The organism is Kitasatospora sp. NPDC092948, assembly GCF_044754805.1.
Taxonomy (GTDB): domain Bacteria; phylum Actinomycetota; class Actinomycetes; order Streptomycetales; family Streptomycetaceae; genus Kitasatospora.
The window spans coordinates 783,825-839,473 of record NZ_JBIVPU010000002.1 but is presented as its reverse complement, the minus strand read 5'-3'; the positions used below and the strand labels follow the sequence as shown (position 1 = coordinate 839,473).

51 protein-coding genes and 2 tRNA genes (2 of these 53 cut by a window edge) are annotated in these 55,649 nt (G+C 73.6%); 26 read left to right on the top strand and 27 right to left on the bottom strand.

All coding sequences use genetic code 11. From position 1 onward, the window contains the following. Positions 1-1,212 carry the 3' portion of a protein kinase gene (locus tag ACIQF6_RS08685; protein WP_400891770.1) on the top strand. The gene continues 462 nt to the left of window position 1, outside the view, so 1,212 of the gene's 1,674 nt are visible here — the last part of the coding sequence; its start codon lies off the left edge, out of view; the stop codon is at positions 1,210-1,212. A 17-nt stretch (positions 1,213-1,229) separates the two neighbouring features. Here the strand turns inward: ACIQF6_RS08685 and ACIQF6_RS08680 are convergent, their stop codons facing one another. Together ACIQF6_RS08680 and ACIQF6_RS08675 are read right to left on the bottom strand one after the other, a co-directional pair. Next, complete coding sequence (locus ACIQF6_RS08680; RefSeq protein WP_400891767.1) at positions 1,230-2,318, bottom strand: phosphotransferase enzyme family protein; 1,089 nt, start codon at positions 2,316-2,318, stop codon at positions 1,230-1,232. Positions 2,319-2,376: 58 nt separating this feature from the next. After that, positions 2,377-3,036, bottom strand: a complete 660-nt coding sequence (locus ACIQF6_RS08675; RefSeq protein ID WP_400892197.1) for a response regulator — start codon at positions 3,034-3,036, stop codon at positions 2,377-2,379. 311 nt (positions 3,037-3,347) lie between these two features. Between ACIQF6_RS08675 and pdhA the strand changes: the two genes are divergently transcribed. From pdhA to ACIQF6_RS08660, 3 genes are read left to right on the top strand one after another with little or no spacing between them, the layout of a single operon-like run. Next, a complete protein-coding gene (pdhA, locus tag ACIQF6_RS08670) occupies positions 3,348-4,493 on the top strand; it encodes a pyruvate dehydrogenase (acetyl-transferring) E1 component subunit alpha (protein ID WP_400891765.1) in 1,146 nt (381 codons plus the stop codon). Then, a complete protein-coding gene (locus tag ACIQF6_RS08665; RefSeq protein WP_400891763.1) occupies positions 4,493-5,467 on the top strand; it encodes an alpha-ketoacid dehydrogenase subunit beta in 975 nt (324 codons plus the stop codon). Before pdhA ends, ACIQF6_RS08665 begins: the two co-directional genes overlap by 1 nt. Before the next feature lie 14 nt (positions 5,468-5,481). Then, a complete protein-coding gene (locus tag ACIQF6_RS08660; protein WP_400891761.1) occupies positions 5,482-6,969 on the top strand; it encodes a dihydrolipoamide acetyltransferase family protein in 1,488 nt (495 codons plus the stop codon). 96 nt (positions 6,970-7,065) lie between these two features. Here the strand turns inward: ACIQF6_RS08660 and ACIQF6_RS08655 are convergent, their stop codons facing one another. Continuing rightward, positions 7,066-7,329 (bottom strand): helix-turn-helix domain-containing protein, encoded by a 264-nt coding sequence (locus tag ACIQF6_RS08655; RefSeq protein ID WP_400891759.1) that lies wholly within the window; start codon positions 7,327-7,329, stop codon positions 7,066-7,068. A 316-nt stretch (positions 7,330-7,645) separates the two neighbouring features. On the opposite strand from ACIQF6_RS08655, the gene ACIQF6_RS08650 reads away from it, so the two are divergent. Both ACIQF6_RS08650 and ACIQF6_RS08645 read left to right on the top strand, forming a co-directional pair. Further along, a complete protein-coding gene (locus ACIQF6_RS08650) occupies positions 7,646-8,845 on the top strand; it encodes a M64 family metallopeptidase (RefSeq protein WP_400891757.1) in 1,200 nt (399 codons plus the stop codon). 78 nt (positions 8,846-8,923) lie between these two features. Next, positions 8,924-10,279, top strand: a complete 1,356-nt coding sequence (locus tag ACIQF6_RS08645) for an MFS transporter (RefSeq protein ID WP_400891755.1) — start codon at positions 8,924-8,926, stop codon at positions 10,277-10,279. Positions 10,280-10,286: 7 nt separating this feature from the next. On the opposite strand, the gene ACIQF6_RS08640 is transcribed toward ACIQF6_RS08645, so the two are convergent. Further along, entirely contained in the window at positions 10,287-11,114 is an 828-nt protein-coding gene (locus ACIQF6_RS08640) for a maleylpyruvate isomerase family mycothiol-dependent enzyme (RefSeq protein WP_400891753.1), read from the bottom strand. A 159-nt stretch (positions 11,115-11,273) separates the two neighbouring features. On the opposite strand from ACIQF6_RS08640, the gene ACIQF6_RS08635 reads away from it, so the two are divergent. The 3 genes from ACIQF6_RS08635 to ACIQF6_RS08625 all read left to right on the top strand — a co-directional run bounded on the left by ACIQF6_RS08635 (position 11,274) and on the right by ACIQF6_RS08625 (position 13,779). Then, a complete protein-coding gene (locus ACIQF6_RS08635; RefSeq protein WP_400891751.1) occupies positions 11,274-12,071 on the top strand; it encodes a carbon-nitrogen family hydrolase in 798 nt (265 codons plus the stop codon). Positions 12,072-12,186: 115 nt separating this feature from the next. Beyond that, on the top strand, positions 12,187-13,083 hold the full coding sequence (locus ACIQF6_RS08630; RefSeq protein WP_400891749.1) for a GntR family transcriptional regulator: 897 nt from the start codon (positions 12,187-12,189) through the stop codon (positions 13,081-13,083). Between the two features lie 45 nt (positions 13,084-13,128). Then, positions 13,129-13,779 carry a hypothetical protein gene (locus ACIQF6_RS08625; protein ID WP_400891746.1) on the top strand — a complete coding sequence of 217 codons (651 nt, stop codon included), beginning with the start codon at positions 13,129-13,131 and terminating at the stop codon, positions 13,777-13,779. Between the two features lie 73 nt (positions 13,780-13,852). On the opposite strand, the gene ACIQF6_RS08620 is transcribed toward ACIQF6_RS08625, so the two are convergent. Next, on the bottom strand, positions 13,853-14,638 hold the full coding sequence (locus ACIQF6_RS08620) for an SLATT domain-containing protein (RefSeq protein WP_400891744.1): 786 nt from the start codon (positions 14,636-14,638) through the stop codon (positions 13,853-13,855). Positions 14,639-15,051: 413 nt separating this feature from the next. On the opposite strand from ACIQF6_RS08620, the gene purD reads away from it, so the two are divergent. From purD to ACIQF6_RS08600, 4 genes are all read left to right on the top strand, one after another. Continuing rightward, positions 15,052-16,296 carry a phosphoribosylamine--glycine ligase gene (gene purD, locus ACIQF6_RS08615; protein ID WP_400891742.1) on the top strand — a complete coding sequence of 415 codons (1,245 nt, stop codon included), beginning with the start codon at positions 15,052-15,054 and terminating at the stop codon, positions 16,294-16,296. A gap of 441 nt (positions 16,297-16,737) precedes the next feature. Next, positions 16,738-18,231, top strand: a complete 1,494-nt coding sequence (locus tag ACIQF6_RS08610) for a hypothetical protein (RefSeq protein WP_400891739.1) — start codon at positions 16,738-16,740, stop codon at positions 18,229-18,231. Positions 18,232-18,382: 151 nt separating this feature from the next. After that, complete coding sequence (locus tag ACIQF6_RS08605) at positions 18,383-19,927, top strand: N,N-dimethylformamidase beta subunit family domain-containing protein (RefSeq protein ID WP_400891736.1); 1,545 nt, start codon at positions 18,383-18,385, stop codon at positions 19,925-19,927. Between the two features lie 136 nt (positions 19,928-20,063). Continuing rightward, on the top strand, positions 20,064-20,963 hold the full coding sequence (locus ACIQF6_RS08600) for a phosphoribosylaminoimidazolesuccinocarboxamide synthase (protein WP_400891733.1): 900 nt from the start codon (positions 20,064-20,066) through the stop codon (positions 20,961-20,963). Positions 20,964-20,994: 31 nt separating this feature from the next. On the opposite strand, the gene ACIQF6_RS08595 is transcribed toward ACIQF6_RS08600, so the two are convergent. The 7 genes from ACIQF6_RS08595 to ACIQF6_RS08565 form a co-directional block, all read right to left on the bottom strand. Next, positions 20,995-21,609, bottom strand: a complete 615-nt coding sequence (locus ACIQF6_RS08595) for a response regulator transcription factor (RefSeq protein ID WP_035864327.1) — start codon at positions 21,607-21,609, stop codon at positions 20,995-20,997. Beyond that, on the bottom strand, positions 21,606-22,853 hold the full coding sequence (locus ACIQF6_RS08590) for a sensor histidine kinase (protein WP_400891731.1): 1,248 nt from the start codon (positions 22,851-22,853) through the stop codon (positions 21,606-21,608). Before ACIQF6_RS08590 ends, ACIQF6_RS08595 begins: the two co-directional genes overlap by 4 nt. 82 nt (positions 22,854-22,935) lie before the next feature. Beyond that, positions 22,936-23,739: an ABC transporter permease gene (locus ACIQF6_RS08585; protein ID WP_400891728.1), complete on the bottom strand. Its 804-nt coding sequence runs from the start codon at positions 23,737-23,739 to the stop codon at positions 22,936-22,938. After that, positions 23,736-24,710, bottom strand: coding sequence for an ABC transporter ATP-binding protein (locus tag ACIQF6_RS08580; RefSeq protein WP_400891726.1), 975 nt, complete (start codon positions 24,708-24,710; stop codon positions 23,736-23,738). The genes ACIQF6_RS08585 and ACIQF6_RS08580 overlap by 4 nt, the downstream gene beginning before the upstream one ends. 176 nt (positions 24,711-24,886) lie before the next feature. Continuing rightward, a tRNA-Gly gene (locus ACIQF6_RS08575) sits at positions 24,887-24,962 on the bottom strand. A 38-nt stretch (positions 24,963-25,000) separates the two neighbouring features. Beyond that, positions 25,001-25,073 (bottom strand) — tRNA-Gly (locus ACIQF6_RS08570). 151 nt (positions 25,074-25,224) lie between these two features. Then, positions 25,225-25,542 carry an Lsr2 family protein gene (locus ACIQF6_RS08565; protein WP_073807183.1) on the bottom strand — a complete coding sequence of 106 codons (318 nt, stop codon included), beginning with the start codon at positions 25,540-25,542 and terminating at the stop codon, positions 25,225-25,227. 423 nt (positions 25,543-25,965) lie between these two features. Here ACIQF6_RS08565 and purS point away from each other — a divergent pair, with 423 nt between their 5' ends. The 4 genes from purS to ACIQF6_RS08545 all read left to right on the top strand — a co-directional run bounded on the left by purS (position 25,966) and on the right by ACIQF6_RS08545 (position 30,038). Beyond that, entirely contained in the window at positions 25,966-26,220 is a 255-nt protein-coding gene (purS, locus tag ACIQF6_RS08560) for a phosphoribosylformylglycinamidine synthase subunit PurS (RefSeq protein ID WP_033250393.1), read from the top strand. After that, entirely contained in the window at positions 26,217-26,894 is a 678-nt protein-coding gene (purQ, locus tag ACIQF6_RS08555; protein WP_035864318.1) for a phosphoribosylformylglycinamidine synthase subunit PurQ, read from the top strand. Before purS ends, purQ begins: the two co-directional genes overlap by 4 nt. Continuing rightward, the gene (purL, locus tag ACIQF6_RS08550; RefSeq protein WP_400891723.1) at positions 26,894-29,149 is read left to right on the top strand and encodes a phosphoribosylformylglycinamidine synthase subunit PurL; all 2,256 of its coding nucleotides are present in this window, start codon (positions 26,894-26,896) and stop codon (positions 29,147-29,149) included. Before purQ ends, purL begins: the two co-directional genes overlap by 1 nt. Positions 29,150-29,225: 76 nt before the next feature. Continuing rightward, positions 29,226-30,038 carry a sterol carrier family protein gene (locus ACIQF6_RS08545; protein WP_400891721.1) on the top strand — a complete coding sequence of 271 codons (813 nt, stop codon included), beginning with the start codon at positions 29,226-29,228 and terminating at the stop codon, positions 30,036-30,038. 7 nt (positions 30,039-30,045) lie between these two features. On the opposite strand, the gene ACIQF6_RS08540 is transcribed toward ACIQF6_RS08545, so the two are convergent. From ACIQF6_RS08540 to ACIQF6_RS08525, 4 genes are all read right to left on the bottom strand, one after another. Then, on the bottom strand, positions 30,046-30,906 hold the full coding sequence (locus ACIQF6_RS08540; protein ID WP_400891719.1) for a nucleic acid/nucleotide deaminase domain-containing protein: 861 nt from the start codon (positions 30,904-30,906) through the stop codon (positions 30,046-30,048). A 66-nt stretch (positions 30,907-30,972) separates the two neighbouring features. After that, positions 30,973-31,674 carry an SUKH-4 family immunity protein gene (locus tag ACIQF6_RS08535; RefSeq protein ID WP_400891716.1) on the bottom strand — a complete coding sequence of 234 codons (702 nt, stop codon included), beginning with the start codon at positions 31,672-31,674 and terminating at the stop codon, positions 30,973-30,975. A gap of 37 nt (positions 31,675-31,711) precedes the next feature. Then, positions 31,712-32,653 (bottom strand): nucleic acid/nucleotide deaminase domain-containing protein, encoded by a 942-nt coding sequence (locus ACIQF6_RS08530; RefSeq protein ID WP_400891713.1) that lies wholly within the window; start codon positions 32,651-32,653, stop codon positions 31,712-31,714. Beyond that, positions 32,650-33,426, bottom strand: coding sequence for a hypothetical protein (locus ACIQF6_RS08525; RefSeq protein WP_400891711.1), 777 nt, complete (start codon positions 33,424-33,426; stop codon positions 32,650-32,652). Before ACIQF6_RS08525 ends, ACIQF6_RS08530 begins: the two co-directional genes overlap by 4 nt. 147 nt (positions 33,427-33,573) lie before the next feature. Here ACIQF6_RS08525 and ACIQF6_RS08520 point away from each other — a divergent pair, with 147 nt between their 5' ends. Next, the gene (locus ACIQF6_RS08520; RefSeq protein WP_400891709.1) at positions 33,574-35,310 is read left to right on the top strand and encodes a hypothetical protein; all 1,737 of its coding nucleotides are present in this window, start codon (positions 33,574-33,576) and stop codon (positions 35,308-35,310) included. Positions 35,311-35,325: 15 nt separating this feature from the next. Here the strand turns inward: ACIQF6_RS08520 and ACIQF6_RS08515 are convergent, their stop codons facing one another. From ACIQF6_RS08515 to fbaA, 3 genes are all read right to left on the bottom strand, one after another. Beyond that, complete coding sequence (locus ACIQF6_RS08515; protein ID WP_400891707.1) at positions 35,326-36,144, bottom strand: DUF3152 domain-containing protein; 819 nt, start codon at positions 36,142-36,144, stop codon at positions 35,326-35,328. Positions 36,145-36,527: 383 nt separating this feature from the next. Beyond that, positions 36,528-36,947 carry a DUF3151 domain-containing protein gene (locus ACIQF6_RS08510; protein WP_400891705.1) on the bottom strand — a complete coding sequence of 140 codons (420 nt, stop codon included), beginning with the start codon at positions 36,945-36,947 and terminating at the stop codon, positions 36,528-36,530. A 111-nt stretch (positions 36,948-37,058) separates the two neighbouring features. Next, on the bottom strand, positions 37,059-38,081 hold the full coding sequence (fbaA, locus tag ACIQF6_RS08505; RefSeq protein ID WP_400891703.1) for a class II fructose-bisphosphate aldolase: 1,023 nt from the start codon (positions 38,079-38,081) through the stop codon (positions 37,059-37,061). Positions 38,082-38,343: 262 nt separating this feature from the next. On the opposite strand from fbaA, the gene ACIQF6_RS08500 reads away from it, so the two are divergent. Beyond that, positions 38,344-39,057: a DedA family protein gene (locus ACIQF6_RS08500; protein WP_400891701.1), complete on the top strand. Its 714-nt coding sequence runs from the start codon at positions 38,344-38,346 to the stop codon at positions 39,055-39,057. A gap of 96 nt (positions 39,058-39,153) precedes the next feature. Here ACIQF6_RS08500 and pyrE read toward each other — a convergent pair whose 3' ends face one another. The 5 genes from pyrE to ACIQF6_RS08475 form a co-directional block, all read right to left on the bottom strand. Continuing rightward, positions 39,154-39,690: an orotate phosphoribosyltransferase gene (pyrE, locus tag ACIQF6_RS08495; protein WP_043915296.1), complete on the bottom strand. Its 537-nt coding sequence runs from the start codon at positions 39,688-39,690 to the stop codon at positions 39,154-39,156. 31 nt (positions 39,691-39,721) lie between these two features. After that, positions 39,722-40,582 (bottom strand): CoxG family protein, encoded by an 861-nt coding sequence (locus ACIQF6_RS08490; RefSeq protein WP_400891698.1) that lies wholly within the window; start codon positions 40,580-40,582, stop codon positions 39,722-39,724. Positions 40,583-40,812: 230 nt separating this feature from the next. Next, the gene (locus ACIQF6_RS08485; protein ID WP_400891696.1) at positions 40,813-42,480 is read right to left on the bottom strand and encodes a spermidine synthase; all 1,668 of its coding nucleotides are present in this window, start codon (positions 42,478-42,480) and stop codon (positions 40,813-40,815) included. Positions 42,481-42,559: 79 nt separating this feature from the next. Continuing rightward, a complete protein-coding gene (locus ACIQF6_RS08480; protein ID WP_400891693.1) occupies positions 42,560-43,174 on the bottom strand; it encodes a DUF2617 family protein in 615 nt (204 codons plus the stop codon). 379 nt (positions 43,175-43,553) lie between these two features. After that, positions 43,554-44,714 carry a pyridoxal phosphate-dependent aminotransferase gene (locus ACIQF6_RS08475; protein WP_400891691.1) on the bottom strand — a complete coding sequence of 387 codons (1,161 nt, stop codon included), beginning with the start codon at positions 44,712-44,714 and terminating at the stop codon, positions 43,554-43,556. A gap of 245 nt (positions 44,715-44,959) precedes the next feature. Between ACIQF6_RS08475 and ACIQF6_RS08470 the strand changes: the two genes are divergently transcribed. After that, positions 44,960-45,475 (top strand): hypothetical protein, encoded by a 516-nt coding sequence (locus ACIQF6_RS08470; RefSeq protein WP_400891688.1) that lies wholly within the window; start codon positions 44,960-44,962, stop codon positions 45,473-45,475. A gap of 1 nt (position 45,476) precedes the next feature. Then, positions 45,477-46,568 carry a peptidase gene (locus ACIQF6_RS08465; protein ID WP_400891686.1) on the top strand — a complete coding sequence of 364 codons (1,092 nt, stop codon included), beginning with the start codon at positions 45,477-45,479 and terminating at the stop codon, positions 46,566-46,568. Between the two features lie 125 nt (positions 46,569-46,693). Here ACIQF6_RS08465 and ACIQF6_RS08460 read toward each other — a convergent pair whose 3' ends face one another. The 3 genes from ACIQF6_RS08460 to ACIQF6_RS08450 all read right to left on the bottom strand — a co-directional run bounded on the left by ACIQF6_RS08460 (position 46,694) and on the right by ACIQF6_RS08450 (position 51,036). Beyond that, the gene (locus ACIQF6_RS08460) at positions 46,694-47,242 is read right to left on the bottom strand and encodes a YbjN domain-containing protein (protein WP_400891684.1); all 549 of its coding nucleotides are present in this window, start codon (positions 47,240-47,242) and stop codon (positions 46,694-46,696) included. 183 nt (positions 47,243-47,425) lie between these two features. Beyond that, a complete protein-coding gene (gene clpB / locus ACIQF6_RS08455; RefSeq protein WP_400891682.1) occupies positions 47,426-50,029 on the bottom strand; it encodes an ATP-dependent chaperone ClpB in 2,604 nt (867 codons plus the stop codon). A 77-nt stretch (positions 50,030-50,106) separates the two neighbouring features. Next, positions 50,107-51,036, bottom strand: coding sequence for a LysR family transcriptional regulator (locus ACIQF6_RS08450; protein ID WP_400891680.1), 930 nt, complete (start codon positions 51,034-51,036; stop codon positions 50,107-50,109). A 70-nt stretch (positions 51,037-51,106) separates the two neighbouring features. Between ACIQF6_RS08450 and ACIQF6_RS08445 the strand changes: the two genes are divergently transcribed. The 5 genes from ACIQF6_RS08445 to ACIQF6_RS08425 form a co-directional block, all read left to right on the top strand. Then, positions 51,107-52,207, top strand: a complete 1,101-nt coding sequence (locus ACIQF6_RS08445; protein ID WP_400891678.1) for a TDT family transporter — start codon at positions 51,107-51,109, stop codon at positions 52,205-52,207. 682 nt (positions 52,208-52,889) lie between these two features. Next, positions 52,890-53,894 (top strand): LuxR C-terminal-related transcriptional regulator, encoded by a 1,005-nt coding sequence (locus ACIQF6_RS08440; protein WP_400891676.1) that lies wholly within the window; start codon positions 52,890-52,892, stop codon positions 53,892-53,894. After that, positions 53,887-54,858, top strand: a complete 972-nt coding sequence (locus ACIQF6_RS08435; protein WP_400891674.1) for a helix-turn-helix domain-containing protein — start codon at positions 53,887-53,889, stop codon at positions 54,856-54,858. Before ACIQF6_RS08440 ends, ACIQF6_RS08435 begins: the two co-directional genes overlap by 8 nt. Further along, on the top strand, positions 54,851-55,120 hold the full coding sequence (locus ACIQF6_RS08430; RefSeq protein WP_400891672.1) for a hypothetical protein: 270 nt from the start codon (positions 54,851-54,853) through the stop codon (positions 55,118-55,120). The genes ACIQF6_RS08435 and ACIQF6_RS08430 overlap by 8 nt, the downstream gene beginning before the upstream one ends. Then, positions 55,117-55,649, top strand: partial view of a LuxR C-terminal-related transcriptional regulator gene (locus tag ACIQF6_RS08425; RefSeq protein ID WP_400891670.1) — the 5' portion only. Its footprint extends 436 nt past the window's final position; only the first 533 of its 969 coding nucleotides appear in the window; it begins with the start codon at positions 55,117-55,119; the stop codon falls past the right edge of the window. The genes ACIQF6_RS08430 and ACIQF6_RS08425 overlap by 4 nt, the downstream gene beginning before the upstream one ends.

Genomic DNA, 55,649 nt, shown 5'->3' with positions numbered 1-55,649 from the left:
CTGCTGGTCGACGAGGAGGCGCCGCCGGTCGATCAGGCGCTGATCATCACCGCCGGCGTGCTGGAGGCACTGGCCTACAGCCACCAGCACGGCATCGTGCACCGGGACATCAAGCCCGCCAACGTCATCATCACCAACGGCGGCGCGGTCAAGGTGATGGACTTCGGCATCGCCCGCGCGCTGACCGGCGCGGCCACCACCATGACGCAGACCGGCATGGTGATGGGCACCCCGCAGTACCTGTCGCCGGAGCAGGCCCTCGGCAAGGCCGTCGACCACCGCTCCGACCTGTACGCGGCCGGCTGCATGCTGTACGAACTGCTCACCCTGCGGCCGCCGTTCGTCGGCGAGACCCCACTGGCGGTGGTGTACCAGCACGTCCAGGACGCGCCGGTGCCGCCGTCCCGGGCGAACGACCGGGTGCCGCCGCAGCTGGACGCGCTGGTGCTGCGGGCGCTGGAGAAGAACCCGGACGACCGGTTCCAGAGCGCCGACGAGTTCCGCGCGCACGTGCAGCACGCGCTGCGGCAGCTGCACGGCGCGGCCGCCGCGGGCTGGGCGCCGGGTGCTGCGGGCCTGGCGGCGGGCGCCGGGGGCGGCGGCTGGGACCACTCGGCCGGTGCCGTCACGACCACCGAGCCGCTCGACCTGGTCGGCGACGGGGCCGCCATGACCGAGGCCCTGCCGTACCCGATGGCCGCGGCGTACCAGACGCCCCCGCGCCCGTACCCGGGCGTCGGCGGCGGCAACGGCGGCGACGGCGAGGACCCGGACGAGCGGCCGCGCCGCAACCCGTGGGGCTGGGTGCTGGGCGCGGTCGCCCTGGTGCTGGCCGCCACCATCGGGGTGGCGCTGGCCCTGACCGCCAACCACGACAACAAGGACCGGACGCCGTCCACGGACACGTCCGTCCATGTCACCGACAGTCCGTCCGCCGACCTGCCGACGGAGCGGCCCACCAGCGCCCCGCCGACCCGCAGCCAGGGCACCGGCCACCAGCAGGAGACGCCGAGCTGGTCGCCGTCGCCCAGCGCCTCCGCCTCGCCCAGCGCCTCGGCCTCGGCCAGCGCGTCGCACTCGGCGAAGCCGTCGTCCTCGGCCTCGGCCAGCACCCCGACCGGGGAGAAGAGCTCGCCGTCCGCCAGTTCGAGCGGGGGCACCTCGCCCAAGCCGAGCTCCAGCGCCGGGGCGGTGCAGGCGCCGGCCGGCTGACGGGGGCTGCGGGCAGGTCAGTTGGCGAACGCGTCCATGACCTGCTCGTAGTCCTGGCACCACCAGGTGAGCTGCCCGGCGGAGGCCGGGAACAGCGGGTCGGCCCGGTGGTCGTGGCGCTGGTAGTGCCACTGCAGCATCCACAGGTCGTTCAGCCGCTCCCACCACACCCGGTGCACCGCGGCGGCGACCTGTTCGGCGTTCGCGGCGCCGGTCGCCCGGTAGGCGCGCGCCCAGTGCCGGACCCGGACCAGGTCCAGGACGCCGGTGGTGCGGTCGTTGAAGAGCAGGGTGGCGGCCCGCACCGCCTCCTCGGCGACCGGGTGCGGGGCGAGCTTGTCCCAGTCCAGGACGGCGCTGACGGCGTCGCCCCGGTAGAGCACGTTCAGGCCGTGGAAGTCGCCGTGGCACCAGCCGACGGGCGGCGCGTCGGTCGGGCCGGGGCGGCGGTGGCGGTGCACGGCGAGCAGTTCCAGCCGTTCGGTCAGGCGCTGCTCGGCGAGCCGGTCGAACGCGCCGTACGGGCGGTGCGCCCGGGCCAGGTCGCGCAGTTCGAGGACGATCCGCTCGGTCTCCTCGGTCTCGGAGCTGAGCACCGCGTCCGGCTGGCGCAGCGGGGCGCAGACTTCGCGGAGTGCGCCGTGCAGTGCTCCCAACAGGCTGCCGAGTTCGCCGCACCGGACGGGGTCGAGTTCGGTGCCGTGCCGGTGGTTCCCGGGCACCCACGGGTAGAGCGCGAACAGCCGGCCGCCGTAGGCGGTGACGGTCCGGCCGTCCCGGTTGGCGAGCGGCGGCGGCACCGGCAGGCCGCGGGCGGCCAGTTCGGCGGTGGCGCGGTGCTGGCCGAGAACTGCGGACCGGCCGGCGGTGGCCCGGTCGACGTAGCACTTCAGGAAGTAGTGGGCGCCGTCGGCGGTGGCGATCCGATAGCCGCGGTTGAGCAGTCCTTCCGCCACCGGCACCACCGCGTCGGGCGGTGCGGTGCGGTAGGCCTGCAGGACCCCGGCCACGGCGGCGTGTGGGACCGGGGGGCTGAGAGTGCCGGTGGGAGGAGCGGTGGTGTCCGGGCGGGCCGGTGCGAGGGAGATGGTCTGACCGTGCGTCACGGGGCAGAGCGTATAACTCGGCGTGATAGCGACTTGACAGAGTGTATTCGCCGTGATCTCAGTGCTGCTGGTCGGATCGGCGGCGCGCCACGTACGCGGCGACCTGGGTGCGGCGCTCCATCCCCATCTTCGCGAGCAGGCTGCTGACGTAGTTTTTTACGGTTTTCTCGGCCAGGTGCAGCTCATTGCCGATCTGCCGATTCGTCATGCCCTCGCCGATCAGATCGAGGATGCGGCGCTCCTGTTTCGTCAACTGCGCGATTCGCTCGTCCTCCTTCTCGCCGCCGTCGCGGAGCCGGGCCAGCACCCGGCTGGTGGCGACCGGGTCGAGCAGGGATTTGCCGGCCGCGACGTCGCGCACCGCGGAGAGCAGGTCGGTGCCGCGGATCGCTTTCAGGACATATCCCGAGGCGCCCGCCATGATCGAGTCGAACAGCGCCTCGTCGTCGGAGAAGGAGGTGAGCATCAGGCATTTCACCGACGGGTACTGGGAGCGGATCTCCCGGCACACCTCGACCCCGTTCCCGTCGGGAAGTCGGACGTCCAGCACCGCCACATCGGGGTGGACCACCGGAATCCGGTTGAGCGCCTCGGCGGCCGTGCCCGCCTCGCCGACCACCTCGATGTCGCCCTCCATCGAGAGCAGGTCGTGCACGCCGCGTCGGACCACTTCGTGATCATCGAGGAGAAACACCCGGATATGTCCGTTATCTGTCATTTGCAAAGCGTCGCACAAATCGATGGGCGTTACCCCCTTTCGCAGCGGGCGCTGCCCGGATACCGTGCGCTGGTGTCCTGACCGGAAGGTAAGCCGCGTCACATCGTCGGTTTCCGCACCGGACAACAACTAGGACGTCCTAGCGCAAGAGCGCCAAGGGGTGCCGCTGGGTAACGTTCTCGTGAGGGACGCCGTCGGAAAGGGAACACCGCCTACCCGCACTGGCGCGCACACCCACGCGCGCGAGCCGGGAGGGCGACCGGACCGGCCACCGGCGACCCCGGGCGGCCGGACAGACCGAGGGAGTGAACGTGACCGTCAAAAGCACGGCGAGGGCGCGCAAGAAGGCAGCCCCCGGCGTCCCTGACAAAAGCAGTGCCGGCTCCGCCGCGCCTGAGCTCGTCCAGTTGCTCACGCCGGAGGGCGACCGGGTCGAGCACCCGGACTTCCCGCTCACCGTGACGCCCGAGGAACTGCGCGCGCTCTACCGTGACCTGGTACTGGTGCGGCGTTTCGACGCCGAGGCCACCTCACTCCAGCGGCAGGGCGAACTCGGCCTGTGGGCTTCGCTGTTGGGCCAGGAGGCCGCCCAGGTCGGCTCCGGCCGGGCGATGCGCCCCGGCGACTACGCCTTCCCCACCTACCGTGAGCACGGCGTGGCCTGGTGCCGCGACGTCGACCCGCTGAACCTGCTCGGCATGTTCCGCGGCGTGAACAACGGCGGCTGGGACCCGAACGAGAAGAACTTCCACCTCTACACCATCGTGATCGGCGCGCAGACCCTGCACGCCACCGGCTACGCGATGGGCATCACCAAGGACGGCGCGGACGACGCGGTGATCGCCTACTTCGGCGACGGCGCCTCCAGCCAGGGCGACGTCAACGAGGCCTTCACCTTCGCCTCGGTCTACAACTCGCCGGTGGTGTTCTTCTGCCAGAACAACCAGTGGGCGATCTCCGAGCCCACCACCGTGCAGACCCGCATCCCGCTGTACCGCCGCGCCTCCGGCTTCGGCTTCCCCGGCGTCCGGGTCGACGGCAACGACGTGCTGGCCTGCCTCGCGGTCACCCGCTGGGCGCTGGACCACGCCCGTACCGGCCAGGGCCCGGTGCTGGTCGAGGCGTTCACCTACCGGATGGGCGCGCACACCACCTCCGACGACCCGACCCGCTACCGGCAGACCGAGGAGACCGAGTCCTGGAAGGCCAAGGACCCGATCCTGCGGCTGAAGGCCCACCTGGAGAAGGAGGGCCTCGCCGACGAGGCGTTCTTCGCCGAGGTCGAGGCCGAGAGCGAGAAGCTGGGCCTGCGCGTCCGTGAGGGCGTCCGTTCGATGCCCGACCCGGACCCGACCCTGATCTTCGACCACGTCTACACCGAGCAGCATCCGCTGGTGGACGAGGAACGCGCCGAGTACGAGGCGTACGCCGCCTCCTTCGAGGGGGAGCAGCACTGATGGCAGGCCAGCTCAGCATCGCCAAGGCGCTCAACGAAGCGCTCCGCAAGTCGCTGGAGAACGACCCGAAGACCGTCCTGATGGGCGAGGACATCGGCAAGCTCGGCGGCGTCTTCCGCATCACCGACGGCCTGCAGAAGGACTTCGGCGACGACCGGGTGATCGACACCCCGCTCGCCGAGTCCGGCATCGTGGGCACCGCCATCGGCCTCGCGCTGCGCGGCTACCGCCCGGTGGTGGAGATCCAGTTCGACGGCTTCGTGTACCCGGCCTTCGACCAGATCGTCTCCCAGCTCGCCAAGATGCACGCCCGTGCGCTCGGCCACGTCAAGATGCCGGTCACCGTCCGCATCCCGTTCGGCGGCGGCATCGGCGCGGTGGAGCACCACAGCGAGTCGCACGAGGCGTACTTCGCGCACACCGCCGGCCTGCGGGTGGTCAGCCCGTCCAACGCGCACGACGCGCACTGGATGCTGCGCCAGGCCATCGAGTCGGACGACCCGGTGATCTTCCTCGAGCCCAAGCGCCGCTACTGGGACAAGGGCGAGGTCGGCGAGGACCCGATGCTGCCGCTGCACTCGGCGCGCATCGTCCGGCCCGGCACCGACGCCACGCTGATCGCCTACGGGCCGATGGTGAAGGTCTGCCAGGAGGCCGCGAAGGCCGCCGAGGAGGACGGCCGCCACCTCGAGGTGGTCGACCTGCGCTCGCTGTCGCCGATCGACTTCCCCACCCTGGAGGAGTCCCTCAGGCGCACCGGCCGCGGCATCGTGGTGCACGAGGCCCCGGTCTTCCTCGGCCTGGGCGCGGAGCTCGCCGCCCGGCTCACCGAGCGCTGCTTCTACCACCTGGAGGCCCCGATCCTGCGGGTCGGCGGCTACCACGCCCCGTACCCGCCGTCGCGGGTCGAGGAGACCTACCTGCCCGACCTGGACCGTGTGCTCGACGCCGTCGACCGCGCGCTCGCGTACTGAACCGGGGAGCGAAGATGACCACTGACACCTCCTCGCTCCGCGAGTTCAAGATGCCCGACGTGGGCGAGGGACTCACCGAGGCCGAGATCCTCACCTGGTACGTCAAGCCGGGCGACACCGTCACCGACGGGCAGGTCGTCTGCGAGGTGGAGACCGCCAAGGCCGCGGTCGAGCTGCCGATCCCGTTCACCGGGGTGGTCGAGGCGCTGCACTTCCCGGCGGGCGCCACCGTGGACGTCGGCACCGCGATCATCGCGGTGGCCGTCGCCGGCGCCGCCCCGGCCGAAGCGGCGCCCGCGCCCGCTGCCGCCGCGCCCGCCGCGGCGGAGGCCGAGCCCGAGCCCGAGCCCGAGCGCCGCGAGGTGCTGGTCGGCTACGGCCCGCGCACCGGTTCGGTGCAGCGCCGGGCCCGCCGCACCAACGGCGCGACCGCTGCCGCGCCGGCCGCCCCCGTCGCGCCCGCCGTGCCGGTGGCTCCCGCCGTGCCGGTGGCTCCCGCCGTGCCGGTGGCTCCCGCCGCGCCGGTCGCCCCGGTCGCCCCGGTCGCCCCGGCGGCCGTCGTCGCGGAGGGCGAGCGCCCGCTGGCCAAGCCGCCGGTGCGCAAGCTCGCCAAGGACCTCGGCATCGACCTGCGCACCGTGCGGCCCACCGGCCCGAACGGCGTGATCACCCGCGAGGACGTGCACGCCGCGGCCTCCGCCACCGTCGAGGCGGTCGTCGAACCGGCCGCCGCGCCGGTCGCCCCACAGGCCGTTGCGGCGCCGGTCGAGCAGCCGGCGCTGCCGGTGCCGTCCGCGGCCGGGGACGTCCGGGTGCCGGTCAAGGGCGTCCGCAAGGCCACCGCGCAGGCGATGGTGGCCTCGGCGTTCACCGCGCCGCACGTCACCGAGTTCGTCCAGGTCGACGTGACCCGGACGATGAAGCTGGTGCGCAAGCTCAAGGAGAGCGGCGAACTGGGCGCCGGGGTGCGGGTCAGCCCGCTGCTGCTGGTCGCCAAGGCGCTGCTCACCGCGATCAAGCGGCACCCGGAGATCAACGCCAGCTGGGACGAGGCCGCCCAGGAGATCGTCATCAAGGGCGCGGTGAACCTCGGCATCGCCGCGGCCACCCCGCGCGGGCTGATCGTCCCGAACATCAAGGACGCCGGCGCCAAGACCCTCTCCCAGCTGGCCGTCTCGCTCGGCGAGCTGGTGGAGACCGCGCGGCAGGGCAAGACCTCCCCGGCGGACATGGCCGGCGGCAGCGTCACCATCACCAACGTCGGCGTGTTCGGCGTCGACACCGGCACCCCGATCCTCAACCCCGGCGAGGCCGCCATCCTGGCCTTCGGCGCGGTGCGGGAGCTGCCCTGGGTGCACAAGGGCAAGGTGGTGCCGCGCCAGGTCACCACGCTGGCGCTGTCCTTCGACCACCGGCTGGTGGACGGCGAGCTCGGCTCCAAGGTGCTGGCGGACGTCGCCGCCGTCCTGGAGTACCCGAAGCGCCTGATCACCTGGGGCTGATCCGCCCCGGCCGTCCGGGCCCCGCTCCGTCCGCGGAGCGGGGCCCGGTGCGTTCCGCCGCTCCGCGGGCCGAGCGGGCCCGGGCCGCACCGCCCGTCAGGCCCGGGCGGTGCGCCAGGCGGCGTGTGCCAGGGTGTGGAAGGCCTCGCTGTCGGAGCGGTCCAGGCCGAGCGCGCCGGCCAGCAGCGCGGCGGTGGCCGGGCGCGGGCCGGCTGTGCCGCGTTCCAGGTCGGACAGGGTGCGGATGCCCAGACCCGCCTTGACGGCCAGCTCCTGCTGGGTGAGCCGGGCCCCCTGCCGAAGTGTCCGCAGAGCCTGTCCGAAAGCCCTGCGCGGGTCCGTGTCCGACCCGTTCTCCATATCCGCCGCCTTTCCCCCCGGGTGTTCCCGTTCGGCAGGGTATCCCGCCGAACGGCAGATCGTTCGCCGTTTCCAACTGTGCTGGGGGCATACGGATTTGGCTGCTCCGATCGTTCTCCTCCGGTGATTTTTCGGTGATGTTCGAGGCGTTCCGGGGCGGGGCGTGCATTGCGCCACCCGAGGGCATTTCGCGTCGGTGGCGCCGGGCCCGGGGCGGCGATGGGTACGTCTGTGCGACCAGCCACCCGCGCAGTCAGGCCGGGTGCCGTCGCAGCGAGGATTCCCGCGTATGCCGCCTGGTGCCCCCGGTCCTGTGATGCGTTCCGCGGCTGCCGTGCTGCTGGCCGGCGCCGCCGTGCTGCCCGTCGTGGTGGAGCTGGCCTCGCCCTCGCCGTCCACCGCGATAGGCCCGCCGCTGCCGGGGCCGGACCGGGCCGCGCCGCCCGTCGCCCGTCCCGACCTGCGGGCCCCCGGCGCGCCGGCCGTCGATCTGCGGCTGTCCGGCGACCCGGCCAACCGGATCACCCTGGTGCTGCTGGGCGACGGCTACACGGCGGCCCAGCAGCAGCTGTTCCACGACCAGGCGGACCGGGCCTGGCGCGCGCTGCTCGACATCGAGCCGTTCCGCACCTACCAGGGGTTCTTCAACATACGACGGATCGACGTGGTCTCCCCGGTGGCCGGGATAGCCGAGAGCGAGAGCGCCGGGAAGTCCCCCGTCACCCCGCTGGGCATGCACTTCTGGTGCGAGGGCACCGCCCGCCTGCTGTGCGCGGACGAGGACGCCACCGCCCGCTGGGCCGGGCAGGGCGAGGGCCCGCAGTACCTGATCGCGCTGGCCAACTCGACCGAGTACGGCGGGGCCGGCGGCACCGGGGTGACCACGCTGGCCGGCGGCAGCCCGGACGCCGGGCGGATCATCCAGCACGAGATAGGCCACACGGTCGGCGCGCTGGGCGACGAGTACGACAGCGCCCCGAGCGACCCGGACTACCCGAACCTGTCCCTGGTGGACGCCGACGAGATGGCGCACGACAAGGCCAAGTGGTGGCGCTGGCTGGGCGCGGTCTCGCCGGACGGCGGCGGCCCGGTGGGCGCCTACCGCAGCGCCAACGGGCTGTACCGGCCGACCGAGGACTCGGTGATGCGCACCCTCGGCGGGACGTACAACCTGCCGTCCCGGGAGGCGATCCTGGAGCAGCTGTACCGCCGGGTGAAGCCCGCCGACGCCCCCGAACCCGCTCCCGGGCAGGTGACGGGCCTGCCCAAGCTGCACGTGCGGCCGCTGGCCCTGACCGGCCCGCGCCAGCTGCGGATCACCTGGTCGGTGGACGGGAAGCCGGTGGACGCCGGCACCGCGGACGGCACCTGGCTGGACACCGCCGCGCTCGGGCTGTCGCCGGGCCACCGGCACACCGTCACCGCGACCGTCCAGGACACCACCGACTGGGTGCGCGACGAGGCCTTCCGCAACCAGTACATGACCAGCACGGTGAGTTGGACGGTCTCCGGCTGAGCGGCGCTGCGGCGGTTTTGAGTCGTTTCGTACCCTGGCGAAAACATCAGGTGATGGGATGACTAGCCTGATTGCACTATGAGCGTGGACCCCGCCCCGACCGCACCGTCCCTGTCCGTACCCGCTCCCCGCCGCGCCGGCGATCCCCCTGCCGCCGGATTCCCCGCCGCCGTCCTGCACCCGCCGGGCGGGCGCGCCGCCTGGCTCGCCTGGTCGGTCGGCGTCAGCGTCTACGTCCTCGCCGTGGTGCACCGCACCAGCCTCGGCGTGGCCGGGCTGGATGCCGCCGCCCGGTTCGGCATCGGCGCCTCCGCCCTGTCCACCTTCTCCATCCTGCAGGTCCTGGTGTACGCCGGGATGCAGATCCCGGTCGGCCTGCTGGTCGACCGGATCGGCCCGCGCCGGGTGCTGGTGCTGGGCGCGGCCCTGATGAGCGTCGGCCAGCTGGCGTTCGCGTTCTCCACCGCGTTCGCGCCCGCGCTGGCCTCCCGGGCGGTGCTCGGCTGCGGCGACGCGATGACCTTCATCAGCGTGCTGCGGATCGCCGCCCGCTGGTTCCCGGCCGCCCGCAACCCGTTCGTCGCCCAGCTCACCGGACTGGCCGGCATGGGCGGCAACCTGATCACCACTGTGGTGCTCGCGCAGGCGCTGCACACGGCCGGCTGGAGCAGCACCTTCGGCATCATCGCGCTCACCGGCGTGCCGGTGCTGCTCGCCGTGCTGGCGCTGCTGCGGGAGGCCCCGCCCGGCACGCCCGCCCCGGCGCCGCAGCAGGGCGGCGGCCGACTGCCGGTCGGCCGGCTGGTCCGGGCCGCCTGGGCCGAGCCCGGCACCCGGCTCGGCCTGTGGGTGCACTTCACCACGGCGTTCCCGGCGTCCGCGTTCGGCCTGCTGTGGGGGCTGCCCTACCTGGTCGAGGGCCAGGGCATGTCCCGGGCCGGCGCGGGAGGCATGCTCAGCCTGCTGGTGCTCAGCAGCATGGCGTTCGGCCTGCTGTTCGGCCGGCTGATCTCCCGCTCGGCCGCGCTGCGGCTGCCGGTCGCCTTCACCGTGCTGGGCGCCACCGCGCTCTGCTGGGCCGTCACCCTCGCCTGGCCGCACGGCCGGCCGCCGCTGTGGCTGCTGGTGGTGCTGATCGTGGTGATGGGCAGCAACGGCCCGGCCTCGCTGATCGGCCTCGACTACGCCCGCGCCCACAACCCGGCCGAGCGGATGGGCACCGCGTCCGGCATCGCCAACATGGGCGGCTTCATCGGCTCGATGATCACCCTGCTGGGCATCGGCGTCCTGCTGGACGCGCTGGCCGACCCGGGCAGCGACAGCTACAGCGCGCACGCCTACCAGGTGGCGTTCTGCTTCCAGTTGCTGCCGCTGCTGCTCGGAACGGCGATGATCCTGCGGCTGCGGCGCAAGGTGGCCGCCGCCGAGGGCTGACGGCGGGTCAGGGGGTGCTCGTCAGGTGGGCGAGCACCCGCAGGCCCAGCTCCTGGTCCCCGATCACGTTCACCAGCGCCGTCTCCGGGCGGACCCGGCCGCAGCACAGCCGAACGAAGGTCTGCCAGTCCATCGCCAGTCGCACGTCCGGGTCCGCCGCCGCCGACTCGTCCAGGGTGCCCCGGCCGTGCGCGCCGACCCGCACGGTGCGCTGGAACGGCATCGCGCCCGCCACGTCGAACACCACCGTGCTGCCGATCGGCGCGCCCGCCTCCTTGGCCACCTGCTTCGGCAGCGTCTCGATCAGCAGGTCACGCGTCACCAGGGCGGCCGGGGAGTCCAGGTTGCCGGGCTCCCGCAGCGCCCGGCGCAGGTCCTGCTCGTGCACCCACACGTCGAAGGCGCGCAGCCGCAGCACCGTCGCGTACGGGAGCTCCCGGGCCAGCGGCCCGGCCGGCCAGCGCACCGGGTCGTCCGCGCCGTGGCGGGAGTTGCGCAGCGCCCGCGAGCGGCGGATCACCGTGTACTCCAGCTCGCTGGTGATCTCCACGGAGGTCCAGCAGCGGCGCTTGTCGACCGGCAGCTCCATGTAGCGGGTGAAGTCGTTGCGGACGTGCGGCAGGTCGCGGGGCAACGCGTGGATCGGCCGGGGGTCGCCGAGCATCTCCGACTCGACGCCGATGATGTGCGACACCACGTCGCGCACCGACCAGCCGGGGCACTCGGTGGCCCGGTTCCACGCGTCGGTCGGCAATGGGGCGAGCAGCTCGGATATGGACTCGATCGACTGCGTCCACGCATCGGTGTACGCCTGCACGGTCTGGTTGTCCGTCACGGGTATCTCCGGCCCCTCCGTCGGCTTGCGTCGTCCCACGTCGCCCGGGCTGCCGAGACCTTCGCACGGACGCGCATACGGCACGTTACGCTGCCGGGTGAGAGCAGGGCAGCGCTTTCGGGTGACGATCGTAGGACTCTTGTCGTGGACGGTGGTACTGTGCGCGCTTCATTGATCCAACTCGCGGTCTCGGACGCCGAGCCGGCCGCCGAGCGGCGGGCCAGGGCCGCGGCGCTGGTCCGTGCCCAGGACGGCGCCGACCTGGTGGTGCTGCCCGAGTTGTGGCCGGTCGGCGGCTTCGCCTACGACGCCTGGTCCGACGGCGCCGAACCGCTCGACGGGCCCACCGCCGAGACGATGTCCGCCGCCGCCCGGGCGGTCGGCTGCTGGCTGCACGCCGGCTCGATCGTCGAACGCGACCCCGACGGGCCGATCTACAACACCTCGCTGCTGTTCGCCCCCGACGGCGAACTGGTCCGCACCTATCGCAAGATCCACCGCTTCGGCTTCGACACCGGTGAGGCCGTCGTGATGGGCGCCGGCCAGGAGATCGTCACCGCGGACGCCGGCTTCGCCACCCTGGGCCTGGCCACCTGCTACGACCTGCGCTTCCCCGAACTGTTCCGGGCCCTGCTGGACGCCGACGCCGAACTGCTGGTGATCCCCGCCGCCTGGCCCGCCCGGCGCGCCGAGCACTGGAACCTGCTGGCCCGCGCCCGCGCCGTCGAGGAGCAGGCCTACGTGCTGGCCTGCAACACCGCCGGCACCCACGGCGGCGTCGAACAGGCCGGCCGCAGCCTGGTCGTCGACCCGTGGGGCCGGGTGCTCGCCGAGGCCGGCCCGGACGAGCAGGTGCTCACCGTCGAATTCGACCCCGCCGCCGTCGCTGCCTGCCGGGCCGAATTCCCGGTCCACCGGGACCGGCTGCTCGGCATTCCGGCACCCGTGCAACGCTGACATTTCGACGCACATCGCCGTACCTTGGTCCGGATTGACCATTCCGGGGTAATCTGTGCGCGTTTTTGGGAGCTGGGTCGGGCCGCGGTCGGTCCGATCCGGAGAGGGGGTGGCCATGACCGACGAGGGACCGGGGAGCGGCCGTGCCCTGATCCGGCGCAACAGTCTCCGCGAGCAGATCTCCGACGCCCTGCGCGACGAGATGATGTCCGGCCGGCTGCCCGCCGGCCGCAACTTCACCGTCAAGGAGATCGCCGACGTCTACGGCGTCTCCGCCACCCCCGCCCGGGAAGCCCTGGTCGACCTCACCGCCCAGGGCCTGCTGGTCAGCGAACCCCACCGCGGCTTCACCGTCCCCGAATTCACCTGGGAAGACTTCCTGGAGATCTTCGAAGCCCGGGCCCTGCTCACCGACAACGCGCTGCGCCACCTCGGCAACCGCGAGCACCCCTACGACTGGACCCGGACGGCGTCGCTGCGCCGCCGCGCCGCCGCCGCCACCCGCGCCGCCAGGGCCGGCCACCTCGACGTGATGGTCGGCTGCGACCTGCGGTTCTGGCAGGAGGCCGCGGCCGTCCTGTGCAACGAGCGGATCGCCGACTACCTCGGCTGGCTGCGGGTCCAGTCCTGGATGTTCGCCGCCCCGCACCTGCGGGCCGTCGGCGACCTGGCCGGCGTCTGCTGGGACCGGCACGGCGAACTCGTCGACCGGATCGAGGCCCGCGACCACGACGGCGCCCGACGGATGGTCAACCACCACAACCTGTTCACCGTCGAACTGCTCGCCGGGCTGCTCGGCCGATCGCTCGACGGGGTCTCCGTGCTGCGGCTGCTGCGCGAACCGGCCGCTCCCGAGGTGCCGCCGGCCCCGCCGGTCGCGGACCCGGGCCCGCCCCAACCACCGCACGGCACGGTCGGGTTGGGGCAGGTCCCGCTGCCCAGGTTCGTGCCGTCCGGCCGGTACACCCGGTCGTTCCGGCCGGGGCGCGGGGAGCCCGCCGCGGGCCGGTAGGGTTGGGGCCCATTGCCCCGCCCGACCGAGAGGATGAGCCGGCCCATGGCCTGCGACCTCTGGCTCGTCCCGCTCGTGGACGTGCTCGCCCAGAGCCCCGAGAACCCGTTCCGGGACGACCTCGACCGCTACAACGGGGTGCTCGCCCAGCACGGGCTGCCGCCCGTCCCGGTCCACCCCTACGTCCACGGCCTCTCCGGAGACGTCGAGACGATAGCCGCGTTCGACTACGACTCGCTCCACTTCCTGCGTCGCGCCTACCTGTTGGGGCTCACCGGCTTCGAGGTGACACCGGTGGACGCGCTCGGCAGCGACTACGAACAACTCCTGGAGATGTTCGAGGCCACCGCCGAACAGTCGCACCTGGTCTGGCACTTCGACCACGCCGGGGCGTACGTCCCGGTCGACTTCCCGGTCCCGCTGGTCGCGGACGAACTCCTCGCCGCGGGCGGGCCGTTGGGCTCCTCGCACGGTCTGGTCCGGGAACTCCAGGCGGTCGCCCCGCTGTTGGGCATCGACCCGCTCAACCCTCCGGCCCCCACCCGCCCGCTGGGCCCCACCCAGCTGGAACAGTCCTTCGGCCCCCCGATCGACGACTTCCAGCACCCCTTCGCGAGGGAGCGCCACGCGTGGGCCGGCCTGTGGTCGGCGGCGACGCGGAGTGTGGCACAGGCCTCGATGGTCGTCTTCGCGTAGGAGGACGACCGGGAGGCATCCCCGCGCGCCCCTGGTCCGCCGCCTGCCCGTGCAGTCCCTGCCGGTTGACCGACTAGCGCAGGGGTCCCTCCGGGGGACGCTGGCGCGGCATGGTCGGCCGGGTGCCCGGCGGAGGCAGGACGCGGACCTGGGCGCCGGCCCCGACCTCGTTGCGGCCGCCCCAGCTGCCCGGGGCCTGGGTGGGGAGCTGGCTCATGCCGGCGCGGAATTCGAGCATCCACTCCGAGGTCTCGGTGCGGACCATGTCGGAGATGTCCTCGCAGAAGCGTCGCAGCACGCCGAGGCAGCGTTCGGCGGCCTCGCCCGCGGTGCCCTCGGTGGGGCCGAGGACCTCGCGGACGCACTCCGAGGCCCAGTCGAACTGGAAGGCCTCCAGGCGGCGTTGGAGCGCCTGCGAGGTGGAGACGTCGCGCATCCAGCCGGAGGTGAGCCCGAAGGCGCGGTCGGCGATCAGCGAGGCGGCGGCGAGCGCCAGGCCGGCGTAGCCCCACTCCAGGGCGTGCGGGAGGACGCCGGTGAGGGAGACGATCGGGGCGGTGACGCCGCCGACGGCGAAGACGCCGGAGGTGAAGCGGAGCAGGCGGGCCCAGCGGCGCTTCCAGACCCGGTCGCGGCGGTACCACTCGATGGCCTCGACGGCGCGCTCCTCCGACCAGCGGTAGAGCTCCTCGAGGCGTTCGGCGGGCTCGCCCCAGTCGCCGAGCGGGAATTGGCGGGCGCTCAGATCGGTGCGGCGGCGGGTGGGGATCCGTCCGCCGGAACCCGGGACGGGGTGGTCGTCATCGGCGACCTCTTTGCCCCAAGGACTCTCCTCGGGCTGCATTTCCGGCTGGCTCACCTGTGGCGCTCCCTGTGGCGGGGTGACTGCGGAGGCCCGGCGGGTACCGGGACTGATCGGTGCGGACATTGTTCGGTTCGGGCATGGCGGAGCCGCCCATGGTGCCGTGCCCGGCATGCGGCCGGGTCCTTGTCCAACAGCACTTCTTACCGCCAAATGGCTGATCGTGTGGGCGCTTCCGCAGTGATCGTTATGTGATTTCACCTCCGGATGCCAAGGTCGGAGGGTTGTACTGCCCGGCCGGATTTCACCCGTCCGAGCGAGGTGAACCGGGGCCGTCGGTGTGACTGCGCAGCCGTTCGACCATCACCTGTGTGTTCCTACCGGTGGAGCGTGCCGGATTCGCCCGGTTGTTGGAGCTTCGTACGGAGCCGCCGACGGTGCGGAACGGGCCACCGACTAGGCTTCCGGTCGTGAAGGTCCTCGTCATCGGCGGCGGCGCCCGCGAACACGCCCTGTGCCGCTCCCTGTCCCAAGATCCCGCTGTCACCGAGCTGCACTGCGCCCCGGGCAACGCCGGGATCGCGCGGGTGGCCACCCTGCACCCGGTCGACCAGCTGGACGGCGCCGCGGTCACCGCGCTGGCCCAGGAACTGGGCGCCGACCTGGTGGTGGTCGGCCCGGAGGCCCCGCTGGTGGCCGGTGTCGCCGACCCGCTGCGGGCGGCCGGCATCCCGGTGTTCGGCCCGAGCGCCGAGGCCGCGCAGCTGGAGGGCTCCAAGGCCTTCGCGAAGGACGTGATGGCCGGGGCCGGCGTCCCGACCGCGCGGTCCTACGTCTGCACCACCGAGCAGGAGGCCGCCGAGGCGCTGGACGCGTTCGGCGCCCCGTACGTGGTGAAGGACGACGGCCTGGCGGCCGGCAAGGGCGTCGTGGTCACCGAGGACCGCGCCGCCGCGCTGGAGCACGCCAAGGGCTGCGACCGCGTGGTGATCGAGGAGTACCTGGACGGCCCGGAGGTGTCGCTGTTCGCGATCACCGACGGCACCACGGTGCTGCCGCTGGTCCCCGCCCAGGACTTCAAGCGCGCGCTGGACGGCGACCAGGGCCCCAACACCGGTGGCATGGGCGCCTACACCCCGCTGCCGTGGGCCCCCGAAGGCCTGGTCGAGGAGGTGCTGCGGACGGTTCTGCAGCCGACCGTCGACGAGCTGCGCCGCCGCGGCACCCCGTTCTCCGGCCTGCTGTACGCGGGCCTGGCGCTGACCTCGCGCGGCACCCGGGTGGTGGAGTTCAACGCCCGCTTCGGCGACCCGGAGACCCAGGTGGTGCTGGCCCGGCTGCGCACCCCGCTGGCCGGCGTGCTGCTCGCCGCCGCCGACGGCACGCTGGCCGAGCTGGAGCCGCTGCGCTGGGACGAGGGCGCCGCGGTCACCGTGGTGATGGCCTCCGAGGGCTACCCGGCGAACCCGCGCACCGGCGACCCGATCGAGGGCCTGGACGAGGCGGAGGCCGACGGCACCGCGTTCGTGCTGCACGCCGGCACCCGGACGGGCGCCGCCGGCGAGGTGCTCACCGCGGGCGGCCGGGTGCTGTCCGTCACCGCCACCGGCGCCGACCTCGCCGAGGCCCGGGCCAAGGCGTACGCGGGCCTGGCGAAGATCTCCTTCAAGGGCGCCCAGCACCGCACCGACATCGCGGCCGTGGCCGCGCAGTAGGACGCGCAGTAAAGAGGAGTGCCCGCGGGGCGCTGCGCCCGGACCGACCCGTCCGGACGCAGCGCCCCGCGGTGTTTCCCGAGCCGCGGCGGAGCGGGCCGCAGGCCTAAAAAGCAGTCCTTCGGGTGATCTGTTGGTCATCCTGCTGACGGGGTGCGAGCCCGCGCCGTAGGGTGCGCTGCATCGCGCAGGGGCGGGGGCGCCGGCGCGGGCGCAGCTCGTCGCCACGACGCGCCCGGGGGATGCTGGGAGCGGTGGCGCGCCCCGCCGTGGTGTCACCAGGACGGGTGGTCTCCCCGGAGTTCCGGAACACCCGCCCGTACCGGGGCGTCGAGACTGGCAGGAAAGCGCCACGCGAGTCGCACCACCGGGTTCGGCACCCGCCGCTTCCCGTACCGGAATTGATCGAGTCGAGTCGGCTGCGAAGGGGGTGCCGCGGCGATGGCTGCAGTGGACACCGCACGCGCACGTGCCCGGGCCGTCCTGCGAGTTCGCGGACGGGCCGTGGCCGCCGCCGCGCTGCCCGCCGCCTGCGCGGTGGTGCTGCTGGTCGGGCGGTTCACCGGACGGATAGGCGCCGCCGGGTCACCGGACGCCCCGCTCTGGGACGGCATCCGCTGGGCGGTCGGCGCGGTCGCCGCGGCGACGCTGCTGCTGGCCGCCATGGTGGCCCGCTCGCACCGCCGGGCCGTCCCCCCGGTCACCCCCGCGGTGCCGCTGACCAGGGCGGAGGCACCCGAGCTGTACCGCCTGATCGAGGAGCTCGCCGACCGGCTGGACGTTCCGGCGCCCGCCGCGATCGCGCTCACCCCCGACTGCGACAGCTGGCTGGAGGAGCCGCACCGCCCCGGCCGGCGGGCCGAGCCCGGCGCGCCGGTGCTGGTGATCGGCTCCCCGTTCCTGTGGTGGATGCGGGCCGGTGAGCTGCGCGCCCTGCTGGCCCCCGTGGTGGCCGGCACCGCGGCCGCCGCCGACCCGGACATCGCCGCCGCCCGCCGCTGGCTGCGCACCCTGGACGCCGCGCTCGGCGACCGGCACCGCGGTCCGGCCGCGCTGGTCGGCCGGATCGACCGGCGGCTGCTCGGCGCCTGCCGCGAGCACTCCGCCGAGCTGGAGCACGCCGTCGCCGCGTGGGCGTCCGAGCAGGCCAAGGCCGTCGACTACGGGCTGCGGATCGCCGCCCAGGAACAGGTCGGCCTGGCCTACGCGGGCTGGGACCGGCTGCTCACCCGGGTCGCGCTGCCCGCCTGGCGGCTCGGCCTGCACCCCTCGCACCTGAACGCGGGCGTGGTCGCCGCCCTCACCGAGCTGTCCCGCCGCGACCGGCTCGCCGCCGACGGCTACGAGAACCGGCTCGGCGACCGCCCCGCCTGCGACCTGCTGGAGGAGCCCGGCACGGTGGACGCCCGGGTGTCGCTGCTGGCCGCCGAACTGCTCCACGAGGAACCGCCCGGCGGCTGGCAGCCGCTGGACTGGGACGACTACCCGGAGCAGGTCGTCGACCACGGCTGGCGGGAGAGCGCCGCCGCGCTGCAGACCGCCCTCGGCGACGACCATCCGCACACCGGCCCCGCGCTGGACAAGCTGCTCGCCCGGCTGGCCGCCGGGGAGGCCGAGAACCTGGCGGCCGCACTGGCGGGAGGGGTGGCGCGCGCCGCCGAGGTCGCGCCCCCCTTGCCTCCCGTGCGCAGCGGACGCGACCTGCTGGTCGAGCACCTCACCGCCACCGTCTGCTGCGCGGCGGTGGACGCCGGCACCGCGAGCCCCGGCCTGGACTGGCTGGACGGCCCGGTCCTGCTGTCGCACGCGGCGCCCAGGGCCGCGCTGGCCCCGGCGGTGGCGGCAGCCGCGGAGGCCGGCCAGGACGGTCCGCTGCGGGCCTGGTTGGAACGCGCGGGGGTGCGGCTCGAACGCCCGGTACGGCTTTCCGGCTGAATTTCCGAAAGATCCCGGAAAACCCGGTTTCATCGACACAAATTGCTACGGTGGGGTGACACTGCGCCAGCAAACTGTGGTGTGCTGGCTGGCACGCACATCCGCATGGCAATTGCCACCCTCGGCGGATGCGCACGTGTGGGGAGGGCGTGTGGGAACGGAATCCAACCGCCGGTGGGAGTCCGGCACGCTGGCGCACGGGGTGTCCGATCCGTTCGGCCAGGGCCCGTTGCCGTGGCTGCGCAGCCCCGACCACTACCTGGCGGACGGCGAGGGCGCGGTGCCCTGGTACGTGAGCGTGGACGCCCCGGGGCAGCGGCCGCTGGAAGGCGCGGCCCGGCCGCCGCGGCCCGCCGTGAGCGGCCCGCGCAACTCCGACGACGTGCGGCAGCAGATCAAGGGCTTCGCCTCGGCGGGCGTGGCGCGCCCCGGCGGCTCGGTGGACTTCCGGGTGACGGTCAACCCGCCGCAGGAGTTCCAGGTCGACGTCTACCGGATCGGCCACGACGGCGGCGACGGCGCCCGGCAGGTCGCCTCCAGCCCGCTGATCGCCGGGCTTGCCCAGCACGCCCCGATGGTCGCCGACCGCACCGTCTCCTGCCACCACTGGTGGCAGTCCTGGCGGCTGCAGGTCCCCAACGACTGGCGGCCCGGCGCGTACGTGGCGGTGCTGACCACCGCCGACGGCGGGCACCGCAGCCACATCCCGTTCACCGTCCGGGACTTCGACCCGGCGGACCTGCTGCTGGTGCTGCCGGACGTGACCTGGCAGGCGTACAACCTGTTCCCGGAGGACGGGCACCTCGGGGCCAGCCTGTACCACGCGTGGGACACGTCCGGGCGGCTGGTCCACGAGGAGCAGGCGGCGGTCACCGTCTCCTTCGACCGGCCGCACGCCGGGGCCGGGCTGCCGCTGCACGTCGGCCACGCGTACGACTTCATCCGGTGGGCCGAGCGGTACGGCTACGACCTGGGCTACGCCACCGCGACCGACCTGCACGCCGGGCTGGTCGACGCCGACCGGTACAAGGCACTGGTGTTCCCCGGCCACGACGAGTACTGGTCGGAGCCGATGCGGCGGGCCGTCGAGCGGGCCCGGGACGGCGGCACCTCGCTGGTGTTCCTGTCCGCCAACTCGCTGTACTGGCGGGTCGAGCTGACGGCCGGCGCGAACGGCGAGCCGTCCCGGCTGCTGAACTGCCGCAAACGGCAGAAGGTCGCCGCCGACCACCCCGCCGCCGGGTCGGCGGGCGCGGCCAGCGCGCTGTGGCGGGACGCGGGGGAGCCCGAGCAGCACCTGCTGGGCATCCAGTACGCGGGCAGCGTGCCCGCGCCGGTGCCGCTGGTGGCCCGGAACACCGCGCACTGGCTGTGGCAAGGCACCGGCCTCGCCGAGGGCGAGGAGCTGCCCGGCCTGGTCGCCGGAGAGGCCGACCGGTACTACCCGAAGGTCGCACTGCCCGTCTGCACCGAGCGCACCCTGCTGGCGCACTCCCCGTACCGGGACGCGGCCGGGCGGCTCACCCACCAGGAGACCTCGCTGTACCGGGCGCCCAGCGGGGCGTACGTGTTCGCGTCCGGCACGTTCGCCTGGTCGCCGGCGCTGGACCGGCCCGGGCACACCGACGAGCGGATCCAGCGGGCCACCGCCAACCTGCTCGACCAGCTGTGCAAGGAGGGGCGCACCGGGCCCTGACCTGGTGCTTGTGCTCACCCGGCCCGGTGCTCGTGCTGTGCTGACTCTGCGGGCGAGGCGGGGGCGCACCGGCCCCTGATCCGGCGCCCATGAAAGACTCGCGGCAGAGCCCCCCAGCTGTGAGGACTGACTGACCGTGAGCGGATTCGTCACCAAGCCCGAGCCGGTCCAGGTGCCCGGCCTGGTCCACCTGCACACCGGCAAGGTGCGCGACCTGTACCGGGACGGCAACGGCAACCTGGTGATGGTGGCCAGCGACCGCACCTCCGCCTACGACTGGGTGCTGCCCAACGAGATCCCGGACAAGGGCCGGATCCTCACCCAGCTGTCGCTGTGGTGGTTCGAGCGGATCGCCGACCTGGTGCCCAACCACGTGATCTCCACCGAGCTGCCCGCGGGCGCCCCCGCCGACTGGGCCGGCCGCACCCTGATCTGCCGCAGCCTGGAGATGGCGCCGGTGGAGTGCGTGGCCCGCGGCTACCTGGCGGGCTCCGGCCTGGAGGAGTACCGGGTCTCCCGCACGGTGTGCGGCATCGCGCTGCCCGAGGGCCTGGACAACGGCTCCGAGCTGCCCGCGCCGATCTACACCCCGGCGCTGAAGGCCGAGGTCGGCGAGCACGACGAGAACGTCTCCTACGAGGAGACCGCCCACCGGGTCGGCGCCGACCTCGCCGCCACCCTGCGGCAGACCACCCTCGCGGTGTACTCCCGGGCCCGCGAGATCGCCCGCGACCGCGGCCTGATCCTCGCCGACACCAAGTTCGAGTTCGGCCTACTGGACGGCGAACTGGTCATCGGCGACGAGGTGCTGACCCCCGACTCGTCCCGCTACTGGCCCGCCGACGAGTGGCAGCCCGGCCGCGACCAGCCGTCTTTCGACAAGCAGATCATCCGCGACTGGCTGACCTCGCCGGCCTCCGGCTGGGACCGCAAGAGCGACAACCCGCCGCCGGCGCTGCCCGCCGAGATCGTCGAGCACACCCGGCAGCGCTACATCGACGCGTACGAGAAGCTCACCGGGCTCAGCTGGAAGTGACGCCGGACGGATCGCCCGGGAGCACGGCCCGTCACAGCCAGCCGTGCTCGCGGGCGATCCGCACCGCCGCGTGCCGGTTCTCCGCACCCAGCTTGCCCGCCGCCGAGGACAGGTAGTTGCGCACCGTGCCCTGCGACAGCGACGCCCGATCGGCGATCTCGGCGATCGAGGAGCCGTCCGCGGCCAGTTCCAGCACGTCCGTCTCGCGCGGCGTCAGCGGGGAGTCGCCCGCGCTGATCGCCTCCGCGGCCAGCTCCGGGTCGACGTAGCGGCCGCCCGCCCGGACGGTGCGGATGATGCCCGCCAGGTCGGAGGCGGAGACGGTCTTCGGCAGGAAGCCGCGCACCCCGACCTCCAGGGCCCGCTTCAGGTAGCCCGGGCGGCCGTGCCCGGTCACGATCATCACTCGGCAGTCCGGCAGCCGGTGCCGCAGCTCGGCGGCCACCTCCAGGCCGTCCAGGCCCGGCATCTGGAGATCCAGCACGGCCACGTCCGGGCGGTGCGCGGCGGCCATCGCCAGCGCCTCCGGACCGGACGCCGCCTCGGCGACCACCGTCAGGTCGTCCTCCAGCGCCAGCAGCGCCGCCAGCGCCCCCCGGATCAGATGTTCGTCGTCGGCGAGCAGTACCCGCACCCGGTCCGTCACGCAGCAGACTCCCTTGCTGTCATCGGTAGTTCGGCGGTCACCAGGAACCGCCCGGGGCCGGGGCCGGCCGCCGTCAGGGTGCCGCCGTGGGCGGCCAGTCGCTCGCGCAGACCGCGCAGGCCGCTGCCCGTGCCCTCGGTGCGGGCCGGCGGGACGGCGGGCACCCCGTCGTTCTCCACCTCCAGCACCGCGGCGCCGTCCGCGACCCGCAGCCGGAACGAGCATTTGGCGGCCTCGGAGTGGCGCAGCACGTTGGTCGCCGCCTCCCGCACCACCCAGCCGAGCACCGACTGCGCCTCGGCCGGCAGCACGTCCGCGCCCGCCAGTTCGGTCCGGCAGTCGACGTTCGCGGCGCGCAGCACCGAGGCCGCGCCGATCAGTTCGGTGTGCAGCTCGACGGTGCGGTAGCCGCGCACCACCTCGCGGACCTCGCGCTGCGAGTCCTGGGCGATCCGCTGCACCTCGGTCATCTGGTCCACCGCCTCCGGGCGCTGACGGCGGGCCAGCTGCACGGCCAGTTCGCTCTTCAGCGCGATGGTGGCCAGGTTGCGGCCCAGGATGTCGTGCAGGTCGCGGGAGAACCGCAGCCGCTCCTCGGCGACCGCCAGCCGGGCCTGGGTCTCCCGGGCCCCGTCGAGCTCCCAGACCACCTTCGCCATCCAGGCCGAGCAGCGGGCGGCGAGCGCGGCCATCGTCGCGCCGAGCAGGCTCCCGAAGAGGATGCCGACCACCGTGCCCGGCCGGGTGCCCGCCAGCGCCGGCGGCACGGTCAGCAGGGCCACCAGGGCGACGCCGCCCAGCAGAGCCCGGCGGGTCGGCAGGGCCACCGCCGCCGCGGTGATCCAGCAGGTCGCCGCCATGGTGGCCAGCACCCCGGGGGCGGCCGAGGTGGGCGGCTCGCCCGGCACGTCCGGCGGCCCCAGTAGCAGCACCGCCAGCGCCAGGCCCGCCGACACCGCCGCCGCCAGCGCCGCCCAGCCGTACGGGTGCGGGCGACGGCCGAGGTACGCGGCCAGGCCGGTGCGGAACAGGACGATGTTCAGCGCCCCCGCCGCCAGCAGGCCGAGCACCAGCAGCCGGAAACCGGCCGGCGGCTCGTCGTTCCGGGCGGCGGCGGCCACCGAGGCGAGCGCCAGCACCGGCTGGGCCACCGCCACGATGTACAGCGACCACCGCACGTACAGCTCGATGCGCTGTGGTTTCGACAGTGCCTGCCAGCGGCGGATCGGTCGTGGCCTGCTCATCCGCACGGCGTGGTTTCCTCTTTCCCGACGTTCCGACGTTCCGACTGTCCGACGTTCCGGCTGTCCGACGGCTCCGCCGAATCTATCGGCGCGGCTCCCAGCGGAACCACCGGCGGGCCGCCCAGGCCGCCACGCCCGTCCACGCCACGGCCAGCAGCAGCGGCACCGCGCCCTGACCCCACGACCCGGCGAAGTCCTCGGCCGGGCCGGAGCCGTCGGTGCCGAACCAGCCGATCCGCAGCAGTTGCAGCGCCGGGGTGGTCGGCAGCAGGCGGCAGACGTTCGCCACCGAGTCCGGCAGCGACTCCAGCGGGATCATCAGACCGGAGCCGAGCTGCGCCACCAGCAGCAGCGGCAGGGTGGTGATGCCGGCGGTCTCCACGGTCTTGGTGAAGGCGCTGGACAGCGCGGCCAGCGCGGTCAACAGGGCCGCCGTCAGCGCCAGTCCGGCCAGCAGCAGCAGCGGGTTCACCGGGGCGGGCAGGTCGAGCAGCAGCGCGCCGCCGACGCCCAGCAGCAGGCACTGGGCGAGCGCCAGTCCGACCGCCGGGGCGGCGGTGCCGAGCAGGATCTCGGCGTCGGTGGCCTCGCCGGTGCGCAGCCGCTTCAGCACCAGGTCGGTGCGGCGGGCGGTGTAGGCCGAGGTCAGGTTGCAGTAGATGACGATCAGCAGCACGACGCCCATCGAGCCGGCCACCAGGTTGGCGTTCACGTCCAGGCCGGGGGTGTGCTCGGCGGCCTTGCCGAGCACCGAGCGGAGCGTGCCGACCAGGATCAGCGGCAGCGCCAGGGCCATGAACATCGCGGTGCGGTTGCGGCGCAGCAGGGTCGCCTCGGCGCGGCCGAGGGCGAGCAGGCGTCCGGTGGGGGTGGTCGCGGCGGTCATGCGGCACGTCCGATCTGCGGCAAGGTGGCCGCGTCGGACGCGGCGATGGCGAGGAAGGCCTCTTCCAGCGAGGCGCTGCGGGCGTCCAGCCGGCCCAGGGCGACCCGGTGGCGGGCGGCCCAGCCGAGCAGTTCGGTCAGGGTGCCCTGCAGGTCGGTGGTGTGCAGGGTGATCCGGCGGCCGTCGATGGTCGGCTCGGCGCCGGGCAGGGCCGGCAGGTCGAGTGCGGCGTGCGGGCCGGAGCGCTCGGGCAGTTCGAAGCCGATCCGGGCGGGGTGGTCGGCCAGCACCTCGTCGACGGTGCCGCCGACCACCACCCGGCCGCCGTGCATGATCGCCAGCCGGTCGGCGAGCTCCTCGGCCTCCTCCAGGTAGTGCGTGGTGAGCAGCACGGTGGTGCCGGCCGCGCGCAGGTCGCGGATCAGCCGCCACACCGAGGCGCGGGCCTCCGGGTCCAGGCCGGTGGAGGGCTCGTCCAGGAACAGCACCTCGGGGCGGCCGAGCAGGGCCATCGCCAGGTCGAGGCGGCGGCGCTCGCCGCCGGACAGCTGCTTGACCCGCACCGAGCGCCGGGGCAGCAGGCCCACCAGGTCGAGCGCCTCGTCCACGGTGCGGGCGTCGGTGGTCAGGCCGTTCCAGCAGCGGCCGGTCTCGGCGACGGTCAGTTCGCCGGGGAAGCCGCCCTCCTGCAGCATGATGCCGATCCGCGGGCGGAGCGCGGCCCGCTCCCGGGCCGGGTCCAGGCCGAGCACCCGGACCTCGCCGGCGCTCGGCGCGGCCAGGCCCTCCAGCACCTCCATGGTGGAGGTCTTGCCGGCGCCGTTGGTGCCGAGCAGCGCGAACAGCTCGCCGGGGGCGACGCTGAGGTCCAGGCCGCGGACGGCCTCGAAGCCGGCGGCGCCGGACGGTCCGTAGCGGCGGTGCAGGCCGCGGGCCTCGACGGCGGGGCGGGGACGGCTGGTGTCGGTCATGGCTCCAGCCTTCCGCCGGGCCGGGCCGTCCAGTAGTGCGGACCGTCACCGGGCGCCGGTGGAGTTGCACGGGTCGGCGATGACAAATGTCATCGGGTGCAAGGTCGCCGCGTACGTCGCGTCCGGGGAGGGCCGGAAACGCCGAAGGCCCCCTCGGTCGAGGGGGCCTTCGGAACTGGAGCGGACGACGAGATTCGAACTCGCGACCCTCACCTTGGCAAGGTGATGCTCTACCAACTGAGCCACGTCCGCATGATATTGAATTGTTACAGCCTGTAACGCTAGCTGCGAGCGGACGACGAGATTCGAACTCGCGACCCTCACCTTGGCAAGGTGATGCTCTACCAACTGAGCCACGTCCGCACGGCGCCTGGGCACCGGCCGCCCCGCTCGGGTTTCCCCGGTTGCGGCGACGAGAAGAACTCTACAACATCAATCGGCCTGCTCGCCCCATCCTTCCCCGGCGGCGTGGCCGGGGAAGGGCCGGCGGCCCGCAACGGGCCGCCGGGGAGGGTCAGTTGTTCTCGGAGAACGCCTCGTACACGTGCTTCGGGATGCGGCCGCGGGCGGGCAGCTCCATTCCGTTCGACTGCGCCCAGGCGCGCACCGCGGCCGGGTCCGGGGTGAGCGCGGTGCGGCGGAAGGACTTTCCGCTGCGGCTCTGCCGGCGGCCGGCGGCGACGAACGGGGCGAGAGCCTCCCGAAGCTTTTCCGCGTTGTCGGCGGACAGGTCGATCTCGTACGACTTCCCGTCCACGCCGAAGTGGACGGTTTCCGCGGCGGCGCCGCCGTCCAGGTCGTCGGAGAGCGTGACGACTACACGCTGAGCCATGGGTGTCAATCCTCTCGGGCAATTCGGCCGGCGGAGCTCTCGGATGCCCCGTCGGTCCTTGGGCCGGGATCACGGCATCCGTCGGCGGGCAGGGGGAGCCCACGCCGAGATGCGGCGCGTTCGGCTGCCGGTCGCCCTATTCTGCACCCGGAACCTGCTGAAATCGAAGAGTTCGGGATTCCTTTTTTCCGGATATTCACGGGGTTCCCTCGGATGCCGATACGGCCCCGTTACAGACGGGATTAAACCGACGAAATGGGATGCCGACAGGGGCTCGGACAGCCCGGTGCGCGGGCCCCGGGGCCTTGATACGTAAGGGGCATTGGTCTACGCGCGTTGCCGCAGGTGGGCCGCAAGACGGTCGTCCGGCACCGGTTAGGCTGAAGGTCCCCCGCCTGAACGCAATCACCACCGGGAGTGCCAGTGGCACGCGTCGTAGTCGACGTCATGCTCAAGCCGGAGATCCTCGACCCGCAGGGACAGGCGGTGCAGCGTGCACTGCCCCGTCTCGGATTCGCCGGGATCGCCGACGTCCGCCAGGGCAAGCGTTTCGAACTGGAGCTGGAAGGGCCGGTCGACGACGCCGCGCTCGCCCGCATCCGTGAGGCCGCCGAGACGTTCCTCGCCAACACCGTGATCGAGGACTTCACCGTCCGCGTCGAGGAGGAGGGCAAGTGACCACCCGCGTCGGCGTTGTCACTTTCCCCGGTTCCCTCGACGACCGCGACGCCCAGCGCGCGGTCCGCCTGGCCGGCGCCGAGCCGGTCGCCCTCTGGCACCGTGACAAGGATCTCCACCAGGTCGACGCGGTCGTCCTGCCCGGCGGATTCTCCTACGGCGACTACCTCCGCTGCGGTGCCATCTCCCGCTTCTCCCCGGTGATGGACACCATCATCGAGCAGGCGAAGCTCGGAATGCCGGTCCTCGGTATCTGCAACGGCTTCCAGGTGCTGTGCGAATCGCACCTGCTGCCCGGCGCGCTCACCCGGAACGACTCGCTGCACTTCATCTGCCGCGACCAGAAGCTCCGCATCGAGAACGCCGACACCGCCTGGACCCGGGATTACTCGGCCGGCCAGGAAATCGTCGTTCCGCTGAAGAACGGCGAAGGCCGGTTCGTCGCCGACGAGCACGTCCTCGACGAACTCGAGGGCGAGGGCCGCATCGTGGCCCGGTACCTCGATGTGAACCCGAACGGTTCGTACCGCGACATCGCCGGCATCACCAACGCCGCCGGCAATGTCGTCGGCCTGATGCCGCACCCGGAGCACGCCGTGGAGCCGCTCACCGGTCCGACCACCGAGGGCCTGGGCTTCTTCACTTCCGTCCTGAAGCAGCTGGTGAACGCCTGATGAGCCTCGACACCGTCAAGAACGCCGAGCAGACCCCGGAATCCGCCCAGCCCTGGGCCGAGCTCGGCCTCAAGGAGGACGAGTACGCCCGGATCCGCGAGATCCTCGGCCGCCGCCCGACCGGCGCCGAGCTGGCCATGTACTCGGTGATGTGGTCGGAGCACTGCTCGTACAAGAGCTCCAAGGTCCACCTGAAGCAGTTCGGCGAGAAGGCCCCGGAGAACGACGCGATGCTCGTCGGCATCGGCGAGAACGCCGGTGTGGTCGACGTCGGCCAGGGCTACGCGGTCACCTTCAAGGTCGAGTCGCACAACCACCCGTCGTACATCGAGCCCTACCAGGGCGCGGCCACCGGCATCGGCGGCATCGTGCGCGACATCCTGGCGATGGGCGCCCGCCCGGTCGCCGTGATGGACCCGCTGCGCTTCGGTGCGGCCGACCACCCGGACACCCGGCGCGTGCTGCCCGGGATCGTCGCGGGCATCGGCGGCTACGGCAACTGCCTGGGCCTGCCGAACATCGGCGGCGAGGTCGTCTTCGACTCCTGCTACCAGGGCAACCCGCTGGTCAACGCGCTGTGCGTCGGCGTGATGAAGCACGAGGACATCCACCTCGCGAAGGCCTCCGGCCCCGGCAACAAGGTCATCCTGTACGGAGCCCGCACCGGCGGCGACGGCATCGGCGGCGTCTCGGTGCTGGCCTCGGAGACCTTCGACGCGACCGGCCCGGCCAAGCGCCCGGCCGTCCAGGTCGGCGACCCGTTCCAGGAGAAGCTGCTCATCGAGTGCACCCTGGAGATCTTCAAGGAAGACCTGGTCGCGGGCATCCAGGACCTCGGCGGCGCCGGCCTGTCCTGCGCCACCTCGGAGCTGGCCTCGGCCGGCACCGGCGGCATGCGGATCGAGCTGGACACCGTGCCGCTGCGCGACCACACGCTCTCGCCGGAGGAAATCCTCATGAGCGAGTCGCAGGAGCGCATGTGCGCCATCGTCGAGCCCGGCAAGGTCGACCGCTTCCTGGAGATCTGCGAGAAGTGGGACGTCATCGCCACCGTCATCGGTGAGGTGACCGACGGCGAGCGCCTGGAGATCTTCTGGCACGGTGAGCTGGTGGTCGACGTGCCGCCGCGCACCGTCGCCCACGAGGGCCCGACCTACCAGCGCCCGTACGCCCGCCCGTCCTGGCAGGACGCCCTGCAGGCCGACGCCCCGACCGCCGAGCGGCTCGCCCGCCCGACGACCGGCGACGAGCTGAAGGACACCCTGCTGAAGGTCGCGGGTTCGCCGAACCAGGCCTCCAAGGCGTGGATCACCGACCAGTACGACCGCTACGTGCTGGGCAACACGGTGCTCGCCACCCCCGAGGACTCCGGCATGATCCGGATCGACGAGGAGACCAACCTCGGCGTCTCGGTCGCCACCGACGGCAACGGCCGCTACGCCAAGCTGGACCCGTACACCGGCGCCCAGCTGGCCCTGGCCGAGGCGTACCGCAACGTCGCGGCCGGCGGCGCCAAGCCGCTCGCGGTCTCCGACTGCCTCAACTTCGGCTCCCCCGAGGACCCGGACGTGATGTGGCAGTTCGCCGAGGCCACCCGCGGCCTGGCCGACGCCTGCCAGGTGCTCGGCACCCCGGTCACCGGCGGCAACGTCTCGCTGTACAACCAGACCGGCGACGTCGCCATCCACCCGACCCCCGTGGTCGCGGTGCTCGGCGTCATCGACGACGTCACCCGGCGCACCCCGGTCGGCTTCGCCGAAGAGGGCCAGCTGCTCTATCTGCTCGGCGACACCGCCGACGAGCTGGGCGGCTCCGCCTGGTCGCAGGTCGTGCACAACCACCTCGGCGGCCTGCCGCCCAAGGTGGACCTGCAGCGCGAGAAGCTGCTGGGCGAGATCCTGATCGCCGCGTCCCGCGACGGCATGATCGACGCCGCCCACGACCTCTCCGACGGCGGCCTCGCGCAGGCCCTGGTGGAGAGCTGCCTCAAGGGCGGCAAGGGCGCCCGCGTGGTCGTGCCCGAGGGCCTCGACCCGTTCGTGTTCCTGTTCTCCGAGTCCGCCGGTCGCGCCGTGGTGGCCGTCCCGCGCAGCGAGGAGCTCCGGTTCAACGACATGTGCGGCGCCCGCGGCCTGCCCGTCGCCCGGATCGGCGTGGTGGACGGTGAGGCGCTGGAGGTCCAGGGCCAGTTCACCGTCACCCTGGCCGAGCTCCGGGACGCCCACACCGGCGTCATCGAGGCGCTGCTCGCCTGACGGACCGTCAACGACGGGCGGCCGATTCCGGTGATTTCCGGGTCGGCCGCCCGTCGGCGTTTTGTACGCTGCGGGCATGCCCACCGTGAAGCCCCGAACCTACGACCCGGTGAAGGTGCGCGCCGCACTCACCGGGCAGCTCGACGCGATCGCCGCCGCCGTCCGGGAGCTGGACGACGAACAGCTCGCCCTGCCGACCCGGCTGGGGGACTGGCGGGTGCGTGAACTCGTCGCCCACCTCGGCATGGTGGCCAGCTGGGTGCCGCTGCACCTGCACGACCCGCTGCCGCCGCAGGCCCCGATCACGCCGCTGTACTGGGCCGCGAAGACCCGCACCGCAGCCGCTGCGATCAACTCCACGGCGGTGGAGCTGGTGGCCGAGCAGTTCGCCGGGGACGCCGCCCAGGTCTCGGGCGAACTCGACCGGCAGATCGGCGAGTTGTGGAAGGCCCTGGACAGTGCGGACGGGCAGCGGCCCGGGCGGGTGATCCCGATGCGCTTCGGCCCGATGCTGCTGGCCGACTTCCTGGTCACCCGGCTGGTGGAGACCGTGGTGCACGCCGACGACCTGGCGGACGCGCTGGGCGTCGACGCCTTCCCGCACGACCGCTTCGCGCTGGCCTCCGCGACCCGGCTGCTGGCCGACGCCTTCGCCGCCCAAGTGCCGGGAGGGGCAGTCGAGTTGCGGATCCCGCCGTTCGCCGTGGTGCAGGCCGTCGAGGGCCCCCGGCACACCCGGGGCACCCCGCCGAACGTGGTCGAGACCGACCCGCTGAGCTGGATCCGGCTGGCCACCGGCCGGCTCGCCTGGGCCGACGCGCTGGACGCTGCGCTCACCGCGAGCGGCGAGCGCAGCGACCTCTCCGGCCACCTGCCCGTCCTGGGCTGAAGGCGGCTCAGCCCTCGGTCAGCGCGGCGGCCAACTCGCGGATGCCCGCGTCGCGTTCGGCCGCCGTGTCGCCGTAGTCGTAGCTGTGGGTGAACTCGGCGTTCGGGAACGCCCGGGCCATCCACATCGCGCAGTAGTGGCCGGGCATGGTGCAGGCCTGCAGCTCGGTGTAGACCTCGACCACGTCGTCCGGGTCGAGGCCGCCCGCGGACAACCGGTGCCAGAGCGCCTCCTCGGCGTGCAGGGCGAGCGAGCCGTCGGCGGTGACGATCTGCGGCTCGCCGCCCTGGCCGCGGACCTTGAACGCCGCGTAGCCCGGGACGCCGCGGGTGTGCCGGATGTCCTCCAGGACCCGGGGCCACCACTGCTCGTCGCTCTCGAAGGCGCGCAGGTCGGTGCTGCGCATCCGGCTCTCCGCCGCCGAGAACAGCTGGAACACCTCGTCCGGGCGCTCGGCGGCGGCCAGCGCCCGCAGGTTCTCGTCCAGCGTGCAGAGGTTGTCGAGGAACGCGCCGAGCGAGACGTCGACCGGGACGGACGGCCCCTGGAAGGCCAGGTACACCGCCCAGACCCGGCCGGCGCCGTCCACGCACAGCTCGGCCCCGCGGTCGTTGCCCAGCCGCGCCCAGTCCGCTTCCGGCCGCCCGTCCGCGGACAGGCCGACCTCGCGGGCCCAGTCGGCGAGCCGGAGCGGCCGGCCGGGGGCGGCGGCGAAGTACGGCCCGACCTGGAGCGGCAGCCCGGCGCCGGTGAGCAGCGCCACCGCCTCGGCGGAGGCCGCGGTGGCGGCGAGGGCGGCGGGGTCGGGACGGTACAGGCCGGCCGGCCCGAAGCGGTCGAGCAGGCGCTGGGTGAGTTCGGTGGTCATCGGGACTCCGTCGGTCGGATCAGTAGCCGTAGCGGTGGTGCTGGAGGATCGAGTCCTCGTCCACGGTCAGTAGCCGTGCTCGAAGTCGTGCATGATGTCCTGCCAGACCGGCTGGTCGAGCAGTCCGGGTTCGACGGCGCGCAGTTTCGCGGCCAGACCGGCGACGATGTCCTCCAGGGCCGGCTGCCCGGCGAAGAACTCGGGGTCCACGTCCTCCTCGTCGACGTCGTCGAGGAACGCGGGGTGCAGCTCGGCGAACTCCGGCAGGTGGGAGCGGCACCAGTCGATGGTGTCCGGGTCCATCTGGTCGACCATGACGGTCAGTTCCAGTCCGCCGAAGGCGAGTTGGCAGCGCGCCAGGGAGTGCAGGCTGCGGTGGGCGGGCCGGCCGTCGACGGTCGGCGGCCGGTTCGCGCCGAGGGCGTACACCTCCCCGGTGGCGCCGTCGAGCGCGAAGACGCCCGAGCCGTAGTGGCCGACCACCACCATGCCGGCGCCGTCGTTCGGCAGCCCGGGCCAGTCGTGGGCGGGGCCCTGCGGCCCGCACTCCTCGGCCAGCGCGCGCAGCGCCGGTTCGAGGAGCCGGACCATCGTGCCGGGTGCGGCGATCAGGCCGACCTCGCCGAGGTAGGCCCGGGCGCCCGGGTCGGTGACGACGGCGGGCAGCTCCGCGTCGGGGACGCGGAGCAGGCCGTCGGCGCCGTAGACCTGTTCCAACTCGGCGCGGCTGACCGGGCGAACCGGGGGCAAGGAGGCAGCGGACGTCATGCCGTCAGCCTAGCCGGGCGCCGGGCGCCCGGAACGTCTAGAAGATCTGCTTCCGGCGCTGTTTGAGGCGGCCCAGGTACTCCGTGTGCGGCGTGTGGTCGTCGGAGTAGTCGAAGCTGTGGCTGACGTCCGTGAGGTGCGGGAACGTCTTGTGCAGCCAGGAGCCGCAGTTGGATCTCGGCTGGTCGCAGGGGGCCCGCTCGGTGTACAGGGCACGGATGTTGGGGCCCTGGAGCTTCTCCAGGATGGGGGCGGCGATGCGCTGCTCGGAGTGCGCCTGGTTCAGGAAGTCGCTGCGGGCGACCAGGATGAAGTTCCGCTGCCCGTCCTGGTAGTGGAGCGCCGCGTAGTTGCTCCGGGCCCGGTTGGCGGGGTTCTTGGGGGTGATGCCGCGGCCGAAGTCCTTCTCCGCGTACCTGGCCCGCTGGGTGGCCCGGGCCAGCTCGGTGCCGCCGTCGCGGACCTTGCGGGAGTGCACCGCCGGATCGCCGACCGGCGGGATCTTCGACTGGTCGGGGCGGAACCGCGGGTGCTTGCCGTTCGGGAGGAAGTGGTTGATCCCGCTGGGGTCGTTCGGGTCGACCTTGGTCTTGGTCCCGTCGGCGTGGAGGTGGTGCAGGTCGCCGCGGTGGTCCAGCAGGAACACCGGGGTGGTGTCGTGGTTCTTGAGGATCTTCTTGTAGTCGTCGGCGAGCTTCTGCTCCAGCTGGCGGTGGTTCGCGTTCATCTTCTGCAGGCCGCTGGAGACGTCCTTGGCGTGGTTGGCCAGGCTGTCCAGGGCGGTCTCGATCGCGCCGAGCGCCTTGTCCGCCATGTTGGAGACGATCTGGCCCAGCTTGTCGCCGCCGCGTCCGCTGACCGCCCGGGTGCGGGCGCGGGTGGTGGTGGTGTGGTGCTGCCGCATGGTGTCGAAGTGCTTGTCGAACTGCCGGGCCAGGGTCTCGGCGGCGTCGTAGTCGTGCTTGACGGTGTCGCTCATCGCCCGCTCCGCTGGGTCGTGGCCGGCCGGCCGCCGTTCTGCACGGCGCCGGTGACGGTGTTCTCGGCGAACTGCTCCGCCGTGCCGAGCGGGTTGGCGGCGTAGCCCTTGACCTGGTCGACGGACTGCTGGACGCCGTCCTTGAAGCCGTCCTTGCCGGCGCCCGCGGCCTCGCCCCAGTCGATGCCCTTCTGCGCGCCGAGGGCGTTGCGGGCGAGCTGGACGACCAGGTCCTGGGCGATGTTGCCGAGGGCGGCGAAGACCGGGCCCTCGACCAACTGGAGCAGCTGGGAGAGCAGTTGCTGCTCGGCTTCCTTGAGCAGCCGCTTGACGATCATTCGGGTGGCCTGGGTGGCGCCGAGCGCGCCGGCCTCGGAGAGCCCGAAGGTGAACGGGGCGGCCGCCTGGGCCGCGATCACTTCGGTGGCCAGCACCACGAGTTGGGCCACGGCGGCGAGCTTCGCGCCGGTGATCACCAGGGCGGCGCCGTCCAGCCCGGTGGCGAACAGCCGGATCGCCTCGGCGACCTGCGGCATGTGGGTGTCGGCCACCTTGCTCCAGTGCGCCTGGAACGCCTCGGCCCCGGCGCCCGCGCTGATGCCGAGGAAGTCCTGGGCGGCGGCGGAGATGTAGTCACGGTCCGCGACCAGGCTGCCGGCGAGATCGCGGAGTTCACTCGCCATCTCGCGGTATTCGTCCTCGTCGACGTTCGGCCAATTGATGCCGATCAGGTCCAGGACCCAGACCAGTTCGCCCGGCAGTACCACGCCCATTTCCGCGCATCCCTCCCCCGAATATCGTTGCAACGACTATCGAATGACCGATGACGGTCGGTCAACTCCCGGTCCGGTCCCGGTCTGGTCCCGGTATGCGATCGGTAGGCTTCGACCGGCCAGCCGTCCGGAAGCGAGGGGTAGGGCATGGAGACGGAATCACGGACACCGCCACTGCGTGCCGGACGCCGACCGGCCGGGACGGCACTACTCGGCTGGCTCGCCGACCCGCGGGCGCCGCGGCTGTGCCTGGTGTCCGGTCGCCCGGGCGCCGGGAAGACCCACCTGCTCGGCTGGCTGCTCGCCCAGGGAACCGCTCCCGACACCCCGGCCGAGCGGCGCGTCCACGCGGCCCTGCCGTCCGCCGGGCTGGACGCCCGCGGCGCGCTGTGGCTGCTCGGCAGCCAACTCGGCATCACCGCCCGGACGGTGCCGGAACTGCTGGCCGCACTCGCCGCGGACGACCGGCGCACCGTCGTCTGCGTCCCCGAGCTCGACCGGGCCGCCGACCCCGCCCGGCTGGTCGCCGAACTCCTCGACCCGATGCTCGAACTGCCGCACCTGAGACTGGTCGTGGAGGCCGCCGCGGGCACGGGGTTCGCGAACCTTCCGGCCCCCGCGGTGCTGGACCTCGACGATCCGGCCTGGACCGACCGGGGCCGCTTCGACGCCTGGTGCGCCGAGCAGGGCCACGACCCGGGCGGCTACCCCAGCCCCGGCCGGGCCGCCGGAGCCGTCCCGCCGCCCCCGGCGGCCGCACCCGAACTGATCGCCCGGGTGCCGCGCGGCGCCGACGGGGCACTCGACCTGGCCGCCGCGGACGAGGACCTGCTCAGCGACCTGTGGGTGGCCGCCGCCCGGGCGGGCGACCTGGGCCCGCTCGCCACCGACCCGATGCTCTACGCGCTGGCCCGGCCGACCAGCGTCACCACCGCACTCGACGGGCGCACCGACCCGCTCGCCACCGCCTGGTCGACGGTCGGACCGGCGCTGGTCGACATCCCCGACGCACCGGGCCGCGCCCACCTGCTGCGCGCCCGGCTGCTCGGCACCGACCCGGCCGCCGCCGCCCGGCTCGCCGACGCCCCGAGCCGCTGGTCCGCGCGGTGGGCCCGCTGGGAGCCGGGCGCGGCCGCCGCGACCGTCCAGGGCGGGCACTGGCTGGTCGCCGACCGCAACGGCGCCATCCGCCGACTGGCGGCCTCCGACGGTTCGACGGTCGGCCTGGCGCCCGTCGACGAACCGCGCCCGCTGCTGGCGATCACCGTCACGGCCGGCGGCAGCCTGGTCCTGCTCGACACCTGGTCGGGCACCGAGATCCTCGCCCCCGCCGCTCCCGCTCCCGGGCTCGAACCGTACGCCCTGGACGAGGAGCTGGCCCGGCTCCGCGCCGCCGCCGGCCCGCTCACCGCCCTCGCCGCCGCCCCGCTACTGCTCGCCGCCGCACCCGCGGTGGGCGACGCGGACGGGGCCGTCCACTGGTCCGGGGACGGCGGTGTGCGCAGTGCCGCCCTGCACACCGGGCCGGTCACCGCCCTGGCCGCGCACGCCCTCGGCACCGGCCAGGACGCCTTCCCGCTGCTCGCGAGCGGTGGCTACGACGGGGCGGTGCGCCTGTGGGGGCCGGACGACGAGCCGATGCCCGGGCCCGCCGACCGCCGGCCCGCCCCGGTCACCGCCCTCGCCCTGGCCTCGGGTCCGGACGGTCTGCTGCTCGCCACCGCCTGGTCGGACGGCCTGGTCCGGGTCCGCCGCCCCGAACTGTCCGTCCCCCCGGTCGAGTTGCGTCTCGGATCGGACATCCGGACGCTCGGCTTCGCGGACGGCGCCCTGCTGGTCGGCCTCTCCGACGGCCTGCTCGCGGTCGACCTGCTGCCCGGGTGAGCCGCGCCCGGCCGGTCAGGGGACGGAAGGCCCGCTGAGGTAGCTGCCGTTGGCGTCGTACGGCCAGGCGTTGGCGGTGCAGCCCTTGAGGCCGTAGATCTGCTGCATCATCGCCGGCGCGGGCTTGCCCGGCCCCGGGCAGTCCTCGTGCCCGTGGCCGATCCGGTGGCCGACCTCGTGGTTGACGATCAGCGCCCGGTAGTCGTCCAGGCTGCCGTCGAACTGGGGCGAACCGGTCAGCCAGCGCTTGGAGTTGACCACCACCTGCTTGCCGACGTCGCAGTTCACCTCGCCCTTGGTGTTCAGGCCGCCCGCACCGCAGATCCGGTCGGTGGTGTCGGGCGAGGCGATCTTGACCGTGAAGTCGTAGCTGCCGGAGGAGACCAGCTTGAAGCTGTTGCGCCGGTCGGCGATCCAGCTGCGCTTGTCGGACAGCACCGCCTGGATCGCGGCGGCGGCGGCCTTCGGGTCGATCTTGATGCCGTCCTCGACCTCGACCTGGTAGCGGCGCACCGTGCCGCCGGTGCCGACCGTGCCGCCGGACGCGGCGGCGACGGTGAAACTGCCGCTGCCGTGCTGGACGACCTCCTGGGCGTTCGGCGGCGGCGTGCTCGGCGGCGGGCTCTGTGCCGGAGCGCTCGGCGGCGGCGGCGCGCTCTCCTCGGCCCGGGCGGGCTCGGGGGATTCGCTGACCGGGGCGGGTCGGGCCTGCGCGGTGGCCTCGGCCTCCGGCGACGCCGCGCCGGTCGCGTGGAGCCAGCTGAACCCGGCCGTGCCGAGCACCACCAGCGCCGCGGTGCCGCCCAGCGTCGTGGCCAGCCGACGGCGGCGCATCCTGGCGCGGCGTAGGGCGGCCCTGCTGAGTGACCTGCGACGGGCTGCGGGCATCTGGTTTCCCTCGGGACGGCGACATGGCGATCCGTGCGTCCCGGTGACCCGTTCGCACGAATGTGCTGCATCGGGAACATACGCGGTATGGCCGCGATTGGTTCCCCGGGGCCGGACCGCAACCGTGGATCCGGGCCCTGTGGGCGCTCCGGCACCGCGCCCAGCGGCTCCCCGGCCGGCACCCGGGCGCCCGACCGCAGTCGACGTCGCGCCGGGCGGCAGTGCTCACCGGCGGAGGCTGCGTCCCGGTGCAGCAAGGGAGTTGACGGGCGGGCAGAACGCCGTCGGCGCCCCGACCCCGGGTGGGGTGGGGCGCCGACGGTCGGTGGTCACTGCTTGAGTTCGGCGTACGCCTCGGCGCTGCTGTCCTTCAGGAACTGCCAGCAGCGGGCCTCCTCCTCGGTCTCGCCGATCGAGCCGGCGGCCCGGGCGAGCGCGGCCAGGCAGCGCAGGAAGCCGCGGTTGCCGCGGTGCTCCCACGGGACCGGGCCGTGCCCGCGCCAGCCGTTGCGGCGCAGCGCGTCCAGGCCGCGGTGGTAGCCGGTGCGGGCGTACGCGTAGGACTCGACGGTGCGGCCGGCCGCGAACGAGTCGTCCGCGAGCATCGCCCAGGCCAGGCAGAACGCCGGGTACTCGGCCGCCACCTGGGTCGGGGACGCGGACTCCTCGGCCAGCATCCGGTAGGGCTGCTCCTCCTCGGGCAGGAGGGTCGGCTCGGGCCCGTCGAGCAGGTTCTTGTGCATCTCCATGGTGTGCCAGTCTGCCACCCGTACCCGGCGGGTCAACCGTGTCCGCCGCCCGCGGGGAAAACGACGGGCGCCCCGCACCCTGGCGGGTACGGGGCGCCGTTCGTGCGGTGGTTACTTCATCCGCTTGCCGGCCGAGCGCAGCTGCTGCGCGGCCTCCAGCACGCGGGCGGCCATGCCGGCCTCGGCCAGCTTGCCCCAGGTGCGCGGGTCGTAGGTGTTCTTCTTGCCGACCTCGCCGTCGACCTTCAGCACACCGTCGTAGTTGCGGAACATGTGGTCCACGACGGGGCGGGTGAAGGCGTACTGGGTGTCGGTGTCGAGGTTCATCTTGACCACGCCGTTCTCCAGCGCCGTCCGGATCTCCTCCGCGGTGGAGCCGGAGCCGCCGTGGAAGACGAAGTCGAACGGGTCCTGCTTGCCGTACTGCTTGCCGATCTCGGCCTGCAGGTCGGCCAGCAGCTCCGGACGGAGCACCACGTTGCCGGGCTTGTACACGCCGTGCACGTTGCCGAACGAGGCGGCCAGCAGGTAGCGGCCCTTCTCGCCCAGGCCGAGCGCCTCGGCGGTGCGCACCGCGTCGTTCACGGTGGTGTACAGCTCGTCGTTGATCTCGTGCGAGACGCCGTCCTCCTCGCCGCCGGTCGGGGTGATCTCGACCTCGAGGATGATCTTCGCGGCGGCGGCCTGGGCCAGCAGCTCCTGGCCGATGGCCAGGTTGTCGGCCAGGGTCTCGGCCGAGCCGTCCCACATGTGCGACTGGAACAGCGGGTTCTCGCCGCGGGCGACGCGCTCGGCGGAGATCGCCAGCAGCGGGCGGACGTAGCCGTCCAGCTTGTCCTTCGGGCAGTGGTCGGTGTGCAGGGCCACGGTGACGTCGTACTTGGCCGCGACGATGTGCGCGAACTCGGCCAGCGCGACGGCGCCGGTCACCATGTCCTTGTTGTGCTGGCCACCCAGGAACTCCGCACCACCGGTGGAGATCTGGATGATGCCGTCGCTCTCGGCCTCGGCGAAACCGCGCAGCGCGGCGTGCAGGGTCTGCGACGAGGTGACATTGATGGCCGGGTAGGCGAACTTGCCCGCCTTGGCCCGGTCGAGCATCTCGTTGTAGGCCTCGGGAGTTGCGATGGGCATGCGAATCCGCTCCTGTCGGTGTGGGGCGATCGGACGACGCTGTCCGAAGGCTCGATACGCCTGTGGTTCACGACGGATGCGGTACGAGCTGAGGGTGGTTGCTCGACCGCGGGCCGGACACCTCGGTCATCTTCCCAGACTCGCCCCACGGACACACCCAGCGGCCCGCCACTTGGGACGGCCGCTCCGAAGGGCGCTCGGGAACGGGCTCCGCGGGCCGCCGGTTGAGGCTTCGCAAGGAGAGTCGGGCTATCCTGCGCGCGTGGAACACATCCAGCTCGCCGTCAACGTCCTTGACGCCAAATCGCTCGTCGCCTCCGTCGGCGCCATCGGGATCCTGGCGATCATCTTCGCCGAGACCGGCCTGCTGGTCGGGTTCTTCTTCCCCGGTGACTCGATGCTCATCCTGGCCGGTGTCGCCGCCTCCAGCGCCGCCCCCGCGGTGCTCGGCGACGGCGCCCAGATGAACATCGGCATGCTGCTGGTCGGCGCGCCGCTCTGCGCGATCGCCGGAGCCCAGCTCGGCCACCTGCTCGGCCGCAAGGTCGGCCCGAAGATGTTCGACAGGCCGAACTCGAAGATCTTCCGGCCCGAGTACGTGGAGAAGGCCGAGGAGTACTTCGAGAAGTTCGGCCCGGCGAAGGCCGTGGTGCTGGCCCGCTTCATCCCGATCGTGCGGACCTTCCTCAACCCGGTCGCCGGCACCCTGCAGATGCCCGCCAAGACCTTCCTGCTGTGGAACGTCGTCGGCGGTGTGCTGTGGACCGAGTCCATGCTGCTGATCGGCTACTTCACCGGCGACCAGCTCGCCCCGGTGATCGACAAGTACCTGCTGCCCGCGATGGCGCTGATCATCCTGATCTCGATCTCGCCGATCATCGTCGAGGTGATGCGCGAGCGGAAGAAGAAGAAGGCCGCCGCGGGCACCGCCGACGCCGCCGAGTCGGTCGCCGCCGGCCGCCACCGCAAGCACTGAGTCCGCACCGCGCGACGCGAGAGGCCCCGACCGGTCCGGTCGGGGCCTCTCGCATGTTCCACGTGGAACCGGCCGCGTGCGGGCCGGCCCCGGGGCTCACAGGCCCAGGTCGTCCAGGGTGTACGCGGTGATGTACGGCAGACCGGTCTCCGCGATCGCCGGGGCCGCGCCGCGCTCCACGATCACCGCGACGCCGACCACCTCGGCGCCCGCCTCGCGCAGCGCCTCCACCGCGGTCAGCACCGAACCGCCGGTGGTCGAGGTGTCCTCCACCGCCAGCACCCGGCGGCCCTTGACGTCCGGGCCCTCGATCCGGCGCTGCAGGCCGTGCGCCTTGCCCGCCTTGCGGACCACGAAGGCGTCCAGCTTGCGGCCGCGGGCCGCCGCCGCGTGCAGCATCGCCGCGGCCACCGGGTCGGCGCCCAGGGTCAGGCCGCCCACCGCGTCGAACTCCAGGTCCGCGGCCGCGTCCAGCATCACCTTGCCGACCAGCGGGGCCGCCTCCGCGTCCAGGGTGATCCGGCGGAGGTCGACGTAGTAGTCGGCCTCCCGGCCCGAGGAGAGGGTGACCTTGCCGTGCACGACGGCCTTGTCCTTGATCTGCGCCAGCAGGGCGTCCCGGTCGTTGCTCATGGTCAGCGATTTTACGGGCCGCCCGGCCCGGTCAGCGCCGCCGCAGCGCCCGGACCAGCACCACCGCGCCGCCGAGCAGCGCCACACCGCCGCCGATCACCCACGGCAGCGCGCTGCGCTCGCCGCCCGCACCCGGCAGCAGGGCCGGCTCGCCGCCCCAGCGGGTGGCCGCCCGGGCCCGCGCGCTGTGCGCCGGCGGGGCGGGCGCGTACCGGCCGTGCGGCGGGGCGTGGTCGACCTCCTCCGCGGAGCGGCCGACGATGCTGCGCCGCACCGGCGCGCTCTCCTGCTCGAACGCCGAATCCGGGCGCGGCACCGGCACCGGCTCCGGCAGGTCGTCCTCGCCGAACGCGATCAGGTCCGACAGGTCGTCGTCCAGGTCCGGCCCCTGCGCCCGCTCGTCCAGGAACACCACGGTCGCGCCGTCCGTCGGGTCGTCCCCGGCGTCCTCGGCGGGCCCGGACAGCTCGGCCACCAGGGCCGCCACCGCCCGGTCGATCAGCCGGCGGCCGGCCGTCTCCAGCACCGGGCCGTCGAAGCCCGCCAGCCGGCCGGAGGCGGTCAGCGCGGTCGTGAAGCACACCGCGGTCTCGCCCGGCTGCTCCCGCAGGGTGATCCGCAGTTCGGCGGTCACCGGGGCGGCGCCGCGGATCTCCTCGCCGGTCAGCCGCAGCTCCAGCACGCCGTCCTGCCAGCCGGCCACGGACATCCGGCCGGCGAAGGTGATGGTGGAGCCGGCGATCCGGACCTTGAGCCGACTGTCCGCCGCCGAGGGGGCGGACGTGGACGCGACCGCGCTCAGCCCCGGCACGCAGCGGGCCACCAGTTCGCGGTCCACCAGCGCCTCCCGGACCACCTCGGCGGGCACCGGGACGACAACCTCATGCTCCATACCGGCGAGCCTACCGACCGGCCGCCGCCGTGCCGAGCCCCGCACCCGAAGCCGGGCCGGGAGTGCCGCGAACGGGCGCACGGCGGGCGGTCGTTCACCGGCGCGGGCCGGCCGGGCCGTCGCCGCGCCGCGAACCGCGCGCGGTGGGCTGTCGTCCGCCGGCCCGGGGCGGTGCGAGCGGCGGGCCCGTCGGGGCCGGGCCCGCCGCGGCCCGACCGGGCCGCAGGCGGTCAGGGGCCGATCAGCGAGTGCGGCGGCGGCAGCGGCGACGGCCGGTGGGCGGACAGCCGGACCGCCGTGCCGCGCAGCGCGTCGACGGTGAGCGAGCGCGGCGCGGGCGCGTCCGGCGCCAGGGTCAGCGCGGGCACGGCGTGGCCGGCCAGCAGGAACGTCGGGGCGGGCCCGGCCTGCCCGCACGCCTCGGCGGCCGGGGCGCCGCCCTGGTACGGGACGGCGTCCAGCCCGACCGCGGCCAGCCCCGCCGCGGAGCTCCACAGCACGCCGTCCGGGGCGCCGCCGCGCACCGCCAGCCGGCCGTCCGGGGCGAGCCGACGGGCGGCCAGGCCGTAGAACTCACGCGAGCGGTACTTGCCGTGCGCGGCCTCGTCGTCCAGGTCGGAGACGATCACGTCGAACTGCCCGGCGGTGCGGCGCAGCCAGCCCATCGGCTCGGCGGTCACCAGCCGCACCCGCGGGTCGTCCCAGGCGTGCTCGGTCAGCGCGTCGTAGGCGTCGTCCCGGTGGGCCAGCGCGGACAGCTCCGGGTCGCGCTCGACCACCAGCACGCTGCGCACCGCCGGGTGCCGCAGCACCTCGCGCAGCGCCAGCCCGTCGCCGCCGAGCAGCAGCACCCGGGCGCTGGGGCCGACGCCCAGCGCGGGGCGGACCAGCGCCTCGTGGTCGCGGTACTCGTCGGGGCCGCAGACCGCGAGCCGGCCGTCCAGGAAGAGCTTCAGCGGCGGCAGGGCGCGCTGCCCGGCGCCGATCGGGCCGCCGGTGAGGACGATCTCCTGGTAGCGGCTCTGCGTGACGAACCGGATCGGCCCGCCGTACAGGGCGTGCCGGGCGGCGCGCTCGATCGCGCCGGTGCAGGCGGCGGCCAGCGCGAGGACGGCGAGCACCAGCCCGCAGCCGGTCCACAGCAGCAGGCGGGCGCGCGGGGTGGGTTCGGCGCGGAACAGCCAGAGCACCACCACAGCCCCGGCGACCGCGTTGACGGCGCCGGTCACCAGCGCGCCGGCGGCCTGGCCGAGGGCGGGCAGCAGGACGAACGGGAAGGCCAGGCCGCCGATCAGCGCGCCCACGTAGTCGGCGGCGAACAGGTCGGCGACGGCCCGGCCGGCGTGCTCCCGGCGGATCCGCTGGATCAGCGTCATCAGCAACGGGATCTCGGCGCCGATCAGCAGCCCGATCAGCACGGTGGCGGCGATCAGGGCGATCAGCGTGGTGTGCGGCTGGCGGAGCCAGGCCCAGCCGCAGTACAGGGCGAGCGCGGACAGGCCGCCGGTCAGCGACAGCGCGAACTCGACCAGGGCGAAGGAGGTGGCCGGGCGGCGGGTGAGGCCCTTGGCGAGCAGCGAGCCGATGCCCATCGCGAAGACCATCACGGAGAGCACCACGGAGGTCTGGGTGACCGAGTCGCCGAGCAGGTAGCCGCCGAGCGCGACCAGTTCGAGTTCGTACACCAGGCCGCAGGCCGCGCAGACGAACGCGGCCAGCAGCACCAGGATCCGGGCCGGTCGGGCGGGCAGGGCGAGCGGTATGGCGCCGCCGGCCCGGACCGCGCCGCCGAGGCCCGCGGCGCGGGGGGCGGTGGTGGGCCGGTGTTCGGCCGTCGGCGGGAGGGCGGGGGCGTCCGGAGCCGGCTTCGCGGACCGTCCGACCGGATGGTTGATCATGAAGGGAACGCTAGGCGAGAGCCCGGGTGAATGGCTGCGCCCAATCGGGGGACTGCGTGGGGCGTCCGGTTGACGGCGGTCACCACCCCGCCTTCGGTTCCGGGGAGCGGTCGCGCCCGCCGTACCCGCCGTGCCCGCTCCGGCCGCCCGGGGCGTCGACGGTGCGGCGCAGCGACAGCGAGGAGCGGGTGCACACCAGGCGGCCCTCCTGCGGGTAGGCGTGCCAGGTGCGCCAGTGCACCCGGCGGTCCCCGCAGTGCGCGACCAGGGCGGTGAAGGCGCTCGGGTCGCCGGGGAAGATCCCGGCCAGCGCCCGCGGGTGCCCCTCGACCAGGGCCAGCAGCTCCTGGGCGCGGGCCGCGAACACGTGCGGCGGGAGCTCCTCGATCCGGGCCGCGAACTCGTACTCCCAGCCGGCCACCTGCTCGGCGACCCGGGCCGGCAGCGGGGTGCGGCGGCCGGGCAGGCAGGCCACCGTCTCCAGGCAGTCGCCCGGCCGGGCCGCCAGGACGACCTGGTGGGAGGCGCCCAGCAGCCGCAGCTGGAGGGTGCCGCCGAGGGAGTCGGACCGGCCGGTCCCGTCGTCGAGCCCGATGTCACGGACCGCCAGTGCGGGCAGCGGCTCGCCGCCCAGCTGCCAGGCCAGATCGCCGGCGCGGGTGTCCGTGTAGGAGGTCTGCAGGGTGGTGAGCATGCTCGGCTCCGCGTTTCAGCTCCGTACGCGCCCCTTCGGCCGGAGTCCACTCCTCAGTGCGTGAGAGTGTTCGAGACTGTCCGATCCGGGGCGCGGCCGACCGTGGAAGGAAGGATTCCGGCTGGAGATTCAGCAGCAGAGAAGCATGAATTCTCCGGGTCCGTCGGGGATTTACCCATGTTTGGCACTCATTCACCGTTCTGAGGCGTGTGCCCGACTGGGTGTGATCGGTCCCGGGTTGCACTCTGTTCGGTGAGCGCCTCCACGCCCGTGGTGTGCGCCGTGCACTCCTGGAGCGGATGCGGGGCAACCGGCGTTCGGACATGGCGGAGCGCCCGGCGGCGGTCTCCGGCCGCCGGGCGCCCGTCCGCTCCGGCTGCTACCGGCGGTGCAGGCGCTCCACGGCCTCCCGCAGCACCGACTCCCTCTTGCAGAAGGCGAATCGAACTTGGCTGCGGCCGATCTCGGTGTTGTCGTAGAAGACCGCGTTGGGAATCGCCACCACCCCGCAGCGGCCGGGCAGTTCACGGCAGAACTCGATGCCGTCCGTCTCGCCGAGCGGGGTGATGTCGGTGGTGATGAAGTACGTGCCCTGCGGCTCGAACACCCGGAACCCGGCCTCGGTCAGGCCGGTCGCCAGCAGGTCGCGCTTGCGCCGCAACTCGGCGCGGAAGTCCGCGTAGTAGGCGTCGGGCAGCCGCAGCGCCTCGGCCACCGCGTACTGGAACGGGCCGGCCGAGACGTACGTCAGGTACTGCTTGACGGTGCGGACCGCGGCGACCAGTTCGGGGGAGCCGGTGACCCAGCCGACCTTCCAACCGGTGAACGAGAAGGTCTTGCCGGCCGAGGAGATCGCGACGGTGCGTTCGCGCATCCCGGGGAGCGCGGCCAGCGGGTGGTGGGCGCCGGCGAACACCAGGTGCTCGTAGACCTCGTCGGTGATCACCAACAGGTCGTGCTCGACCGCCAGTTCGGCGATCGCGGCGAGCTCCTCGGGGGTCAGCACGGTGCCGGTCGGGTTGTGCGGGGTGTTGATCAGCAGCAGCCGGGTGCGCGGGGTGACGAGCGAACGCAGCTCGTCCAGGTCGGGCCGGAACGCGGGCTGGCGGAGCGTCAGCGGCACCCGCACCGCGCCGGCCATCGCGATGCAGGCCGCGTAGGAGTCGTAGAACGGCTCGAAGGCGATCACCTCGTCGCCGGGCTCCAGCAGGGCGAGCAGCGCGGCGGCGATGGCCTCGGTGGCGCCGGCGGTGACCAGCACCTCGCGGTCGGGGTCGTACGTCAGCCCGTAGAAGCGCTGCTGGTGCTCGGCGACGGCCGTCCGCAGCTCGGGGATGCCCGGCCCGGGCGGGTACTGGTTGCCGCGGCCCTCGCGCAGCGCCCGCACCGCGGCCTCCCGGACCTCCTGCGGCCCGTCGGTGTCCGGGAACCCCTGCCCCAGGTTGATCGCACCGGTGGCGGTGGCCAGGGCCGACATCTCCGCGAAGATCGTCGTCCCCATGCCCGCCAGCCGGCGGTTCAGCAGCGGCCTTGCACCCATTGCGGCTCCTCGCAGGTTGTGGTCGGCCAATCCTCTGACGGCCCGCAGGCCGCGGACAAGCACTCGTACGACGGGTACGGACGGCGGGCCGTGGTCATTCCTGCGGCGGAGATCGGCGCGCGTCCGGCGGAGGGCGGCGCGCTCCGGCTTGCGGGAGCGGGGTGCGGTCGATTGCCTGATCGTGCGTCAGATGGACGTGCTCGACCGGCATGTCCGCCATTCGGGGGTCTACTTCGGGAGCTACTGTGCGTGCACCAACCCTGTCCACCGCGGCGCTGGCCGCCGCGCTCGTCCTGGGCCAGCCGGTCCTCGCGGTCGCCGAGGACGACCCCAGCACCACCGTGACGTTCGTCGTCACCTCCGGCGCGCTGTCGCTGTCGGTGCCGGCCTCCGCCGACCTCGGGTCGGGGGCGCCCGGTACGTCGATCGGCTCGGCGATCGGCCCGTGCAGCGTGGTCGACGACCGGGCCCTGGCCTCGGCGTCCTGGACGGTGACCGCGTCGGAGACGGACTTCGTCAACGGGGTGTCGACGATCCCCGCCACCGACTCCGACTACACGGTCGGGGTGGTGACCACGACCGGCACCATCACCGTCACCACGACGGACGTGACGCTGAGCGGCGCCCCGCAGGTGGTGCTGACCGGGAGCGCCGGCGTCGGGGACAACACCGCGTCCTGGGACCCGACCGTCACCGTGCACGCGCCCGCCAGTGCCGTCTCCGGGCTCTACACCGGCACGCTCACCCAGTCCGTTGCCTGACGTGGCGAGGGGTGCGCGCCGGGCCTGGGCGGTGCTGGCGGTGCTGGCCGCGGTCCACGCGGCCGGGGTGGCGCCGGCCCTGGCGGACGGGATGCCCTCCGAGCCCGCCGCGGCGCCGGGCGTCGCGGAGCACGAGGGGCGCGAGGGGTCCAACTCGCCGTCCCCGGAGGCGAGTCCGACGGATCGGACGATCGGGATCAAGCTGCTGGACGCACCGGAGGACCGCCGTGACGACCCCCGGGCGCAGGCCTACATCGTCGACCACCTCGAACCCGGCTCGACCATCGAGCGCCGGGTGGAGGTCCTCAACGAGTCCTCCGCGCCGATGCACATCGACGTCTACGCCGCGGCGGCGTCCGTCGCGAAGGGGGAGTTCGCCTTCGCCGCGGACCGCACTGCCAACGAGCTGACCGGCTGGACCTCGCTCGACACGTCGGGCCTCGACCTGGAGGCCCACGAGACGGCGCAGGTGCGGGCCACGATCCGGGTGCCCAAGGACGCTTCCGCCGGCGAGCGGTACGGCGTCATCTGGGCGCAGACGGCCGCCGCTCCGGACCGCTCGCACAACCTGGCGATCCGGGGCCGGGTGGGCGTCCGGATGTACGTCGACGTGGGCCCGGGCGGCGAGCCGGCCTCGGACTTCGAGGTCGAGCAGCTCACCCCGGGCCGCAGCAAGGACGGGCGGGCGGAGCTGCACGCCCGGATCCACAACACGGGCGGCCGGGCGCTGGACATCAACGGGGCGCTCTCCCTCTCGAACGGCCCGGGCGGACTGCGCGCCGGGCCGTTCACGGCCAGGACCGGCACCGTGCTGGCCCCGGGCGCCCGCGCGGAGGCGGTCGTCCCGCTGGACTCCCAGCTGCCGGACGGCCCCTGGAGCATGGAGTTGACGCTCAGGAGCGGCACGGTCGAGCACACCTCGCGGGCCACCGCCACGTTCCCGAGGACCTCCGGCGGCACCGGGGCGGTCACCGCGTCGGCCGCCGAGCAGGGGCGCTTCCCGGCTCCCGTGGTCGCCGGGCTGTCGGCACTGGTCGCCGCCGCCGGGGGCTTCCTGCTGCTCGGGTTCCGGCGTCGGCGTCGGCGCCGCTGAGCGCGGGCGACCCGTTCGGCCCGGGACGGCGGCTCCGCCGTCCCGGGCCGGGTGCGTCGGCCATGCGCAAGGGCCCGGCCACCGGATGTCCGGTGGCCGGGCCCTTTGGGCGGTTCGGGGGAGGATCAGGCCTCGTCGGCCGGGCCGTCCTCGCCGTCCTCGACCTGCTCCTGCAGGCCCAGGCGCTCGACCATCCACTGCTCGAAGCCGACCGCGGCCTGCGTCCAGTTGGCGGTGGTGCCGACGAAGTACTCCAGGCTGACGCCGTTGCCGATGATCATCTGGGACTCGCCGATCAGGCGGACCACGCCGTCCTCGTGCGTGTGGGTGTAGACCTTGGGCCACAGGGTCTCGCGGTTCCACTCGTCGATCAGGTCGAGGATCTCGCCCTTCTTCTCCAGCGGGAACGAGCGGTCGTAGAAGGCGCGGACCGCGAACAGTTCCTTGTGGTCGCCGCGGAACATGTAGTAGACGCGGAAGTTCTCCCAGGGGGCGGTGAGGTCGCCCTCCTCGTCCACCACGTGCTTGAGCTGCATCTGGTCGAGCAGCTGGGCGACCAGGTTCTGGTCCGGAACGATCACCGGCGGCGGCCCGGCCGGAGCGCCACCGGGCTGTCCGCCCTGCGGCGGCTGCGGCAGGCCGAAGGACGGGATGGACGACGGGTCGATGCTCACGGGGGTTTCCCTTTCACGGTGCACAAGGTCGGCTGCCGATGGGGGGCCGCCTTCTCATACCCCCATCCTGCCTCATTCGGAGCTTGCGGCACAGAGTGACTCGGGGGGCGACTCACCTGCTCCCGACCGGTGCGGACACGCCGGCGGGCGGAGCCGCGGGGGCTCCGCCCGCCGACGCGGGACTCACTTCACCAGCGAGGGCTTCGGGCCGACGCTGAGCCGGTCGTTCGCCTCGTCCCGGTCGACCAGGACGGTGTCCCCGTCGTGGACCCGGCCGGAGAGGATCTCCTTGGCGAGCTGGTCGCCGATCGCGGACTGCACCAGGCGGCGCAGCGGGCGGGCGCCGTACGCCGGGTCGTAGCCGGTCAGCGACAGCCAGTCCCGGGCGGCGGGGGTGACGTCCAGGGTGAGGCGGCGGTCGTGCAGACGGCGGGCCAGCGCGGCGATCTGGAGGTCGACGATCCGGCTGAGCTCGGCGGTGCCCAGCGGGTCGAAGACCACGATGTCGTCCAGCCGGTTGAGGAACTCCGGCTTGAACGCCTGCCGGACCGTCTCCAGCACCAGCTCCTTCTTGCGCTCCTCCGGGGTGGTCGGGTCGACCAGGTACGGCGAGCCGAGGTTGGAGGTGAGGATCAGGATCGTGTTGCGGAAGTCCACCGTGCGGCCCTGGCCGTCGGTGAGGCGGCCGTCGTCCAGCACCTGGAGCAGCACGTCGAACACCTCGGGGTGGGCCTTCTCCACCTCGTCCAGCAGCACCACGCTGTACGGGCGGCGGCGGACCGCCTCGGTGAGCTGGCCGCCCTCCTCGTAGCCGACGTACCCGGGCGGGGCGCCGACCAGGCGGGAGACCGAGTGCTTCTCGCCGTACTCGCTCATGTCGATCCGGACCATCGCCCGCTCGTCGTCGAACAGGAAGTCGGCGAGCGCCTTGGCCAGTTCGGTCTTGCCGACGCCGGTCGGGCCGAGGAACAGGAACGAGCCGGTCGGGCGGTCCGGGTCGGCGATGCCGGAGCGGGTGCGGCGCACCGCGTCGGACACTGCCTGGACGGCCTCCCGCTGACCGATCAGGCGACGGCCCAACTCGTCCTCCATGCGCAGGAGTTTGGCGCTCTCGCCCTCCAGCAGGCGGCCGGCGGGGATGCCCGTCCAGGAGGAGACCACGTCGGCCACGTCGTCCGGGCCGACCTGCTCCTTGACCATGGTGGTGTTCGGCTCGTCCGCCGCGCGGTCCTGGGCCTCCGTCAACTCGCGTTCGGCAGCCGGGATTTCGGCGTACATCAGCTTGGAGGCACGCTCGAAGTCGCCGTCGCGCTGGGCGCGGTCGAGGGCGCCGCGCAGGTCGTCGAGGCGCTCCTTGAGCTCGCCGACCCGGTTCAGGGACTTCTTCTCCTGCTCCCAGCGGGCGTTGAGGGTGCTCAGCTGCTCCTGCTTGTCGGCGAGGTCGCGGCGGAGCCGGCCGAGCCGCTCGACCGAGGCCGGGTCGGACTCCTTGTCGAGCGCGAGCTCCTCCATCCGCAGCCGGTCCACGGCGCGCTGGAGTTCGTCGATCTCCACCGGGGAGGAGTCGATCTCCATCCGCAGCCGGGACGCCGACTCGTCGACCAGGTCGATCGCCTTGTCGGGCAGGAAGCGGGAGGTGATGTACCGGTTGGACAGGGTGGCGGCGGCGACCAGTGCGGCGTCGGTGATCTCCACCTTGTGGTGCGCCTCGTAGCGGCCCTTCAGGCCGCGCAGGATGGCGATGGTGTCCTCGACGGTGGGCTCGCCGACCAGCACCTGCTGGAAGCGGCGCTCCAGGGCCGGGTCCTTCTCGATCCGCTCGCGGTACTCGTCCAGCGTGGTGGCGCCGACCATGCGCAGCTCGCCGCGGGCCAGCATCGGCTTGAGCATGTTGCCCGCGTCCATCGAGGAGTCGCCGCCGGCGCCCGCGCCGACCATGGTGTGCAGCTCGTCGATGAAGGTGATCACCTGGCCGTCGGAGTCCTTGATGTCGTTCAGGACGGCCTTCAGCCGCTCCTCGAACTCACCGCGGAACTTGGCGCCGGCGACCATCGCGGCCAGGTCGAGCGCGACCAGGCGCTTGCCGCGCAGCGACTCCGGCACGTCTCCGGCGACGATGCGCTGGGCCAGGCCCTCGACCACGGCGGTCTTGCCGACGCCGGGCTCGCCGATCAGCACCGGGTTGTTCTTGGTGCGGCGGGAGAGCACCTGCACCACCCGGCGGATCTCCTGGTCGCGGCCGATCACCGGGTCGAGCTTGCCGTCCCGGGCGGCCTGGGTGAGGTCGGAGCCGTACTTCTCCAGGGCCTTGTAGGTGCCCTCCGGATCCGGCGAGGTGACCCGGGCGCTGCCCCGGACGTCCTTGAACGCCGCGAGCAGGGCCTTCGGGGTGGCGCCGTGCTGCTTCAGCAGCCCGGCCACCGGGCCGCCCTCGGCGGCCAGGCCGACCAGCAGGTGCTCGGTGGAGACGTACTGGTCGTCCAGGTCGGCGGCGCGCCGGCCGGCCTCCTCCAGCACGGCCAGGGTGTCCCGGGCGAGCTGGGGCGCGGCCACCGTGGAGCCCTGGGCGGCGGGCAGCGCGGCGGCCTGCCGGCGGGCCTCGACGGCGATCGGCGCGGCGTCCGCCCCGACGGCCTTGAGCAGCGGGCGGGCCAGGCCCTCCGGCTGCTCCAGCAGGGCCAGCAGGATGTGCACCGGCTTGACGTCGGGGTTCCCCGCGGCGCCGGCCTGGCGGATGGCGGAGGACAGGGCCTCCTGCGTCTTGCTGGTGAACTTACTGGCGTCCACTGCGGGCATACCCCTCTCGTCTTCGGGACAACTCAAGTCTGCTGACTACAGCATGCACTAAGTTGAGTCTATTCCGCTCAACTTTTTTGGGAAGGCCGTCCTGGCACCGGCCCGCGGGTCAGCCCGAGCAGCAGCCGGGCCGGTCCGGCCGGGCGCTGACCGGCCGGCCAGACCGCGCGCAGCGGGCGCTGCAGGTCCAGGCCGGCCAGCGGGACGGCGACCAGCCGGCGGGTGGCCAGCTCCTCGGTGACGGCCAGTTCGCTCAGGCAGACCGGGCCCGCGCCGGTCATCGCGGCGGCCTTCAGCGCCGTCGAGGAGGCCAGCTCCAGCCGGGGCTCGGCCGCCCCGCCGTACGGGGCGAGCGCCTCCTCCAGCACCTCCCGGGTGCCGGAGCCGACCTCGCGCAGCACCAACGGGGTGGCGGCCAGCTCGGCCCCGGTGACGGGGGCGCGGCGGCGGGCCCAGCGGTGCTCGGGGGAGACCACCACCACCAGCCGGTCCGCGGCGACCACCACGCCGGACAGGCCGGGCGGGGTGGAGGTGCCCTCGACGAAGCCGAGGTCGGCCTCGCCGGCCAGCACCCGGGCGGCGACGTCCGCGGAGTTCGCGGTGCGCAGCGTGACGGCCGTGCCCGGGCTGGCCTCGTTCAGCGCGAGCAGCCAGCCCGGCATCAGGTACTCGGCGACGGTCAGGCTGGCCACCACCCGCAGCCGGGCGTCCCGGCGTTCGCGCAGCGCGTCGATCCCGGCGTCCAGCGCCTGGGCGGCCTCCACCACCTGCCGGGCCCACTCGACCACCAGCCGGCCCGCCTCGGTGGGCCGGGAGCCGCGCGGGGAGCGCTCCAGCAGCGCCACCCCGATCTGCCGTTCCATCCCCTTGATCCGGGCGCTGGCGGCGGGCTGGCTGACGCCCAGCTCGGCCGCGGCCCGGCCGACACTGCCCAGTCGGGCCACCGCGAGCAGCAGCTCCAGGGCGCCGAGTTCCGGGACGTGCGGGGAGAGAGCCATAGGCTCAGGCTATGTCCTCATAGCGGACGCCTCGCTACCGCCGTCCGACCTGCGGGGAGACGGTGGGGCCATGGCAACCCTCACCGCTTCGCGCACCCGGCTGCGCACCCTTGACCTGTCCCGGCTCGGACCGAACTGGTACGCCGCCGTGATGGGCACCGCGATCACCGGCAACGGCGCCGCCGCGCTGCCGATCGACCTGCCGGGCCGGCTCGCCCTCGCCGAGGCGGTGTGGACGCTGTCGCTGCTGCTGCTGGCCGTCCTGCTGGGGGCCCGCGCCGTGCACCTGGTGCGCCACCGCGAGCAGGCCCGGCGCACCCTGCTGGACGACCCGTCCGCCGCGGTGTTCTACGGCTGCCCGCCGATGGCGCTGCTGGCCGTCGGCTACGGCGCGCTCGCGGTCGGCGGGCCGGTGATCGGCGCGCGGGCCGGCCTGGCGCTGGACGTGCTGCTGTGGAGCGCCGGGACGCTGTACGCGGTGGCGGTGGCCGCCGGCCTGCCGTACCTGATGATCACCCGGCACCGGCTGTCCGCGCTGGAGGCCAACCCGACCTGGCTGCTGCCGGTGGTCGCCCCGATGGTGGCCGCCGCGCTCGGCCCCGCGCTGGTGCCGCACCTGCCGGAGGGGGTGGCCCGGCAGGCGCTGCTGTACGGGTGCGTGGCGATGTTCGGGGCGAGCCTGCTGGCCACCCTGGTGCTGCTGCCGGTGGTGTTCGGCGGGCTGGTGCACAGCAAGCTGCCCTCGGTGGTGCTCACCCCGTCGCTGTTCCTGGTGCTCGGTCCGCTCGGCCAGTCCACCACCGCGGTCCACCAGTTCGCGGACGCGGTGCCGCTCGCGCTGCCGGGCGCCGGCGGGCCGGGGGCGGCGGTGGCCCGCGGCCTGGCCGAGGTGTACGGCGTCGCGGTGATGGGTTTCGCGCTGCTCTGGCTGGCCGTGGCGCTGGTCGCCAACCTGCGGGCGCTGCGGGCCGGGATGCCGTTCGCGATGACCTGGTGGGCGTTCACCTTCCCGGTCGGCACGCTCGTCACCGGCTCGGCCGCGCTGGCCCGGCACACCGGGTTCGGCGGCTTCACCGGGCTGGCCGTCGCGCTGTGGCTGCTGCTGTTCACCGCCTGGGCGGTGGCCTCGCTCCGGACCGTGGCGGGGCTGCGGGCCGGACGGCTGCTGTAGCGGCCGCGGGACGCCGGCGCGGACGGTCGCATTCGTCGGCGGATGTCGGCGTCCCGCGGCGGCGGATTCGGAGCGGTCGATTCGGCGTCGGTGATTCCGGATCGGCGGCATCGGTAAAAAGTTGTCGATTTTTCGCCCCCGGCAGTGACATTCCGGCGCTCCGCGACGCTACCGCCGGGCGGCCGGGCCGGAGCATACCGAATGCCTGTTCGGAGAGGGGGGAATAGCCGCGAAATCCAGGATTCCGGTCACTCGATCGAGTGGATTGCTGCAGGTTCCTGCACTTGCGGAAACCTGCAGCCGGAGACCACTTGTTCGGAGTTCCCTGCGCTGTGAAGGTGTAGTCACGCCAAGTCGTCCCGGGCCGCCGCAGCCCGGTCGGCGACTTGCTCTTCGCGTGGGGGCGACAGGTGCGTTCGTATCTGCGCAACGGGGGGAAGAGCACCGGCCCGGACGCCATGTGTGGTGATGGCGGCCGGACCGGTACCGGTGAGGCGTTGCTGCTCCGCCTCGCCGGAAGCGTCCTGACGCTTGGCGTGACACGAGCGGGTCCTCCGGGGTCCGGGTGCCTGCACCCGCCCCGGAGGACGCCGCCCGCACCGCAGGGCTCCCGCCGTCGAGCCGGACGACCCTGCTGAGATCATCATCCGCAAGCGGAGGAACACGGCAGGGAGAGCTCGACGTGGCTGCGGACCACCCGACGTCAGACCCGGACGGCACACTGCCCGAGGACGACGCCGCCCGGCTGTACCTCGCCATCCTGACGGCCGGCGGTCGCATTCCGCTCGAGGACCCGGCGCTGCCCGACTCCGACTTCGCCCCGGAACGCCAACAGGCCCTGCTGGCGCAGCTGGTGGCCGTCGGACTGGTGCTGCGCAACCGCATCGACGGCTGCTACGTCGCGGTCAGCCCGCGCGCCGTCGCCGAACGCCTGGGCACCGACCTGCGGGCCCGGGCCACCCGGCTGCTGCTCGACGCCGACCGGCTGCCCGCCGCCCTCGACCCGCTCACCCGCGCCTACGACGCCGTCCCCCGGCCCGCCGACCAGGCCCGGCAGGCGGTGTACGTGGACGGCCAGGAGAGCATCCGGCTGCGGATAGCCCAGCTGATCTCCGACTGCCGGCTGGAGCTGCTCAGCGCCCAGCCCGGCCTGCGCCCGCCCGCCGTCCTCGAACTCGCCCACACCCAGGACCGGTTGATGCTCCGTCGGGGCGGCACCATGCGCACCCTCTACCAGCCGGTCGCGCTCACCGAGGACAGCGCCGTCCGGCACGCCGTCGCGATGGCCGAGCAGGGCGCCCAACTCCGCGTCCTGGACGAGCCGTTCCTCCGCATGATCGTCATCGACCGGCGGATCGCCGTGATCCCCGCCGCCGACGACCACAGCCGCGCCGCCTTCGTCGAGGACCCCGCCGCCATCGCCTACCTGGTGGCCGGCTTCGAACGCGACTGGGCCCGTGCCGAGCAGGTCCACTGGCCCAGCCTCGACGGCCGCGCCCTCACCCGCAGCGTCACCCACCGGGTCGGCCGGATGCTCGCCCAGGGCCTCACCCAGCGCGCCGTCGCCACCCGACTCGGCCTGTCCGAGCGCACCGTCGCCGGCCACATCTCCCGGCTGCGCGAACAGCACAACGCCCAGACCCTGTTCCAGCTCGGCTGGCTGATGAGAGGCGGCGGACGTGGCTGACCCCGCGCCCGTACCCGCGCCGGTCGACGACCTCGCCCGGCGCCTCTACCTGGAGATCCTCGACGCCGGCGGCCGGATCGCCGCCGAGCGGATCGCCGACCCGCAGCGGCCCGCGCTCGCCGAACTGCTCCGCACCGGCCTGCTGGTCCCCGACGGCCTGGACGGCACCTACCTGGCCGTCGACCCGCGCTTCGTGGCCGAGAGCCTGGGCGCCGAGATGAACACCGAGGCCGCCCGCCTGCTCAACCGGGCCGAATGCCTGCCCGGCCGCCTCGACCCGCTGATCACCGCCTTCGAGAGCCTCTCCCGCCCGATCGAGCCCGCCAGCTGCGACGTCCAGGTGATCGGCCGCGAGCAGATCCGCCGACGGATCGCCCAACTCGCCGCCGACTGCCGCGAGGAGGCCCTCACCGCACAGCCCGGGGAGCTCGTGCCGAGCGTCCTGGCGGCCTCGCTCCTCCAGGAACTCCCGGTGCTGCGGCGCGGCTGCCGGATCCGCAGCCTGTACCGGCCCGTCCTGCTCGCCGAGCCCGCCGCGATCCGCTACGCCGCCGCGTTCACCGAGGCCGGCGGCGAGATCCGGCTGCTCGACGAACCGTTCCAGCGCGCCATGGTCTTCGACCGCCGCACCGCCGTCGTCCCCGCCGCCGAGGACTACAGCCGGGCCGCGCTGATCCTCGACCCCGCCACCGTCGCGACGATCGCGGCCGGCTTCGAACGCGACTGGGCCCGGGCCGAACGCGTCCGCTGGGACCTGCTGCTCGACGCCGCCGCCACCCGCAGCGCCGCCGACCAGATCGCCCGACTGCTCGCCCAGGGCCTCACCCAGCGCGCCGTCGCCACCCGCCTCGGCCTGTCCGAGCGCACGGTGGCCGGCCACATCTCCCGGCTGCGCGAACAGCACGGCGCCGACACGCTGTTCCAGCTCGGCTGGCTGATGCGCGGAGGCGGGAGCCGTGGCTGAACCGGACATCGCCCCTCGGGCCGGGGTCGAGCGGCCGCTCCACCTCGCCGCACCCCGGGCCGGCCGGGTCCCGCTGCGCGAGCCGAGGGAGCAGGACGCGGCCGCCCGGCTGCTGGAGCACTACCGGGCGGTCAACCCGCGCACCACCGGGGCCCGGCTCGGCGCCGGCCCGCGGGAGCACGCCACCGGACCGCTCGCCCGCGCCGACCTGGCGGCGACCGGCTTCGACGAGCCGACGCCGATGCGGGACGGTGCACGATGACCACACCGCCGACCGATCCGCGCAGGCCCATGCCCGAACTGCCCACCGCCGCCGAGAAAGCCCTCTACCTCGCCGTCCTGCGGGCCGGCCGGATCCCGCTGCGGGAGCTGACGGAGCAGGACGCGGGCGCCGCCGCCCGGCTGCTCGAACTCGGCCTGCTCGAACAGTACGTTCCCGACGGCTGGGTCGCCGCCGTCGACCCGCGCTCCGCCGCCGCCCGCCTCGGCGCCGCGCACCGGGCCGGCGCCGCCGACCTGCTGGCCCGCGCCGACCGGGCCGCGCTCGCCCTCGACGACCTCGCCGACCACTACGACGCCGCCCGGCACCGCCTCGACGAGGCCCCGCAGATCACCCACGTCCACGGCCTGGAGCGGATCCAGCACCGCCTGCTCGCCATCGAGGCCGAGCGGTACGAGGAGGTTCTCGCCGCCCAGCCCGGCCACCGGCCGGCCGAGGCCCTCGGCAACTCCCGGATGCGCGAAGCCCTCGGCCGCGGCGCGGTCGCCGACATCCTCTACCAGCCGATCGC

Excerpts from the sequence above, each read along its gene's own strand:
- ACIQF6_RS08450 (WP_400891680.1), bottom strand. The coding sequence starts at position 51,036 with ATGGCTCTCTCCCCGCACGTCCCGGAACTCGGCGCCCTGGAGCTGCTG.
- ACIQF6_RS08530 (WP_400891713.1), bottom strand. The coding sequence starts at position 32,653 with ATGAGCGACACCGTCAAGCACGACTACGACGCCGCCGAGACCCTGGCC.
- ACIQF6_RS08485 (WP_400891696.1), bottom strand. The coding sequence starts at position 42,480 with ATGATCAACCATCCGGTCGGACGGTCCGCGAAGCCGGCTCCGGACGCC.
- ACIQF6_RS08515 (WP_400891707.1), bottom strand. The coding sequence starts at position 36,144 with ATGCGCCGCCGTCGGCTGGCCACGACGCTGGGCGGCACCGCGGCGCTG.
- ACIQF6_RS08580 (WP_400891726.1), bottom strand. The coding sequence starts at position 24,710 with ATGACCGACACCAGCCGTCCCCGCCCCGCCGTCGAGGCCCGCGGCCTG.
- ACIQF6_RS08655 (WP_400891759.1), bottom strand. The coding sequence starts at position 7,329 with ATGGAGAACGGGTCGGACACGGACCCGCGCAGGGCTTTCGGACAGGCT.
- ACIQF6_RS08630 (WP_400891749.1), top strand. The coding sequence starts at position 12,187 with ATGACCGACGAGGGACCGGGGAGCGGCCGTGCCCTGATCCGGCGCAAC.
- ACIQF6_RS08525 (WP_400891711.1), bottom strand. The coding sequence starts at position 33,426 with ATGGGCGTGGTACTGCCGGGCGAACTGGTCTGGGTCCTGGACCTGATC.
- pyrE (WP_043915296.1), bottom strand. The coding sequence starts at position 39,690 with ATGAGCAACGACCGGGACGCCCTGCTGGCGCAGATCAAGGACAAGGCC.
- ACIQF6_RS08480 (WP_400891693.1), bottom strand. The coding sequence starts at position 43,174 with ATGCTCACCACCCTGCAGACCTCCTACACGGACACCCGCGCCGGCGAT.
- ACIQF6_RS08565 (WP_073807183.1), bottom strand. The coding sequence starts at position 25,542 with ATGGCTCAGCGTGTAGTCGTCACGCTCTCCGACGACCTGGACGGCGGC.
- ACIQF6_RS08490 (WP_400891698.1), bottom strand. The coding sequence starts at position 40,582 with ATGGAGCATGAGGTTGTCGTCCCGGTGCCCGCCGAGGTGGTCCGGGAG.
- ACIQF6_RS08625 (WP_400891746.1), top strand. The coding sequence starts at position 13,129 with ATGGCCTGCGACCTCTGGCTCGTCCCGCTCGTGGACGTGCTCGCCCAG.
- ACIQF6_RS08650 (WP_400891757.1), top strand. The coding sequence starts at position 7,646 with ATGCGTTCCGCGGCTGCCGTGCTGCTGGCCGGCGCCGCCGTGCTGCCC.
- ACIQF6_RS08475 (WP_400891691.1), bottom strand. The coding sequence starts at position 44,714 with ATGGGTGCAAGGCCGCTGCTGAACCGCCGGCTGGCGGGCATGGGGACG.
- ACIQF6_RS08535 (WP_400891716.1), bottom strand. The coding sequence starts at position 31,674 with ATGACGTCCGCTGCCTCCTTGCCCCCGGTTCGCCCGGTCAGCCGCGCC.
- ACIQF6_RS08660 (WP_400891761.1), top strand. The coding sequence starts at position 5,482 with ATGACCACTGACACCTCCTCGCTCCGCGAGTTCAAGATGCCCGACGTG.
- ACIQF6_RS08540 (WP_400891719.1), bottom strand. The coding sequence starts at position 30,906 with ATGACCACCGAACTCACCCAGCGCCTGCTCGACCGCTTCGGGCCGGCC.
- ACIQF6_RS08590 (WP_400891731.1), bottom strand. The coding sequence starts at position 22,853 with ATGAGCAGGCCACGACCGATCCGCCGCTGGCAGGCACTGTCGAAACCA.
- ACIQF6_RS08645 (WP_400891755.1), top strand. The coding sequence starts at position 8,924 with ATGAGCGTGGACCCCGCCCCGACCGCACCGTCCCTGTCCGTACCCGCT.
- ACIQF6_RS08545 (WP_400891721.1), top strand. The coding sequence starts at position 29,226 with ATGCCCACCGTGAAGCCCCGAACCTACGACCCGGTGAAGGTGCGCGCC.
- ACIQF6_RS08665 (WP_400891763.1), top strand. The coding sequence starts at position 4,493 with ATGGCAGGCCAGCTCAGCATCGCCAAGGCGCTCAACGAAGCGCTCCGC.
- purL (WP_400891723.1), top strand. The coding sequence starts at position 26,894 with ATGAGCCTCGACACCGTCAAGAACGCCGAGCAGACCCCGGAATCCGCC.
- ACIQF6_RS08610 (WP_400891739.1), top strand. The coding sequence starts at position 16,738 with ATGGCTGCAGTGGACACCGCACGCGCACGTGCCCGGGCCGTCCTGCGA.
- ACIQF6_RS08445 (WP_400891678.1), top strand. The coding sequence starts at position 51,107 with ATGGCAACCCTCACCGCTTCGCGCACCCGGCTGCGCACCCTTGACCTG.
- ACIQF6_RS08585 (WP_400891728.1), bottom strand. The coding sequence starts at position 23,739 with ATGACCGCCGCGACCACCCCCACCGGACGCCTGCTCGCCCTCGGCCGC.
- ACIQF6_RS08510 (WP_400891705.1), bottom strand. The coding sequence starts at position 36,947 with ATGGAGATGCACAAGAACCTGCTCGACGGGCCCGAGCCGACCCTCCTG.
- ACIQF6_RS08520 (WP_400891709.1), top strand. The coding sequence starts at position 33,574 with ATGGAGACGGAATCACGGACACCGCCACTGCGTGCCGGACGCCGACCG.
- ACIQF6_RS08675 (WP_400892197.1), bottom strand. The coding sequence starts at position 3,036 with ATGACAGATAACGGACATATCCGGGTGTTTCTCCTCGATGATCACGAA.
- fbaA (WP_400891703.1), bottom strand. The coding sequence starts at position 38,081 with ATGCCCATCGCAACTCCCGAGGCCTACAACGAGATGCTCGACCGGGCC.